We start from the raw sequence: 57671 nt of genomic DNA, 5'->3' as shown, positions 1-57671 counted from the left end.
GATCCTTTGTTCCCAGCCAGATAAGGTTGGGAACATATGGCTCGGTACCGAGGATGGTGTGCAGTGTTTTGACCCCTCTGTCGAAAGATATCTTGACTTTAAGCCTGAAGGTAAAGAAAACAGCCCGGTTCTTTCCAAACTGTTGAAAAAGGACGACCTGATTTACGGTCTGGACGCGAACAAACTCAAGGTTTATCTTATAAAGGGCACTTCCCTGATCAGGCAGCAGATCGTTGTACCTGCGGGCCTGTCGTTTTTTGACATCGCATCAGATCGGACCGGCAATATTTATTTTGCTACTGACCGCGGCCTTTGGTATCTTGCTGAAAAAAATACGCTTAAAAGGCTCGAAATTTCCGGTTTTGCCGAATCTCTTATTACCTGCTTATCTTTCAACAGGCATGATCAATTGATTTTTGCGGGTGATGGGCAGGTGGTACTCACCAAGGGGGTAAACTCAAACAAATTGAAAAGTTTGATGATTGAGAAACGATTTCAAACCAATACGTATCGAATTATGCAGATCGTAGACGGGGCTGGTTACTGGTTGAATACCGGCTCGTCGGTCATTCAGTTGGACGAAGAGCTCCGTTTCATTCAAACGATAGCCAATAACAACTCAGTTTACGGGCTGAATTCGAGCTCAGTGCTTAAATTATTCGTTGACCGCTCGCAATGTCTGTGGGCATGTACTGTCGGAGGTGGCCTCAACTTCTGCGACCTCAACCAAAAGCTATTTTATACCCTGCAACACGACGCCGGCAATAACAATTCTTTATCTGGTAACTACATTCGCTCGGTACTGGAAGACGGTGAAAGTCTGTGGATTGGTACGAACGCCAACGGCTTAAATCGATACCATTTTAAATCCAACACCTATACCTTTTATAACACCCGAAACACCCCTGTCAGACTGAAAAACGATGCAGTTTTGGCGCTTGCATTGGATAGTGGACGTAACTTGTGGATAGGCACAAAAAAGGGAATCAGCATACTCAAATCAGACAGGTCCGGGATGTGGATACCACCCGGCTCAGCGCAATTTCCCCGCTATGAGATAGAGACCATAGCCAGGGATCTTTATGGGAATATGTGGTTCGGCAACCATGATAAAATGGGTGTGATTTGGAAAGACAGGCAAAACCATTACCATGTAAAGGAATATAGCGAAGGCCATTTTATACTTGCCGACCTTAACAAGCCGCAGTTGTTGGTTTCCAGTCGCCATGGGCTTAAACAGCTCGTCATCGGCAAGGACGGAACTATCCTAAGCACAGTTCGTTATAAGGCATCTGAGCGCCCGAATTCATTAAGTTCAAATTATCTTTCGCCACTATGCAGGCAAAATGACGGCATTTACTGGATAGGGACTATCGGCGGCGGTTTAAACAAACTATTGTTCACTGCTGACAGGAGTCAATATGCCATCACGCGATATAACAACGACCAACGGATATTTAAAGATGTAGAAGCATTGGAAATGGATAATAGCGCAAACCTGTGGATTGGGGGCAATGCGCTGATCCGCTTTAACCCCGCGCGCGGAACCCTCGTCAGGTACGAGAAAAGTGATGGTTTACAGGGTAACAGCTTTAAAGTCCGCGCCTCTTTTAAAGGAGCAAGCGGCAGACTTTACTTCGGTGGGCTGAACGGACTAAATTACTTCTATCCCGGGCAAATCAAAAATAATGGGATCGCAGCCAGGCCCGTGATCACCGGAATTCTAATTAATAATCAATCGCCCGGTTATGGGCGATCAGATTCAGTTAAAAATTATGTCGATAAAGCCGTCGGCTATATTCACGGGCTAAAATTGGATCATCGTCAGAATAATATTGTACTTTCATTCTCAGCGATGCATTTCGCCAACCCGCTTAAATGTAAATATCGGTACCGATTGGTCGGTTTCGATGTTGGCTGGCGTTACACCGATGGGAAAAACCCAACAGCTGTTTATAATAATCTTGATTTTGAGGATTACAAATTTGTTGTAGAAGCTTCCAACAACGACGGGTTATGGAGTAAAATGGCCGCTGAGATCGCAATTACCATTACCCCGCCATGGTGGAAGTCAACTGCTGCTAAAATAAGCTACGGATTCTTGTTTCTTTGTTCCCTGCTCGCGGTATATATTTACCAGGCCAGGTGGTACCGTTTAAAGAACGAAGTCGAGTTACGTGAGCTTAATGAAAAAAAGCGGGAAGAGATACATCAACAACGTGAAGAACTGTATCAACAACAGCTGCAGTTCTTTACCAATATTTCGCATGAGTTCCGTACTCCGTTAACTTTAATACTGGGGCCGCTTGAAAAACTCATCTCGCAAAATAATAACACAGCGTTGGTGGACGCTTATCAGCTGATGTTTAGAAATGCGCAAAGACTGCTCAACCTGATTAGCGAATTAATGAATTTCAAGAAGGTGTCCGACAGCCTGATCAAATTACATGTCAGACCCTTGATGGTCGATCAATTTTGCGAAAATCTGGCACAGGAGTTCCGAGACCTTGCTGATAAAAAGGGCATAAGCTTTAACCTCGTAATTGATGCCGGGAAGCTTGCATCCTTCCCGCTAAAGGGCTTATTTGATGGGCAGGTACTTGAGAAGGTCCTTTTTAATTTACTAAGCAACGCCTTTAAATACACGCCAAGGGGCGGACAAATATCTTTTGAGGTACTAACCAACTCTAACAGCCAGAGGCCTGTGTATGATACAGTATTTGAACAGTTGTATAAGCAGGAACGGGCAAATAAATACATTTATTTCAGAATCGTAGATACGGGTATTGGCATTTCGGCTGATTCGATCAGTCAAATATTTGACAGTTATTACAGGGTAAGCAACGATCACTTGGGCTCAGGCGTAGGTTTAGCGCTGGTCAAAAGTCTAACCTCACTTCATAAAGGTGACATTTATGTTTCCAGTGAGAGGAATAAAGGGACAGAAGTCGTTATAGGCATACCATGGGGCGATGACAATTATTCCTTACCCGAAACAGCAGCTGTTGAGGCTGATCAGAAAATCAGGCTCGAGACGACTGACAAATCGGTATTGTTTCCTGTTAAAGAAACAGGTAGCGTTGTCGTAACTCCAAAAAGTGGAAAGCACTTGCTGATCGTTGATGACAATGATGAACTTCGCACATTCTTGAAACAGGCGTTCCAGGAACACTATCATATCCTTGAGGCAAACGATGGCCTGAGCGCCCTGGAGATCGCAACTAATCGTGGGCCAGATCTTATTATCAGTGATGTAATGATGCCAAGAATGGACGGTATAGCGTTATGCCGGGAGATCAAACGCCGGGAAGACCTGAAATTCATTCCCTTTATTATTTTATCTGCCAAGGACGCCGTGGCTGCGAAGATCGAAGGACTGGAATCAGGTGCTGATTTCTATTTTACAAAACCAGTCAGTATGGAGGTCTTATTATTGACTGTAAAAAATCTCTTTGAGCAAAGCGAAAGTATCAAACTGCACTATTCAAATGACCTGTTGGTTGAAGCAACCAAGAATCTAAGTACAGAAAAAGACAAGGAATTTACGGCAAAACTTCTGCGTGTTATTGAACAGAACCTGGAAAATCCCAACCTTGACGTTGATTTTTTATGCAGCGAGTTATATGTTAGTCGTACCAAATTGTATCAACAGATCAAAAAAATATCAGAGCAACCGGTAGGTGATTATATAAGAACCATTAGATTAAAGAAAGCCATCCATATCATGACTCATGAAGATGTGACTATGAGCGAGGTCGCTACCCGCATCGGTTTGCAGAGCAATACGAGTTTTTCCAGGGCGTTTAAAAAAGAGTACGGGAAACCGCCGTTGCAGTTCATTCAGGAGCTGAAAAATAGAACATCGACAGTCCAGGTTCAATAAGGCCCCGAAATCAAGATCATTTGATCCTTCCCATCTCAACTGCCCCAACAGCCTATTGGGTTATCAGATGAAACGTAATTATGTTCAAATCTGGCTAAACGAACCCTCTCTCTCTGTTACTGCCATCATCCGAATTCAGCAAGTTATCATCTGCAAAAAAGACCTGCTACAGGCTAAGAAAGACGTCTTCTGATGTCGGTAAGTTCTTAGGGTAAAATGAAGTTCCGCAGGAGTGGGGAGATGATTGACAGGTTTTTAAGCTCCAACCAGCATAATGTCCAGTGGGTAAAATATTGGACAATGTAAAGCATGTTCAGTGAGGGGGAAAGTGATGTGTTAGGTTTACAGATGTGGGTGACAGGCCGTAAAGTTTGCCCATTTTCGCCGGTGAGCTGCTGTAAAAATTCTATTAGCTCAGCTAAAAGATATCGCTTGTTGCCGGGCGCTATGTCACAAACAGCTCGATTCGTTGCCCCAATTGATTGCCTGAATATGCATATTTTTTTGCCATTTGTTCTTTTTAAAGGCAAATGATCCGTTTCTGAAGAGGGTCGCAATAGTGCGATGATAAAGGGCGTATCGATTGGCTATATTTGAATTTGGGAGTGAAATAGTTATCACTTCAACTCATTGTCCTCCCATTGTTATCCAAACCAAATATAGACGTAGTCCCAATTCATTATGTTAGAACAGATTACAGCGCAGCAGCTGATTGATCGGGTAAAAACTCAGTTCGGCACAAACTGGAAAGATTCATCCACGGATGTTTTTTTAGCGGGCGACCCCGATACATTAGTTACCGGGATCGCGACCTCATTTACCCCATCGATTGAAGTTTTGAAGAAATCGGTTTCCTTGGGTAATAATTTGGTCATTACCCAGCAACCTGCATATTATTCACAACAGGAAACCTATATGGTCGGCGACCCAGCCTACCAGTTTAAAAGAGACTATATTGAAAAAAACAAACTGGTGCTTTGGCGGTACTATGATAACTGGAACAACCGCCCATCTGATGGACAGTTGATCGGTTTAGCCAAAGCATTGGGCTGGGATAAATACCGTAGCCCACATGTCAATGCCCCGGCTTATGCCAGGCCGAACAAGTACTTTAATCTCCCTGTGAGTACTTTGCGGGATACAGTAGCCGAGTTTAAAAAGAGATTAAATATCTCCGCGCTGCGGGTTATTGGCAATCCGGCTACACGGATCACTAAAGCAGCCATATCGCACGGTATGTTTAAGCTCTCACAATTACAGGAAATTTTAAAGGACCCCGAGGTTAACCTGATCGTAATTGCCGAAGCGATAGAGTGGGAGGCCTGCGAATATTTCCGGGATATGTTAACCTGGAAAGGACAAGATAAAGCCATGGTTTTGCTCGGCCGGGCGACGGCAGAAGATCCTGGTTATAAAGAAGTGGCTTTATGGCTGTCGACATTTATTAAAGATTTACCAATAACATGGATCCCGGCCGATGAGCCATTTTGGGTAGTTTGATTTTTACCTAACAACATGAAAAATAAAGACATATCCAGGCGAGAGTTTATCAATATAGCTGGTATTGGTATTGCAGGCATTTCCGCAGGGTCGGTGTTACTTGCATCCGGACAAATAGCCCCCGGTTACAAGCCGGCTAATATGAAGATCATGGCTGGCGAGGTCATTGACCGGATCAAAAAGAACCTGGGCGTATCCTGGAAAACACCGACTGTTGATACAGTAAAAGGTGCGGGCACAAATGATATCGTGGTGAACGGTATCACCACTTCATTCATGGCAACGCTGGAAGTTTTGGAGAAATCGGTTAAAGCCGGACATAATTTTATCCTGGCGCATGAGCCAACATTCTGGACAAACCTTGATCAGGGAGAAGGTTTGGATGGTGACCCGATGTACCAGCATAAACAGGAATACATCAGAAGGAATGGCCTGTTCGTTCATCGGTTTCATGACAATTGGCATGCCCGCAAACCTGACGGCATTACTGAAGGCTGGAATAAAGCAATGGGCTTTGACCAGTACCATTATGATGAAACGAGCCATACATGGCAACTGCCGCATGTGATGACACTTGAGACCTATGCAATTGAGATTAGACGCCGGTTGAGAACAGATAGCTTAAGAGTAGTGGGCGATAGGAATCTAATGGTAAGGACGGTAGCTACGGGATCCAACAAAGTACCTAAAAGTGTTGCGCCGTTAGCTGATGTTACGGTACATTACGAGCCCGACCGGGAAAACACCAATACGGAGTGGGAACGTGACCTGGTCTCTTCAGGGCAGAAAAAAGGGTTTATTATCATCTCGCATAACAGGAAAGAAGAGGCCGGTATGGACAATTGTGCTCGCTGGCTGCGTACGTTCATCAATGAAGTGCCTGTACAGTTTATTGAGGCGAATGATCCATTCTGGCGCACAATCTAAACGAACTCGAATTACATATAAATACAAAAATTAACCAAACTAATCAACCCTAAAATTAAAATTATGAAAAAAAAATTAACAACATTGCGATTTTGCAGTGTCATTGCCCTACTTGTTACTGCAGCTTTTATCCCCGGTTGTAAACGTGACTTGCCCGTACCAAAAAGTGAGGCAATGAATTCAACCATGGCTAGAGCAGTAGATCAGAGCGTTTTAAATGCGGACGCTGTTATCGATGGCTATATCAGGGGCTTTATCGTCAGAAATAATGGCCAGGCCTATTTTGCAAAAAGATTAGCCGTGGAGCGTGACAGGACTTTCTTCTGGGGCGAAGCGTATGCAACATTTGCCATTGAAGACGCGTACGATCGCACACCAAACCAGTACAATGCCTCTCTTGTTAGTGATTTGGTTACCAACCTGATCGCAGTAGACGGTACAGACTGGAAATGGGATACCTGGAATGATGATGTTCAGTGGGCCGTTTGGGCATCAATTAGAGCCTATAAGATTACCGGGAACCGTGCTTTTTTGGATGTTGCAGCCAAAAATTGGAATATGGTTTGGACCCGCGGCTGGGACAGCCGTTTTGATGGTGGTATTTGGGAATTAATGGATGACATTAATAGTGGTGGTGGAAAATGTGGGTTGAGTAACTGGCCACAAATCATTACCGGTGCTTTGCTTTATGAAGCTACAAATGATCCTGCGTACTTAGAGAAGTGCAAACAAAATTATGCTTGGGCCCGCACTCATATCTGGGATGCCAACACAGGAAGGGTTTTCGAAGGCTACGGCCCGGATCCAAGTAAAAATTTTACAGGTGATGACAATCAATATAACTACGGTTTAATGATTAATGCTGCGCAATCTTTATATAAAATAACTAAAGATCCTATGTATTACAACGATGCTAAAAGATCAATTAACCGTATCCTTACTAAAATTAATTGGGGGATTTTGAACGAAGACAAACCGGCAAACGGTGGCTTTGGTTGCGATCAGTTAGTACGTGGTATTGCGAAGTTTGCACGCGAAAACAATGAGTGGGGAACATATTATCCATGGCTGAAACAAAATTGCGATGCCGCATGGAACAGACGTCGTACTGATTTCAACATTACAGGAAATAAATTCCAGGAACAAACCTCAACAACATATAATTGGTGGGCGATGGAAGTTGAAGGTTCGGTAGTCATTCAAATGGTTACCATTCCATCATCCAACCCTATCGTTGGCGACCACTCTATTGTTAACGTACTAAGTGGGAAAGCGGTTGACAATTCATCATCCAATGCTAATGGTTTTGGTGTAGTTCAATGGACTAAAAACGGAGGTAGTCAGCAAAAGTGGAGATTAACTCAGAATGCAGACTATTCGTGGTATATTGTAAGTCAGTGGAGTGGAAAAGCTTTAGATAATCCTGATGGTACTAAAACTAACGGGAGACAGATGGTTCAATGGACCTTTAACTATGGTGAAAACCAAAAATGGTGGATAGATCAACAACCTGATGGTACCTATAAAATTTGGAACAAGGTAAGTGGCAGCAGCCTGGATAACTCAAATTCTACGACCGATGGTGGAAAAATAATTCAATGGACATGGAGCGGGCAAAATCAGCAACGCTGGCGCCTTGAATAACGACCGTACTTAAAAATAAAGGGCTGTCGTTCTGAAAATGAAGACAGCCCTTTTACATTTCAAGGTAGTTATTCCTTTCTGGCGAACCAGCTCCAGAAAAACCTGTACTTTATACCGACGCCGCAGGTAAGAATCGTCACTTTAGGTTATTCCTGTTTATGTTCTAGAAGCCTTCCTAGGTTAACTGAAAGTCCAATAGAAATCCCTTTGCTTTTCCTCTCAACTTTGTTAAGTGGAGTGCTCAAAACCTGACCATTTTGAAGGAACAATTTATCTTCTCCCTCTCCAGTATTCCAATAACTGAATTGTCCCCTCAAGGTTGCTTTAAGGAATGGAGTCAAACTGTAGCCAATGATAACTTCAGGTACGATACCGAATCCTTTGGATTTGTGAGTGAAACTGACCGGATGTTGGAAGACATCAATTAAATTCCAATTTGCGTCCGCGGAATAATCGATTTGATTGTAAGTGAATCGATTCAACAGATTAAGTTTTTTACCAATCGCAAATTCCATCTCAAAACCTACTTTGTAACCCAACCACCTTGCATCATAAGTGCTTTGCAGGTTTAGATTTGCCGGACCCTTGTCTTCCGATATATATAGTTCCTGACTTGCGGCGCCGTATCCGATAAAAGGTGTAATTGAGATGTTATCGGTTAATGAAATACAGTACCCTCCAGTTAGGCCGTAGCTTAACAATTGTCCGTCATTACTCTCAAATACTCCAGAATATACCGCATCCTTTCTATTGCTCTTTTGGAAATCGGTATCGCTGACGGTTCCATCATAGATTGATGCTTTCGAAAATATGGCTCGAACAAGCAGCTTATCTTTAAAACGATAGCTGCCGGCGATTAATATTTCATTACTTTTTAAATTTTTCCAGGCTAGCTCTGAAAGAATATTGATATAGGTGTTGTCAGTTGTATAGCCGGCAATCGACCAATTGAAGGCATCCTGCATTCGTCCACCAGAAATATCAATTTCGAAGTCCGAATTTCGCGAAGTCTTTTGTGAGAGACAACGCTCGCTTGCTAACAATAGAAATATAACAATTCCGCAAAACAGACTGCTCTTTTTCATGGTCTCTGGTAATAATATGTCATTTGATCTAATGCATTCATAGTTTCGGGTATACACAGGGGTATTTCAATTTACCAATTCTGACTAGCATAAAGAAACACCTACTGTGATTGTGGAGAGAATTTGTACAAAATGTTTGATATCTAAGTGCTGCTTCTGCCGAAATAATTACTCCTTAGGGATTTCAGGTGTTACAACAGGAAAACACACCTGGAGTCATAAGCAGACAAACTTATTGTTATTGCTTACTGCCGATGATCATGTTCTTACTTAAGTCAGCAAAGCGGTAATTACACTAAACTAATTATGTTGGAATGATGAAAAACCATGGTTTCTCATCATTCCAGCATAATCCCATCCAAAAGGTTTCTACGAATCATGGCTGAATACCTGAGGGACGACCCTATTTGGGATCCAGGAGCTTAACTTTAAAAAAGGCGGATGCTTTGTTGGATAAGTTGTTGCTGATCAGAAAGCCTTTGTATGCAGTCAGGTTTTCAACTTGCGTAGCTGTTAGCTTACCGTCTTTATAAGTTTCAATTAGATATCTACCTTTCCTTTTTACCAGGATTTCTACCGGGATATCAGCCTTCTTCTCCTTAATCTTGTCATCCAAATCATCCGGAAAATGAAGGATGCCAAGTGCGGCATTATTGCCGTTGTGCAGGCAACTTACTTTTCCCCCGCCGTATGTTGAAGTGATCGAAATGTTATCTCCGGTGCCGGGCAACCCCTGCCAAATGATGTCCTCATTTGCGGTTACCATTGCCATGAACTTTTGATAAAATTCCCCATTCTCATTGATCACTCCGTCGCGCGTACCCATGTGACCATACGAATAGACCGCAAAGCCCTGCGAACCGCGCTCAAGAAAGTTGATCATAAATTCCTGCGTGTAGGGCAGCGTATTAAGCTTGCCAATACCGATCTCCGTGCTCATTAAGATCGGAAGWNGCGTMGKRTAGSNGWANASAKTRTWKAYCTYRKWRRYCKSNGTMWMNATTAWWMMARAWMTTRKTYNCNGATRGNNCCAKWASAMCATGGTAGCGATCACATCGATCTTACTGTCACGAAACGTGGTTGCATCTGTGCCGCTTCGGTCGATAATGCCAGTCTCTCCTTTTTCAGGTCCCCCGGCTATTGGGTTCATCATGGTGAGCTTATAGGGATCCTCTAAATGATAAGCGGTAGTGAATCTTGAAAACCATAACTTTACGATCGCTAGCTTGAAGCGGTTCCATGAAGTTTCTCCTGTTWSTGKKYWCYWTTTATSMAWGRAYRSKWKSRTATGCSKNTTKWWATCTGCGTCTTCCCCCTGATAACTAATGTGTTCCTCATTGCCAAGTTGGACCCCGATCACCGACGGTGAGTTTTTATAGTGAGCTGCAAGCCGGCCGAGCATCCTGATGATCCGGTTATGGACCACAGGATTCCCGTAGCATGGCATTATTTCGGTGTATTTCTTTTCTTTTTGTGTCGGGATATCTTTGATAATATCTCCATTTTTGTCCTTAACCCATTGTATAGCATAATTGGCCCCATCGCGGGTATCCAGATTATACATCCACAGGTTTTCAGCCGCAGGTAAAAAAGGCATATCAAACTGTTCATGCATAAAAAGTGCCCAGACTATTTTTATGCCACGACTTTCCGCTTTTGCGACGATCTTGTCAGTGTACGAGAAATCAAATTTTCCATCCTGAGGCTCAATGTCGCTCCAATGTATGATAAACATAGCCGCGTTGGCACCCATTTTTTTGTAGGCATCAAATACAAGGTCAAAATCAGCATTCCTTGTGTCCCAAAAGCCGGTTTCGATTCCTTTCATGTAGAAGGGCTTCAGGTTTCCAGATTTGTCATTAGCCATAACTGCGAGTTTGTTGTTGCTAAGGCGTATCAGACCCAGAGGCACCTTGGCCGTGCGGGCTGCTTTTTCAGAGAGTATGGTGACTGTCTTTACTTGAAACGCGGGATCAAACAGATCATCAACGCTTTTGATCGCTAGTCCATGACCCGGAATTCCACTAGTTCGTTTTTCGGTTGCTTTATTGTTCTGAGCGCTGACATCGGCACAAAAAGCCAGAAGCAGAATTCCCGTTAAATATAAATATTTCATGATTTTAGATTTCTTAATGGTTAATTTCTTTGTTGTGAATCCTGTTGTTTTAAATAGCTTTGCCCGTTCAATGGAAATTTGTCTCGGCAAATAATTTTCCATAATGATGTATTGCGTCGCATTTTATTCTTTTTGTCAGGATTTAGGCTTAAAGTTTTATTTTTTCAGGTCTTCGATCGTTAGAGTAGGCTCAATCACTCGTTGCGTCACGATCCGCGCCGAGGCAGTCTTAAGATTCGGCGCACTTACCTCAATCTGAATTTCCCCAATTTTGTTGGTAGATTGCAAAACGGCGAGGGCTAACCCATTAAAGGTTTTTCGTTGACTGTCTTTCATTGCAGTATGGTCAACCTGATTGCCGTTGTCTAAACCAATTAAACGCCCGGTGCCATTCACTTTCACCTGAATTAAATTATCCGCATCAGGCACCACATGGCCATTTTCATCTATAATTTCAATTTTCAAATGAGCTACGTCGGTTTCATTAGCTTGCAGCGAATTTTTATCTGAAGATAAACGAATAGCAGCAGGAGTTCCGGTTGTATGTATTTCTTCCTTGTAAGCGATTTTACCATTTTTCCTTCCAACCGCAGTTAGTACCCCAGGCGTGTATGGGACATCCCAAATCAAATGGAGGTCAGCTGTGCTGGTGTAGACTGGCGGCGTGGCGTAGGCATCCCATGCACCAGCGTTTCCTTGACGGGGAAAGTTCAGCGATTTTATCCCATAAGATTTGCCATTTAGAAACAGTTCAACACTGTCACAATTTGTATAGGCCATCACTTGCATGACTGTGCCTTCTTTCCCTTTCCAATTCCAGTGCGGCGACAGGTGAATCATCGGTTTGGGTGTCCATTGGCTTTGATAGAAGTAATAACTGTCTTTCGGAAATCCGCAAAGATCAATTACGCCCGCGGTCGAACTTTTGGCCGGCCATTTAGCTTCCCCTAAGTAATCTATGCCGGTCCACATAAAATCCCCGATGACATAATCGTTCATCGATACAAATTTCCAAAGCTGCTCGGCCCGTACAACGGTAGACATATTAGCAGGCCTGATGACCGACGAGTCAATGTCTACTCCGCGGTCGCCCCCCCGGTAATAATTGCCTCGCATTCCCCTTATTGAAACGCTTTCAGTCCCAACCATCTTCCAGTTTGGATGATCCTGATGGTCTTTACTATAGAATAATTCGCGTCTGTCATGCCACCGGTCCACATAATTGTATCCCACAATATCCAGCATGTCAAGAAAGGGCAACTTGGCCGGCGCATCATCGGCCGCTATTCTGTCGTTGCCGGTTGTTACCGGACGTGTAGGATCTTCTTTGTGAAAAGCCTCAATTAATGGACGAAGAATTTCAGCGCCATTTGATTGTGATTGCTCGCCTATTTCATTGCCTGCACTCCACATAACAACCGAGGGATGATTACGGTCTCGATGTACAAAATCGACAATATCCCTTTGTGACCATTCATCAAAGTATTGATTAATTCCGTATTTTACTTTACCTGATTTCCATTCATCGAAAATCTCATTCATTACCAGGAAACCCATTTTATCACATAAATCCAAAAACTCCGGAGCGGCAGGATTGTGAGAAGTTCTGATCGCGTTGCAACCCATGTCCTTCAGTATCTGTAGGCGGCGTACCCACATATCTTCCGGCACGGCAGTGCCAACACTGCCTGCATCGTGATGGAGGCAAACACCATTCATTTTAACTTTTTTACCGTTAAGCAAAAACCCCTTGGTAGAACTATAGTCTATTTTTCGAACACCGAAGGTGCTTTCAAAATCATCAATTATTTTTCCATCCTGCTTGATAATGGAATGCATGGTGTATAGATGCGGTGTATTCACATCCCATAGGGCAGGGGAAGAAATTTTCAGCTGTTGCGTAAAAACTTCGCTGGAGTTAGGCTCAGTCATAACGGGGATAGTGGCAGATGCAACCTCTTTTCCATCAGGACTGTAAATTTTTGATGTAAGCACCGTTTTACTCACTTTAGACCCATGGTTTTCAACAGTTGTTTTCACCGAAACAGTTGCAGAATCGGCGCTCACATGAGGTGTGGTTATGTAAGTGCCCCATTGCCCGACATGTACCGGCGCGGTGATGTTAAGCCATACATGCCGGTAAATACCTGAACCTGCATACCAGCGGGAGTTGGGCTGCTGGGAGTTATCAACCCTTACAGCAATGGTGTTTTTACCTGGTAAGAGGTATGGGGTAAGATCATAAACAAAGCTTACATATCCGTTGGGCCTTTTCCCCAGGTTATGGTTATTGATCCATACTTCGCTGTTCATGTAGACACCATCAAATTGTATGCTTACCTGTTTACCCTTGGTTGCTGAGGATGGTAAGTTAAATTGCTTTCGGTACCAGCCTATCCCAGTAGGCAAATAGCCACCGGCACCGCCTGCGGGAGCATCCTTTTGAAATTTTCCTTCGATGCTCCAGTCATGGGGCAGGTTCAGTAGCCTCCAGGAGCTGTCGTCAAATTCATTCGCCGAAGCACTTTTATTGTCACCAAGAAAAAACTTCCAGTTACGGTCCATTAATAACTTATAACGCTCTTTTGTGGGTTTCGCTTGTGAAATATTGGTAGCAAGTATAGTCAAGCAGATGGCAAAAAATATATGTTTCATCTTTCTAAATTCTAATTCACGGTTTAATAACCAAGGTTCTGTTCGATCACACCTTTGCCCTGTACGATCACCGCGTTAGGGATAGGATAAAGTACCATATAAGGTTTGGCATTGGTTTTCCCGCGTTCGATGGCATTGGAAATAAAACTGCCGTTTCGAATTAAATCCTGCCTGCGAGACCCTTCTGCATAGAGTTCCCGGCCTCGTTCATCTAACAAAGCGGCTTGGAACTGACTTTGCGTCATTCCGGAAAAAGGTGCGACCCCAGCCCTTGTTCTTACTTCATTCACATACACGTAAGCCTCTTCAGGACCACGTTGTTCGTTAATTGCCTCGGCCAAGGATAAAAGCACCTCTGCATAACGAAAAACTACTACATCTATTCCATAGCCTGGGCCGTTTCCGCTGATCCCCGTGAATTTCAATGGGACTGCGCCCCTTAAGCCTGAGCTTCTGTTTGCTATCGCCCCGTCTGTCTTGGTATAGTTCTCTATGATAGTTGATTTTCTCAAATCGCCCGCTTCATATTTGTCATAGAAAGCCCATGGCATAAAAATCGATGCCCAGCCCGGTTCTCTTGTAATCCCGCCGCCTGTTTTGAAGTCTCCCGGTAATGAACTTTGTATCCAATAATTTGGCGAAGCATCATTAGCCGGTACAGCATAAATAATTTCATTGTTTGCTTTTTGTTTAAAGACATTGGCATAGCCTGAGGCTCCGGTAAGCAAGGAATAATTCATAGCCGCAAGATTTTTAGCCACTTCTTCTGCTTTTGCCCATTGTTTATTGTGCATATACAGTTTAAGTAATACCATATTTGCCACTCCTTTTGATACGCGGCCCCAGTTTGCGGCATCTGCGTTGTATTTATCCTTCAGATCCGGTATGGCCTCTTTTAGATCCTTTTCTATAAACTCACAGTATTCTGCGGCTGAGGGTCGTGGGGTTGCCGAAGTATCTGTCAATGTAGCGGGATCTGTTTTTACATTTACCGGGCCATAAAGATCATATAGAATATACATCAACCAGGCTCTTAAGGTCTTGGCTTGGGCTGTGTAACTCTTCTTAATCGCCTCATTCACATTGTCGCTCTTATTGATCGCATCGATTATTTCGGTAGCCCTGGCTACATAACTGATCTTATAGTAAGTCGGCTCTTTGTCTCCTGTCCAGGTTGATGCCCCCCAGGTAAAGTTTAAAAGGTCTCTGTCTCCTTCGCCGTTAACTTCGTCGGTTGAAAGCAGCGATCGCAGTAAATAGGTCCTGGAATTGGAATTGTATAATGATGGATACCATACTCCACTGCCAGGATCGGGGTTGCCCCAGTTCGTGGTAAAAGGAACATATAAGGTGATTAAGGCGGAATTGGCATCGCTCTCTGACTGGTAGAAGTTTTGCGGGGTTAATTGCGAGTAAATTTTGGTCTCCAGCGCCTTCTCACAGCTACTTAGAAAAACCATGCCTGTGCATATCAGGCATAAAACGATTACTACGTTAGTTTTAAAATTATACTTTTTCATAATAATGAGTTTAAAAGTTTACGTTGATGCCAAATGTAGTTGACAAGGTTTGTGGATAGGGATTGTCTTCAGAGAGCTCCGGATCGTATCCATTATAATTGGTTATGGTAGCCAGGTTTTGTAGATCTAAAAACATGCGAACTGAACGGACGATTTTCATTCTTTGAAATGTATATCCCAAAGTGACATTTCGGATCCTCAGGTAGTTAACGTTCTGCTGGTAAAAATCGCTTGTGCTGGTGGGATTAGCGCCGGCATAGGGATTGGCGGCTACACCTGGCAGGAATCCGGTAGGATTGCCAGTAGTCCACACATTTTTTATTCCAATCAGCGTGTTTTGCGCATCCTGCCTTGCGATCCTGTCGGGGCCGTAGAATCCGGCGTAATTATTAGACATATACTGCTTAATTCTTCCATAGACGAACACATTTAAATCAAAATTTTTGAAAGAAAGGGTGTTACCTAAACCCAGTATCCATTTAGGATCCCGATAGCCTAGCTTCACAACATCTTTTACGTCTAATTTGCCATCACTGTTTTGGTCAATATACCGGACATTGCCCAGTCTCGCGTCAGGCATGTAGGATGGCCGGCCTTCCGCATTCTGGATGATACCGTCGGTTTGCCAGCCATAAACAACATCCAGCCGGTCATCTTTTTTCTGATAGATATTTAACACATCATAGGGGCTTCTCTTCAGCCATCTGTTGCGATATTGGGAGATGTTAAATAGAGTTTCCCAGCGAAGTTTCCCTGTAGTGTTTTTGGAGTTCACGCTAAATTCAATTCCTTCGCTCCGGGTGTCTCCGCCCAAGTTTGTCTGGTATCTTGAAACAGAATTGTTGAACGGCAAAGGCACGTATCGTATGAAATCAGTAGCGTCTCTTCTGAATACTTCGATTGCGCCTGTCACGCGGTCATTCAGCAATCCATAATCCAACCCGATATTTATTGATTTATCAGTCTCCCAGGTCAGGTTATCATTACCCAGTTGTGTTAAGGCTACGCTTGGATACAGCGTGTTGCCTATTAAGAAGCTTCCGCCGCCCAAGCCATAAAGGGTCAGCGCATTTAAGTTGGCGTCATTTCCGACTGCTCCATATCCAACACGGAACTTAAGGTTGGAAACAACTTTGGATGAGGATAAGAAGGATTCCTGTGAAATTTGCCAGCCCAAAGATACCCCGGGAAAGATTCCCCATTTATTGTTGGCGGCAAAGTTGCTCGATCCGTCACGTCTGGCGTTGAAAGACAGCATGTATTTTGAGTTGAATGCGTAGTTGATCCTTAAAAATTGCGATATCTTAACCACTTCACTCTTCGAAGAATTTTGAAAACTCTTTTCCTTATTGCTGGCGATACCGACGTTATCCGGGCCAAGGGCATCTGTAAAGAAGCCCACTGCTTGCAAGCCAAAATTTTCACTGTGCGTTTTATAATATCCGCCACCACCAACGATACTCAAGCTGTGTTTACCAAAGATTTTATCAAAAGTCGCATAGCCTTCCCCGCTGTAGTTACCTAAAACATTGGTTGACAATTGTGCCATACCCTCGGGTAATTGAGCGTTTCGTGCCTTTCTAGGAAGATAATAGCTCAAACGTGAGCTCTGCCTGTCGATCCCGCTTACCAGATTAAATTTAAGGTTGTCCAGAACTTTTACCTCCAGATTGGGCGCTATAAAAATCCTGTTTGTTTTTGTCGTGTTGGTAATGATGAAAAATGCAGCCGGGTTGGTGATTAACCTGTTCAGGCTGGTTGAATAATTACCGGCTTCATCATAAATGCCCACCGTTGGCACGTAGGCATATGCTGCCTGTAGGCCATTATATTTTTCTACTCCTCCGCCGTCGTTCGATCCGGTCGTCGCATTATTGCTGTTGATCTGGCTAAAGGTTGTATTTACCAAAAACTTCACGCGCGCGCCCAACTGTTGTTCCAGGTTCATCCGGCCGGTGTACCTTTTAAAGTCAGAATTTTCGATGATTGCTTTGTTGTTATAATAATTTAAGGAAGTATACATTTTCGTTTTTTCAGAACCGCTCGATATGGATACGTTATGTTCATTAATGTTACCATTTCTGATTAGCAGGCCCAGCCAATCAGTACCGGCGCCTGCTGATGCGATCTGATCCTGAGAGAACAGCGGGGAAAAAACCGGCGAAGCTGTAGAGTTGCCATAAGGCGCCAGGTTGTTGTCGTATAAGAATTTGTCTTTTGCGATACGCACCTGCTGTTCCATAAAATCCCTGGCGTTTAAAAACTGGAAATAGTCTTTCGGAGACTGCACCGTGTAGCTACCCCTGTAGTCGGTTTGAATTTTTCCGTTCTTGCCCTTTTTGGTTGTAATTAATACTACGCCGTTTGCCGCTGCAGATCCGTAAATGGCTGCTGCGCTGGCATCCTTAAGCACGTCAATAGATTCGATGTCAGAGGGATTGATAGAGCTTAAAGGATCTCGGTCCACACCCCCTGCAAAACCTATATCTTTTTGATCGATGCTAGGTTCCGGTGCCCTGTTGTTAAACAGAGGTACGCCGTCGATCACATACAGTGGAGCAGCGCTGCCTCCTCTTATGTTAACAGAGAGCCCTCCTCCGGGCTGCGCACTGCGCTGGTTCAGGTTCAGTCCGGCAGCTCTGCCCTGTAAAAGATTATTGATGGACACATTGGCTACCTGCGGTAAATCCTTAGTGCTGATGGAAACGACCGAGCCGGTAACGTCCCGCTTTCTTTGCGTTCCATATCCTACCACAGCTACCTCTGAGAGCGCGTTTTCAGCGGTCTTCATGGAAATTTTGATCGGGGCAGTATTTCTAATGACATAGTCCTGGCTTTCAAAGCCCAGGTAGCTAAACCGTAATGTTTGCCCGATAATTGCCTCAATTGTAAACTTACCCTGGTTGTCAGTTGCTGCGGCCTTTGTACTGTTGAGTAACTTCACAGACACAGAGGGCATTGGCAGTCCGTCATCTGCGGATAAAACTGTGCCGGTAATGACATTTTGGATCGCTTTGGTCGTGGTGAGTGGTGCGTCCATTTTGGTGACAACAATCGTGTTGTCTTTGATCAGAAAACTAACAGGCTGGTTGGTAAAACATCTCTTTAAAACGTCTAGAAATGGTTCATTTTTCACCAAAACACTAACCGGTTTAGTGTTCTGTAAACTTTCAGAGTTATAGATAAACTCATAGTCGGATTGATTGGTCAACAGTTGAAATACCGCTTCCAGCGAAGCGTTCTTCACGTTAAGGCTGATGTTCTGTGCATAGGTATTTGCATTAACCTGAAAAATGCACACCAACATTAAGATTGTTACTAATTTCATCGTCCGAAACAATTTGGATAAGCGGCGTGAAGTGACAGCACGCTTACATGCAAAATAATTTTTATACATTTGGTTAGTTGAGATTAATTGGTAAAAGATTTAAGCTTGACGACTGCCGCAAGGCTAGATCGGGGGCGTTCGCTGCGTCTCCGATTTAATCGTTCGATAATGACTTGAATAGATTTATTTCATAACAATAATTTTCCTCCCTTCTATTTTAAACTTAACGCTCTTAGTTAACCCTAATAGCTCAAGTATTTGATGGATACTTTTGTCCCTGGAGATGTAACCGCTAAAACGCATTGCATCAAAGTTATCTTTGTAGCTAATTTCAACATTGTACCACCTGGCTATTTGATTCATGATGACCTTAAGCTCTTCATTTTGAAACCGGAAAAAGCCGTTTTTCCAGGCGACCGCTGCTCTGATATCTACGGATTTCACTTTCAGGTCAAACTCATCCAAAATCGCCTGTTGGCCTGGTTTCAATAGGCTGGTCCGTTCGCTGCTTTTGTCTGCAACCATTACACTTCCTTCCAACAGCGTTGTTTTCGCAAAAGGTTCGTCATTGTAAGAGTTGATGTTGAAATGGGTTCCTAAGACAGTGATGGTTTGTTTCTTGCTGATTACCCTGAATGGTTTTTCTGGATTGTGGGCGACCTCAAAATATCCTTCCCCCGACAGTTCAACCTCTCGTTTGCCACCTGAAAACCTGGTTGGATACTTTAAAGTCGACGCTGCGTTAAGCCACACATGTGTACCATCACTCAGTGCGACCTGGTATTGCCCGCCTTGTGGTGTAGAAATGGTATTAAATTCAGCTTTTTCCGCTTCCAGTGAACCGGCTTTGTAAACCAACTCGCCGTCGCTTGTTTTGGTAATCGCCAAATCTTCCCCGCTTATTAACGCACCAGTTTTATGATCATTTAAATTGATTTGTGTTCCATTTGCTAGGGTAAGGATCGCTTGGTTTTTCCCCGGCATTATCGGCAGCACGCTTGTTCTGCTTTTACTGAGAATAGTCGCCTCCGGCTGTTGCTTACCGATGAAATATAAGCTTACAGAAAAGACCATTATGATTGTTGCTGCAATTGAAATGTATCTCAAAACCAAAGTCCTTCTGGTTGGCCTGGCCTCATTGTAATTGGCACTGAAATCCCGATAAAGTTCCGCTGACAGCTCTTCCTTGCCTCCGGCTTCTGATATCCACGAATCTAAGTTTTTACCGTTATCTAAAGATTGAAACCATTTATCGAGTTCTTCGGATTGCTTTTCAGACAGTTCGTTTCTTTGGTGCAATTCTAGAAGGCGTGCCAGATATTCTTTATTCATTCGGTTTTATATAAGGTGTTCTTCCCCGGACTCCAAGTCTTATTTTAAAGTGCCCTGTTTTATTAAGACACCCATCTAGGCACTAGCCGTTACTCAGGTGATAAATATTTTTTAAATGTTGTGATTTACATTTTTTACATCGGATTATACCTTGACGCCAATCCGTTCTTTTGTGTTTGCTTGGAAGGCTATGGCACAGGAGTCAGTTGGGCACCGTGATGACCGTTGCACCTGAATGGAAAAGAAAATTTATTATATCTTGATTATAAGTGAAATAACCTATACTTTTATCTACCATAACCAAATAAACCATTAAACCAATTGAACAACATAGCGACGAGGAGCTGATATTGCTTTGGAAAAGCGGTAGTGATGATGCTTTTTCAGCGCTTTACACCAAATATGCATTGAAGTTGCTGAGTGTTGCCGTAAAGAAAACCAATAACAGAGACGATGCGCAGGAGCTGGTTCAAAACTCGTTTTTAAAATTATATCAGCGAAAAGAGAATATTGAAGCGAATACACCGGTTTTTCCGTACCTGTATGTTGTTTTGAAAAATCAGGTTCTAAACTATCATCGCAGTCTATTGGTCCGACAAAAGTATGAAACTTATGTCTTTGCTAATTTTGTCGAGGATGATAACTCATTGGTTGAAAACCTGGAAAGTAAGAATCTGGAAAAAGATCTCGAAAATGCGGTAGAACAGCTGCCCGAGAAATGCCAGCAGGTCTTTATAATGAGCCGAAAAAACAACCTATCGAATAAGGAGATTGCCTCGGCGTTGAACATCTCTGAAAATACTGTTGAGCAGCATATGCGAAGAGCTTTGGGAAAACTGCGTGTCTCACTCAAAGAATATCTGGTAAATTACATTTTACTGTTTTTGTTCATTCATTTGTTATAGACCCGGCTGCCTTTTCTCCGGGCGCATTTGGTTTTTATGCAAGATCGTCCATGGTAGATGCGGCTATTAAGAGCCAGGTCGGTATATCCAAAGCGCCTCTCTATAATTGAATATTCAAAGTGCCTTTGGCCTCAGTTTTTTTTCTGACTTTCATTAAGTATAAATGACTTAGAACAACTTGATGAAAAGCACTCATAGTCGTTTTTCATAGCAGCGATTTCAGTCTTTATTCTGCTTTCGTATTGTGTCATTTGCTGGAGTACCGCCGCATTTGCGGCCTGCGAAACCAGAGGTTCTCCCATAGGAGTATACGGGAAAGGTTCCCGGCATTGAACTGTGTGTATTGCGTGATTCCGCAGTGCGGGTAAGTAATAGTATGTCGCATCAAAAACTGCTGATATTTAGTTGGTCTGACGGATTAATTAATTTCACCGATATACTGGGAAGCCTTTGTATTCGCAGCATTGTAGAAGGATAAAATGTATGCCACGGGTTCAATGCTCGTTTTATCCTGAAAATTATTATTCTCAATAAGATAGCGAAGCGAGTTTCTCAGTTTAGTGTGATAAAAGCTGTAAAGCTTGAAACGGAAGAAATCCTTGTCATCTGCTGTAAAATTGCTCTTTTCAATGCGTTTCTCAATCATTTCAAAAGACTTGGCCATCAAGATGATTTTGGATCCATGAATGGTTTTAAAGAACTGTGCTTCCGTGTTGTTAAGGTCAAAGCGTAAGCCTCTGGCCATGTTTAATAAGGCATAGTATCCTGTTGAAATCTGTGGTTCGCCACCCTGCCTTGCTGCCTGATAAGAAAAGTTTTCAACGTCCAGATCAAGCTGGTTTAACAACATAAACACCATGTCGCCATCGGATTTTGATCTTTGGTCTTTGTTTGATTCAATCTGTTTAATTAGGGCAAAGAAGATTAGAACCGATGATATAGCTGTAAAAAAGGGTGTGGTAATTCCGCTCAGTGCTGTGCCAATATTTGCAGCATGGGCTGTTGTAAGGTCAAACTCTTTAATAAAAGAAGGGAGCTGAACTACGCTGATCGCCGCGGTTGAGAGAGCCAATAATACGATCAGGCTATAGGCGACAATTAGGAATGTTTGCTTCATGGTTCTTGTTTTCCGGCCAATCTACTTTAAATTTTAGAATACGGTAGTGTACCCGGGGGTTTTGCAATGTAAATCTATCTCTGAACATCTCGGTATGTGGGAAAATGCCGCCTCATCAGCATTCACTTCTATTGGCTTGTTCATCATAAAATAACCCGATTCTGTCGGATCTGCAGCACGGTAGGGTTGTGCTCCACCGGCAGGCTTTAGGAGAATTCTTCCTTGTCCACTTTAAAACATACTGTCCATAATGAGACAATTGAATCCTAGCTCTTAATTATAATTAGCTTATAATCAGTTGTTTATTTCTGGCATTTGCATTGAAATACAGGATGCAAATCAATGATAAATATGGACCGTGAAATTTCAGTTCAACAGCAAGCCAGGCGAAGAGCCAAAATATACCTCATTCTACTACTGGGAGTAGCTACTGCTACTTTTGGATTTATTTACTTCAAAGGAATGGTAGAACCTGCTGTAAATCGCAGCGATTTTAAAACTTCAATTGCAGAATCTGGCGTAATAGAAGCAACGGTCCCAGCCTCAGGGATCGTTATGCCAGAGTACGAGCTAACCATCAGTTCGCCAGTAAATGCAAAGATTGAACAAGTGATGTTTAATGCCGGTGAAAAAGTTCTTGCCGGTCAGTCAATTTTACGCCTGAACAAGGAATCTTCTTTGCTGGCTTTTGAAAAGCTGAACGAGGAGCAGCATGTGAACCGCAACAAAATATATCAGCTGTCATTGGAACTGGAGAAAAGCCTTGACGAACTCAAAACACAATATGCCATCAAAGAGATGAAGATCAATAGCCTGGAGACGGCTTTGGAACATGAACAATCACTCCTGGACATTGGCGGGAGTACCCAGGAGAACGTAAAGCAGGCCCGTTTGACCCTGAATGTTGCCAAACTGGAACTGACCCAGATCAAAAAACAGATTGAAAACCAGAAGGCGATGATGAAAGCCAACCTGAAAAGTCTGGGTTATGAAATCAACATTCGTGAAAAAGACATTAAAGGGATTAGCGATAAACTGAAGGGCGCCGCAATTTCTTCGCCAAGAAAGGGGGTGATCACCTGGGTAAACAGCAAAATCGGTGCAGAAATCAGCGAAGGCGAAGAGCTTGTGCGCATTGCTGATTTGAGCAGTTTTAAAGTGGAGGCCAGTATTTCCGATACCTATGCGGACGAGGTAAAAGCTGGCAGAACCGCCATGATCAGGATCAACAAAACAGATCTCCGCGGCAATATCAGTAATGTACAGCCGGCAGTTGAAAATGGTACGGTAAAGTTTTCTGTCAGTTTGAGTGACAAGAACTCAAAACTGCTGCGGACCAATCTGAAGGTTGATGTTTTCGTCATCACTTCCTATAAGGAACGGACAATAAGAATAAAGAACGGCCCGGCCTTTAACGGTTCCGAGGAACAGCAGATTTTTGTCCTCAAGGGCAATGAAGCGATACGGCGAAAAATAAAAACCGGAGAAAGCAATTCCGATTTCATCGAAATATCGTCCGGTATCCAGCCGGGAGAAAGTGTGATCACCTCAGATATGCAGGATTTTATCCATCTGGAAAAGGTCAGGGTTAAATAGACATAGATAAAAGAAAACCATGATCAAATCAATGATAATTATCGCCGGTTTATTTTTGCCTGCAACAGTGATGGGCCAGAGTCTTCAGGATACTGTTAAACTAAAGCTGACTGAAGTAATTGATATAGCCAGGGCACACTCTACTGCTGCGGTCCAGGCGGCTACCATACGTGAAAACCAATACTGGCAGTATAAGACCTTTAAGTCCAATTATAGCCCTCAACTGAGCCTGGATGGCACCTTGCCCCAGTTCAGTAAAACCAATATCCCGGTGATCCAGCCAGACGGAACAGTAGAATTTAAACCGGTGACCAATGACAATTCACAGTTGAATTTAGGATTGACACAAAATATCGGTTTGACAGGCGGTCAGGTGTTTCTTGGGTCGAATGTACTCAGGTTTTCAGATTTCGACCGCAGGCAGACCCGGTACAATGGAAACCCATTGGTGATTGGCCTGAACCAGCCTTTGTTTGCATTCAACGCCCTGGCCTGGGATAAAAAGATCGAGCCTTTGCGATATGAAGAATCACAGAAGAAATATAAAGAGGACATGGAACTGGTGGGACGCGATGCTTCGGAACTTTTTTTCAGCCTGCTGATCGCACAAATCAACCGGGATATCGCGGCCAAAAACCTGTCCAACAACGAGACCATATACAGGATCGGCGAGGGTAAAGCCGCACTGGGACGACTATCAAAAGATGAACTGCTGCGCTTAAAACTCGGTGTCCTGAATGCTCATAAAGCCATGGCACAGGCCAATGTAGATGCTGAAACTGCCGATCTCCAGTTAAAATCCTTTATCGGTTTTTCAGAAACTAACCAGATTCAGCTTATCCTTCCGGAAGAGCTGCTGACTTTCAAAATTGATAAGGAAGTAGCAGTTGAGCAGGCAAGGAATAACCGTCAGCAGGCCATAGAATTTAAAAGGGCCTTGCTGGAAGCAGATAAAGAAGTAGCAAAAGCAAAAGGAGAGAATGGGCTTAAAGTCAACCTGTTCGGGACTTTTGGACTCACCAACGTGGCTGACCGGCTGCCGGGGATCTATGCCGATGCCAGAGACCAGCAGGAAATACGGCTGGGGTTTCAGGTCCCCATCCTTGACTGGGGCCGCTCGGCCTCAAAGATCAAAACGGCACAGTCAAACCGCAAGCTCGTAGAAGCCAGGGTAAAACAGGCCCGGATCAATTTTGAGCAGGAGATTTATACCACACTCAGACAATTGTCGATGATCCAGGATCAGATGAAGACCAATGCAGAGGCCGACGTTACGGCGAGTCAGCGTTTTGAAATTGCAAAAAAGCGGTACTTTTTGAATGACCTGAGCATCACCGATCTCAACATCGCATTACAGGAAAAGGACCAGGCGCGCCGTGATTATATCTTTTCTTTAAAGAGCTTTTGGAATGCCTTCTTTAATCTCCGGGTGCTGACGCTTTATGATTTTACGACCAATACAAAAATCTGATTTAAACCAATCCATATAAATACCCAAAAACTACAAATATGAAAACCTTAATTTAGAAACATAAGCCAGACAGAAATGATAAAATTAACAGACATAGAAAAAATTTACCGTACCAATACGATTGAAACAACTGCCCTCAACAAGATCAACATCAATATTGACAAAGGAGAGTTTGTGGCCATTATGGGCCCTTCAGGTTGCGGTAAAAGTACCCTGCTCAATATCATCGGTTTATTGGATGCTCCTACCGGGGGCATGATCAATATCGACAATCAGGCTGTAACCTCCCTTAGCCGTAAAAAGCTGGCCGTATTCAGAAACCTCAAGCTTGGATTTATCTTTCAAAGCTATCACCTGATCAACGACCTTTCGGTAATAGACAATGTGGAACTGCCTTTGCTCTACCGCAGTGGTATTTCCGGAGCTGAAAGACGTAAAAGGGCGATGGAAGCCCTGGGAAAAGTAGGTCTTGGTGCAAGAACAAAACATTATCCCAATCAGCTTTCCGGCGGTCAGCGTCAGCGGGTGGCCATTGCACGCGCCATCATTGGCAACCCGGAAATCCTGCTTGCCGATGAGCCTACCGGGAACCTGGACAGTGCTATGGGAGATGAGGTCATGAATTTAATGCTGCACCTGAATAAAACAGACGGGACGACCATCGTCATGGTGACCCATGATGCACACATGGCTAAAAAGACACAGCGGATCATTCACTTCTTTGACGGCCAGCAGGTCAGTTAACCCCGGTTTAAACTCATTATCATGCTCAAGAATTATATCAAACTCACATTTAAAATAATGCTCCGCAAGAAGTATTATACTGCACTCACGCTGATAGGCATAAGCCTTACCATCATGATCATTGTGATATTCGCCTCGTTTATCGATCAGATCGTCAGTGCAAACAAGCCGGAGGTTAACCGGGACCGGACCCTGATACTGGACAAGCTCTCCATTTATAAGGATGGTAAAAAGAACAATGCAGGACCCAGCATCAATTTCCTGCAAAAGAACATAGGCAATCTGGAGAGTACAGAAGCTATTTCCTATTTTTCTGGCACCGGGTTCATTTCGACTCTTAACGGAAAAACTGCCGGACACATGCTGACTTTTACCGACGGCAATTTTTGGAAGATCACCGACTTTGAATTTACCGAAGGGAAGCCTTTTCGTTCTGAGGAAGTTAAAAAAGGCACAAGAGTGGCTGTAATCAATGAAAAAACAAAGTCTTATTTCTTTAATGAAAAGGAAGCCCTGGGTAAGGACATCGCTATAATGGGTTTATCTTATAAAGTAATCGGTGTGGTCAAATCTGCTACACCGTTCAGCAGGGTTTATGCAGATGTTTATGTACCCTACACTACGGATGCCAATATTCAACGTAAGAATAAAGCAATTGAAGGTTCTTACAGTGCGCTGCTTTTGGCCAAAACAACCGATCTGCGAAAAGTACGTGCTGAGCTGCGAAACAACCTGAGGAAATATACTTTTTCAGAAGCAGATTCTGTAAAAGCGCATGCCTTTACAGCTTTGGAGCAATTTTCAAAAAGCACCTCGGCCGATGATGCTGAACCGCAATATGGAAAAACGGCAATGATAGTTTTTATCATCCTGACGCTTTTCATGCTTATTCCCGCAATCAGTCTGATTAACCTTAACGTGACCCGTATCGGGGAGCGGGCAGAGGAGATCGGGGTACGGAAGTCTTTCGGGGCAACCTCGGGCGACCTGGTAGGGCAGCTGGTCATTGAAAATATCATCATCACCCTGATTGGCGGGATGATCGGTCTTGGCTTGTCTGTTTATGCTTCGCAATTGCTGGTACATTTTATCAATACTTTTGATCCGCTTTTCAAAATGGAAACAGACAGTTTCATCATCAGCTGGCGGGTGTTTGGCTTCTGCCTTTTCAGTTGTCTGCTGCTGGGGTTGATCTCCGGCGTTTATCCAGCCTGGAAAATGTCCCGCATGAACGTTATTTATGCACTGAAAGGAGGAAATAACTTATGATCCTGCATTTGTTTAAAATGATCCTGAAGCGGAAGAAAACCTACTTTTTCTTATTCCTTCAGTTATTCGTGGCCTTTATGGCCCTGTTTCTGGTCATGGGCCTCAACATGAAAAAGTTTAGCAACTATTTCCAGCCACTTGGATATAATTATGAGGATGTCTGGCTTGTCGAACCTGATTTTCAAAATGTACCAGAAGACAAGAAAGCTGAATACAATAATCTGATCCTGGAAAAGCTCCGGACCATCAAGGAAGTAGAATTGGTCAGCGCGGCGCAGGTCATTCCTTTCCAGCAATGGGGCAGTGAGGAAAAGATCACCTACAAAAAACAAATCATTAAGGCCCTGAAGTTTGAAGTGGATGAGCACTATAAAGATGTTATGGACATCAGCTTAGTTGAAGGGCGTTGGTTTACTGCAAATGACTATGTATTAAATACCATACCAGTGGTGGTTACCAGGGACCTTGCGGAACGGGATTTTAAGAATGACAGTCCGCTTGGCAAAACGATCCTGATAGGGGGCAAAAAAGCGCTGATCGTCGGCATTTCGGAAGCGATCAGAGAAAATACCTCTGCTAATCTTACTCCTGGATTTTTCATGCCGCTCCAAACTGCGGCTGGCAAATATCTGCTGAAATCAGAAAATACGGAAAATTTTCAGTTGCTCGAAGATAAAGTCAGGAAATCGGTAACTTCGGTTGGTGCTGCGGAAATCCAGATCAAACAAAACATATCACTAACGCTGGTCAAGAAGTACGCGCACAAAATTGACTATATTCAATTGAGCATAACATTCGTGGTATTTATATTTTTGCTGGTCAACATATTTCTTGGAATTTCAGGGATGTTCAGCTATAACCTTTCCAAACGTAAGGCCGAGGTTGGCTTGCGGGTAATCATGGGCGCCAGTCCATCGCAGATATTGATGCAGTTTCTTGGAGAATCCATGGTGCTGACTACACTGGGTATTTTGCCTGGCGTATTGATTGCTGCTCAAATGTTGATCATGCAATATTTCGAACCCTATACCAATGAATACTATGGAATTTTGAGTATTCTTTTTTCCGCTCTGTTTTTATACCTGCTGATGCTGAGCTGTGCATTTTATCCAAGTTTAAAAGCGGCCCGGCTCAACCCATCCGATGCATTACATGAAGAATAAACCCTTTAATGAACTGATATGATCCTGATTATTGATGACGATATTGCTGTATGTGCTTCACTGGGCCTTCTTTTGAAACAGGAGGGGTTTAAATCTATAAAAGCTAACAATCCCGAAGAAGCATTGCAACACCTCAGGGAGAAAGTCATAGATGCCGTCCTGCTGGACATGAATTTTTCTATGGAAACCACAGGTGAGGATGGTCTGGTGATGCTTGAACAAATCAAAAAGCTAAGCCCCTCATTGCCGGTCATTTTAATGACAGGCTGGGGCTCTATTAAGCTGGCGGTTGAAGGCATGAAAGCCGGGGCCTCCGATTTTATCAACAAGCCCTGGGACAATGACCATTTGATGCTTGCGCTTAGGACCGCACTGGATCTGTCTGCTGATCAGGAAAGCCCTGCTGCGCTGACACGAAAAAAGCTTAATGAAAAATATGGCTTTGAGAATATCGTAGGCGAAGATCCTCAGCTTTTAGAAGTATTGCAAACTATCGCCAGGGTTAGCCGTACCGATGTTTCCGTGCTGATCATTGGTGAAAGTGGTACAGGTAAGGAGCTGATTGCAGAGGCCATTCACGAAAACAGCCTTCGGAAACACAGGTCTTTTGTGAAGGTAAACCTTGGCGGGATTTCTTCCAGTTTATTTGAAAGTGAGATGTTTGGACATAAACGAGGGGCATTTACTGATGCGCGCAGCGACAGGATGGGGCGTTTTGAACTGGCAGATAAAGGCACGATCTTCCTGGATGAGATAGGCGACCTGGATTTAAACAGCCAGGTAAAACTGCTGCGTGTTTTGCAGGACCGAAAATATGAGGTGCTCGGCGATAGCCGGACACGGACAGTAGACCTTCGGGTAGTTTGTGCGACCAACCGGGACCTGCGCGAAATGATTGCCGACAATAAATTCCGGGAGGATCTGTACTATCGGATCAATCTGATCATCATCCGGCTTCCCCCGCTTCGTGAACGGGCAACCGATATCCCGGTCCTTGCGGGTTACTTTCTTAAGAACCTAAAAGAGATTTATAACAGGCCGGGGCTGCGGATTGATAAAAAAACTTTAAACTGGCTGGAATCATTACCACTTCCCGGAAATATCCGGGAGCTGAAAAACCTGATCGAACGTACTGTGTTGCTCAGCGAAAGGGATATACTGGGAATAAAAGATTTTGAACAGCACCTGGAACATCAGCGACTGTCTAATGTTGCCATGACACTTCCGGCCGTAGGAACGGTCTCAGTTGACGAAATGGAACTTTCCATGATCAGGAACGCCATGATTTTCCATCAGAATAACATCAGCAGAGTGGCCAAAGCATTGGGCATGAGCCGGGGTACCTTGTACCGCAAACTTGAAAAATACAATATCCCGTATGAAACTCAAAACTAAAGTTCTGCTGTCGGCAATTTTGATTCATGGAGTATTTATCTATCTGCTTGCGGTACTTTATAGCTCAGATAGAGATATGTTTTTGATCGCAGAGGCCTTGGTCTTTATCTCAATGATTTTGTCTTACTGGCTATACAGATCGATAAGCAAAACTTTTGATATCATTTCCTCGGGCATAGAAACTTTGAAAGACAAGGACTTCAGCGCTAAACTGAACAATATAGGCCATCCGGAAACAGATGAGCTGGTTTACGTATACAATATGATGATAGATCAGTTGAGACATGAGCGGTTGCTGCAAGCCGAAAAAAGCTCTTTTCTGGGGAAGTTGATTGATGCATCTCCCTCGGGGATCATCATTTTTGATTTTAATGGAAATATCACTTCGATAAACCCTGCGGCTCTTGAAATGATCGGGTTGACAGCAGATGCGATCTCTGGAAAATCCTTGGACCAGATTACCGGAAGACTTGCAGATGAGCTTTCGCTCCTTGAAGTTAACCAGCCAAAGATTGTCGATCTGGACGGTCTAAAATCCTATAAGTGCCACATGTCGACTTTCACTGACCTTGGCTATGCACGGACATTTATTACCATTGAGGAACTCAGCCGGGAAATCTACGTCAGGGAAAAAAATGCCTATGAAAAGGTGATAAAGATGATGTCACATGAAGTGAACAATTCGATTGGCGCAGTTAACTCGATACTGAACAGCTGCCTGAATTATAAAGATCAGCTCAACGCAGAAGACAGGGAAGATTACCAGGCAGCCATGAATGTTTCTATTACCCGAAACAGTAGTTTAAGCGAGCTCATGTCGAATTTTGCCAGGGTCATCCGGGTTCCTGAGCCCATCCGGCATGATGTTGAATTGGTCGAACTCCTGCGCTCGGTGGTTTTATTGATGGAACCTGAAGCGGGTAAAAAAGAAGTGAACTGGCAATGGGAGCTGGATGCTCCGGCATTTGAAATCTTTGCAGATTACCAGCAATTGGAACAGGTATTTATTAATATTCTCAAAAATGCCATACAGGCGATTGACCATTCCGGAACCATACGCGTTCAAACCTTCTCTTCTGCCCGGACGATCTCCATCAGTAATACAGGACCCGGAATTTCTAAGGAAGTAAGCAGCAAACTTTTTTCTCCGTTTTTCAGCACTACAAAAAACGGTCAGGGAATAGGGCTGATGTTAACCAGGGAAATTCTCTATAACCATAATTTTGAATTTTCCCTGCAAAGCAGCGGAGAATGGACGGAGTTTAAGATAATATTTTAAAAAATAGGAGAATTTATCCTTTCCAGATTCCTGATTTTTTGAGGTGCCGCATATTGAAATAATACTTGGATCGAAGAACCTCCACCCTGAGCAGTATCAGAGTTTCCCTACATTCAAAGGATTTCGGAAGTAGGAAAATATTCCATCCGTTACTAGCCTGTTCCCCATTCACTTTCATGTTTTTCCGCCTCCTTACAAACAGGCCACGACAATCGTTATTCCAGGGATAAGTTGACACCCGAAATAGTGATCACCATACTGGAATGAGTGGCAATAATAATATTTGCCTTAAAAGCCTACCCGAAATATACGGGAAAGGAACAATGTCGCCTAATGCTATCCCGCCTTGAATCATTAAAAAGCCCTGTCAAATTTGACAGGGCTTAATTCTCAAAACACCCAATTATGAGTTGTTATTTGCTGTTTTTTTTCTCGGTAACTTCTTTGCGGATATCAGTGGCAAGCACTTTTAGATCCTGCATCGCCTTACGAATCCTGGTGCCGGCAGCACCATTACCAGCATCATAAAATTTAGGCATATCTTTTTCAATGTCGGCGATTAGTTCTTTTACTTTTTCAAATTTTTCCATATTCTTTCTGTTTGTTCTTAATTGAAACGTCTTTTTTGAATGCCTCCTAAGATATACAACTCACCCTAGACAGACAAGCCCTGTTTTTTACCTGCTTTCTGGCTTTGATCCTGCCCCTTATTTTCTGCAATCTTAGCAGACTGGCTTTTGTCCTTTATCTCCAGCTGATCCCGGCGAACTGAGACGCCCTTTTCATCTTTAATGTTGATCGTGCGCAGGCGCGGGTTAGCCTCCACAAACAGCAACGCTTCCTTTCCCTCTTTGGTAAAGCTGACCGCGATAGAATTACCGGCCTTTAGAGACTCCAGTAAATCTTTTCTTTCCTCAGGACGGCCTAGCTCCGCAATTGGAAACTTATCCAGGGCTTTTTCCAGGTTATAACCATAACGCTCCGAAAACTGATCCATCTTATGATTGCCATAGTTGTCCTTTTGGGAGAAATCAACCTTCAGCCAGGCCTGGTAGGCATCCCCGTCACCGTTTACCATCGACTTCTGTACTGCACGCCCGGCTACCAGATTGAATGCCTCATCCGCACCGACATTGTTGCCGCTGCGCATCCTGAATTCCTGGGTTTTATCCTGCGCGTCATGGCCGGTTTTCAAAGTTGCCTGGTATCCATTAAAAAAATACATATCCGAAGTGTTGGACTTCCGGAAATTTAGGTCAAACTGTACCGTCTCGTTGTTCCGGTTGACTTCATGGGTCAACTGAATCTCCGGCTTCTGTGTTTCCACTTCTTTGGCCAATCTGTTGCCCACCTCTGCCGGGAAATCCAAACGGTCCAGGCTGTTTTTTAAAAACTCTAAATTGTTCTCGTTCATAATCTTAAAATTTAAATGAATAATTAAACTACTTTTTTAATTTTCTGCTATTATCCCGTAGCAGGACCGGGTATCCTGTATCCAACTTCTGCTTTAACCTTTTGATCTTTTTAGACAGCAAGCCCTTCGCTGCACTCAGACCGGCACCAGCGATTTGTGTGCCCAGGTTTTGGTCAAAACCCGTTAATCCGATACTACTCATCGCATCTACTGATCCGGCACCTACCGCCTCAGATAACAAAGCTTCAGGTGCATTGATCCCCCGCATCCCGTCACGCCGGTCGTAGGTAGAAAGCGATACCGGGATAATAGATGTCCCTAAACGAATGTTGTCAACCTCCAGGGTAATCCGCTGGTTACTGAAATCGGCCACTCCAAAAACAGCATGGCCGGCCGGAAGAAACTGCCCGCTGACGGTTGCCGAATCGAGCAACCTGAGCTCTATTACTGATCCTTGTCTCACTTTTACCGGTCCTGAAACTGCCGCCGGGATTGCCCTGAATATACTGTCAGGCACCTCATCACTCGCAACTGGCGATTTCACCAATTCAGGATTCTGAATGGCCAGAATCTTATCCATCAATGATCCTAGTTGCTGGATTTCCTGATCTTCCCCGGAGGGTTCCTTCATACTCTGCATCAGCCTTTCCAGCCTGGCTACATCAGAATTGAGCGCAAGATCCGGGGCTGGTTCAGATTTTGAAATTTCTAATGAACGGGCAGGCGCCACGACAGGTGCTTTTACCTGGGCATTGATCTGGGCCAATTTGGAATTAATCTCTGCCTCGGTCGCGTCCGCTTGTCCGGTAGCCAGATTGCCTGCGCGATTAGCGGCTGCTAGTGTGGCCGCTTTGTTTTCAGCAGAGTCCTTTAGCAATTTCTGCGCCTGGTCATAGAGGCTCATTTTATCAGGTTCTTTTTTGTCGTCTTTTAATTGGGCATCAGGTAAAGCCGTATTTATGCCTTTGCTAACCTGGACTTCAGCTGCAGCGGGCTTTGAGCCACCACCCAGGGCAGCGAAAGCCATCGTTAAAAACGGCATTATCAGAAGGGGCAGAATTATTAAAAATTTTCGTCGCTTCAAAAAGGCGGGATCATGTGTTGTATTCATAAGCTTTATATTTTTTATTGTTAATAAATGGATGAGACAATTAAATAAATGCAGGTACTGCCTGCCAAAAGGCAAAAGCAACCCAGCAGTAATAGCCACCTGATCGGCGAGTAATCTTGGGTTTTGGCATTCAACCAGGTGGCAACGTGGGCATGGAAAACATTCCAGGCGTAGGTTACTTTACCAGCGAATCCAGTTGTCAAGGCCTGTCCTTGTTTTCTATTGAACAGCCACATTCCCATAAGTGTTAGGTATATCTTTGTTTTCCAGTATTTCCCAGTGCTGGATTAAAAATCCATGAGGGTTATAATCGGTCTGGGTCTTCAAATCCCTGATCTGTCCGCGGGTCACCAGTTTACGGACAGCCGTGCTGCTTGCCCGGACCAGCCGCTGGGTAGCGTACGTGGTAAACGTATAAGGATAAGTATCAATATTCAGCATGGTGCTGTCTACCTCGATTTCCTGGGAAATACTGGCAGAGATCAGGTTGTTGTAGTAGCCGCTTTCTACCAGGTTATCGTATTGCTTTTTAGCCGACAGGTCAGCAAGCAGCAGCGATTTGGAAACTGAAGCCTTAATCGCTTTATCATCGGGACTGAGATTAAAAAAGTACTGGTGAAAAGTCTTTACATGATCACGGAGCTGTACTGGTAAATTGCTCTTGCGGTCAGCAGACAAGGCTTGCAAGACCTTGCCGTTATACAGGACGTAAATCCTTTCATCCTTTTGCTCAACCAGCCTGCACCAGTAATAAATTCCGAAGCAAATGCAGAATGCGTTTGCGATAATCAGCAGGTAACTGAATAGCTTAATGTGCCTGAAGGCTGTATCTATATTTCTGAGTTGTGTAAACATAGGCTTATAGGTTAGTCATCACTTTTGAGTTTATTCTTGAAATAGTCATTGCTGGCTGAGGCGTTTCCTCCTTTAGAAGACCTTGAGTTGTCACCCAGCGCATCTGCAACCATTCCGCCTGCGACAGGTAGCGCCCTTGTGACCGAACTGGCACCACCAACTACCAGCGAATTCACCTTGGAAACGATGGAATTTCCGCCACCGGCATGCACGAGGTAATTGGCTACCGTAGGCACCGAGAAGTAACCGATGATCCCGATGATGAGAAAACACAAATAAGCCGTATCGGTCGCGCTAAAAAAAGTGTCCCCCTGCTGGTTGACCTGGGAAATATCATAGCGCAGCATATTCTCCTGCACTTTTCCGATGATACTCCCGAATATATTGGCAATGGGTAGCCAAAGGAAAATGTTCACATACCTGGCAATCCAGACGGTGAGCGTATGCTCAAAGCCGTCAAACACCGCGAAGGCTAAAACCATTGGCCCAAGGATTGCCAGGATAATCAGATAAAACGTGCGGATCGTATTGATGCACAGAGAAGCTGCTGCATACACCACCTGCAGCACTTCGCTCATCCATTGCTTAATGGAATTGCGGAAATTATAGGAAGCCTTGGCCATCGCAAAATCTATCCCGTGCGCCAGCCTGTCCAGTATTCCTTCGTTTTCGCGGTTCGGATCTTCCGGGTGAGTATATTTATACCAGCGGTCAGAATCCCCACTACCATCTACTCCGACATACATCTGGTACTGGTCTGTCTTTTTAATAGCATTTTCCTTTTGCTTCAAGAGCACCGCAATCGCCCGATCTGAATCCCTTACCATCCCGGAAGTCGCGGTAACCGTAGGTTTTAGCACCCCGTTCATCAGGGAAATCAGCGAAGGAAATAGCAGGATCGCAAGACCCAATGCGAACGGCCGCATCAGGGGGTAAAAATCAACCGGCTCGGCTTGGGCGATGTTTTTCCAGACCCGAGATGCGATATAAAGCAACGCCGCAAGTCCAGCCAGCCCACGTCCAACACCGATCAATTTGCTGCACAATGGCAGCATCTCCTGGTAAACCTGATCCAGCACCTGGTGCATGCTTTTCATCTCTCCCGCTAAACCGCCCTGCGCAAAGGAAAACATCGGCGCACATACCAGCAGCATTAATACAAAAACAGGCGGTAAAATTTTAAAAAATCTGTTCATAATTAAGAAATCAAGGGTGAACATTAAACAAATCCTCCATCGAGGAAACATCACTCCGCTCCAGTTTGCGCTGTCTGGCAATCCCGATTCCCTGTGCATTGAAGTGCCGCAAAAACAGCAGCTTTTCCTGCATGTCCGAATAGATCGCATCAATTGCCTCAAGCCGCTCATTATCAGACATCCGCATCTGACCTGCAGTGATTACCATCAGTAGCGCTTCCAGGTTCGCCAGGCTTTGCTTACTTAGATTTCCATAAACCGAGCTTAAATAATCAATCTCCTTAATGGTAAACTTCTCAGAAGATTTTAAAGCTGAAAAAGCCGCTTTATACTCTGATAGAATCCGACCTTGTGCTGAAACAATACCTACCACTTTATGGTACTTTCTTACCTCTGGGCTTACGGCCAGCAGCCCGTCAAGGAAAGTCTCATGCAAGGAAAAGTTGCCTTTAGAGATATCTCGAACCGCATTATAACCCGCGCTGATGATCTGGTAACCAGCCTTCATGTCCCGCAAAATATTCTTGAACTGCGAGAGCTTTTCTACATTTAACAATAGCTGTTGTACCTCGGTTGATTGAGCGGATACATGAAAACGAAAGCCGAATAACAGGCACAATGCCATAACCATCATTCTTAATCTACTCGATCCCATGCGACCTCCTTATTTGATCAATGGAATGCTGGTCCTTTTCCCGCTGCCAAACCAGCCGGTCAAAATCGTCTGTAAAGGACAATGCAAAGCCGTATTTGTCTTCCATGGATATTCGAAGAACTTCCAGCCGCTGGATGCGCTCATCGTCGGTCATTTTCAGCTTGCCTGAAGTGATTACCATCAGCAGTTCTTCCAGCTCCGCTGTACATTCAGTTAAAACATTTGCCTTGACCAGCCCAACAAAAGCCCGGTCATTGGCATTAAGCGGAGGAGCCTTCCAGTTCTTCAGAATGGCAACAACCGAAAGACCCCTATCCAGTATCTCGCCCACCAACGCACTTCCTTTTATGGAAGGGTTGACAGCGGCCAGAGAGGTAAAAAAGTTCCGGTGCAGACTGAACTCACCAGCAGTAATATTCTTTGCCAGATGAATTCCGTTGTCGACAATATCATAGCCCTTTTTAGCGTAACCGATATATACCTGCAGGGCAGCGATCTGTTTCAACAGGTATTCTTTCTGGGTCTTTTTCTGTCTGAATAGCTCTGCCCAGGTCTGGCCATAAGAGAGGCCAGACGCCAGAGACAGCACCAATACCAGCGCCAATGCTGCAAAATTTTTACTCGATCCCATACAACCTCCTCACTATATTTACGTCTCCGGCTTCTTTCGCCCTGGAAAAGCTTAGTGAAACCTGGGAGGCATTGTACTGCCTGAGATCCTGATAGTTTTCTTCCATGCGCATCGCTACCGAATTGATGATCTCCAGGCGTTTCGCATCGCTCATCTGCACCTTAAAGGAATTCACCACCAATAATAGCTGATCGATGTTCTTCAGGCTGGCATCCAGGATTCCGATGTACACCTCTTCCATCAGGAGCAGTTCATCCGGCCGGAAATGCTTGTCCCGAGCGAACAGGTTTTTGGCATGCTGGTATTCTTTGATGATGTCTCCCTGGCGCTGGGTGATATTCCTGATCCGCTGGTAATAGGTAATAACAGCTTTCACTCTAACCAGCTCATCAAAATATTCTCCATACAATTCTTTCTGGCGGCTGCTCCAGTCGGCGATCTCGGTTAGCTTCAGTTTGGATAAAGTATTTTCCAACACCTTTTGTGCATTTTGAAGCCAGATCGTTTCGTTCTGCAAGCGCTGCACCCGCAAATCAACGGCCTTGATCACTTTTTTCACTCCGGCCTTAATCACCTCTGCGATGGCGATTTGCGCGGTTGCATTTTTGGTGGGAAAAGAGACCAGCAGGACCACCAGACTGAGGGGCATCACCACCATGTAGACTTTGGCCGTTTTTACGCCATGCCAGAGGATCCCGGATTTTCTGCGGGGGATGTTTTCCCGTAAGCATGAACTATCTGTTATTATTCGTTTTCTCATACGCTGGGTCCCCCTATAAATTATTGACTTTCTGGTATTCCCGCTTTGCCAGCAGCAGACTTTTACCACCCGAAAAAAACCTCACCTGCTTATCCTCTCCATCCAGTACAAGAATTGCTTTCTGCGGATCAAACCTGCCGGTAAAATTCCGGACTTTCATTTCCTCTGGTTGCAGCTTCCCTTCACGAATTCGCTGGAAAGCTGACCTGCGGATCAGCTGATAATTTCCATCACCAGTGGCTGCCAGAATCAACAATGTATCTTTTGATATGCTGTATTCCCCGGACTCGTGGTTTACATAGGTTCCGGTAATCGCAAACTCCGGACTGCGCCCGCACGAGCCAAGCATCAGTATCAGGGCCAGGCAACCTAAAGCAAAGCCATTTAAAGCGTGAACTGTGTCAAACGCCCAATTTTTTATTTCTTTCATCATCATAAATTTAAATCATGGCGCTTTCTTGCGGCGAAGCTCCTCAGCCAGTACAGTAATTCCTTTTTCCATGCTGCCGTACTTTTCAGCATATGCAATGACCTTAAGCTTTTCTGTTTCCTCGGTTGTATAAGCGAGGTATTCTTCCAAACAGAGCTGGTTGCGGTAAACGCCCAGCTTCTGGCCACCCTGGTCAATGAATACCTCCCGGTAATTCTGGCCACCCTGGTTTGATTTGTTGACCGACAGCAGCATTGTTTTGGCTTTATCTGATAACCCCAGCGTAGCCTGCAGTCCGTCAAATTTGTTCATGAACTTTCGCATGTCCAGCAGAATTTTAGTATCAGACAAATTGATCACCGTTTCCTTAATGATAGGTGAGGAGATCAAATCGTCTACCTCCTGGGTGATCAGTGCCGCGATCCCGTTGAACTTTCTAACCGTTTTATAGAGATATTTAATGAAGGAGCTCATACCGGCTTTGGCAATGGCAATCCAGGCCTCATCAATGGCCAGCAGCTTCCGCTGACCTTTCAACTTGCGCATCTTGGAAATGAACATTTCCATAATGATAATCGTAACCGCTGGAAATAGCACCTCGTGCCCCTTTAAATTGTCCAGCTCAAAGACGATAAAGCGCTCGTTTAAGAGGTCAAGGTTTTCAGTTGCATTCAGCAGGAAGTCGAACTCCCCGCCCTTATAATAAGGGTTCAGCACATACAAAAGGTTCTGTATATCAAAATCCTTTTCTTTTACTTTTCCGTTTTCCATTACCTCCAGGTACTCCTGCATCAGGAAATCATAGAAGGTATTGAAGCAGGGAAACAAGTGAAGATTAGCCTCCAGGTGCTGGTAATACAAAGTAATGGCGCCGGAAATCGCTACGTACTCGGAGCGTGAAAAACTCTCTCCCTCCCTCTTCCAAAGCGCCAGAAGCAAAGTTTTCAGGCTTTCTTTTTTTTCAATATCCAGCGCATCATCCTTCCCGATATAAAAAGGATTGAATTTGATCGGGTCGTTTTCTGAGTAGGTAAAGTAATAGCCACCCAGAAGATCACATAATCCCTTATAACTCCCACCAATATCAATGGTCACGCAATGTGTCCCCTGGTCATATAGCGAGCGCAGGATATGATTCATGGCCAGCGATTTACCGGCGCCACTTCCTCCGCAGATGAACATATTGCGGTTGGTCACCAGCCCGCTTTTCATTGGCCCGTCAAACAGGTCAAGATAGACCGGCCGGCCGGAATGACGTTCGCCAAACCTGATGCCCGAGGGATCAGACACCGCCGAGCTTTCCATGTTCAAAAAGCAACTCGCCTGCTCCAGGAAGGTGTCAAAGGTCTCATTAACAGGGAAATCCCCGGCATTGCCTGGAATGCCCGCCCACCAGATTTGCGCCGCACCATCAGTTTCCTGCTTAGCTACGGCATCCATAGCGGCCATCGCTGACGAAACCTTATTGCGGATTTCCTGTAATTCAGCTTTATCCTCCGTCCAGGCCATCACATTAAAGTGCGCTTTGATTGGTAATCTTCCTTCACCCACCGCCTCATGCAGGAAATCATTCACTGCGTCCCGCGAAACTGCGTTTGCCCTGGAATAAGCCGAAAGGGAATGCAGTCGTCGCTTTTTCGCTTCCAGCTCTTTGATCGTTTTCAGCGGGTCACCAATGAAAAGAAACTGGTTATAGATGTGATTGCAATCTAATAGTAATCCTAACACAGCAGCGAAACCTACACTGAACTTGCTTTTATCGGTGCTGTAACGGTCATAGTTCACCCGGCTACCAGCAAGCGAGGGCAAGTGCTCGGCATCAGCCAGGGTGAACAGCTGCATATAGTCAGATCCCACCTTAATCCCATCTGATAAAGAAATGTCCTTTAGTACAGGGCGGCAGTCGTCACCCTGCAAATAGCAATAGCTTTCTATAATCCCAGCTCTTTCATCGGTCCCAGCCAGCTTGTCATCTCCCAGCATATGCAATGAGAACAGTCCGCTGTCTGAAAGTATCCGCTCAAAAGCGCTCACTTTTTCCATAAAATCCGCAAACATCGCCCGGCTCAGGGTTTGGGCGGGAACAACGCTTTTGCGCATTAGCCCGGAGTAGCCGCTTGTTGTTGTCCTTCGGTCTTCCGCTTTTTTGGTCAGCATCAGCAGGCAGCTGTGGGAAAGGTAGGGTAGGCCATTAAATTCCGATTCGCCGGAGCGGGTCAGAAAGGTCTGGTCAGGATGAATATGAGCCACGTGGTGGTTTTTGAAAAACCGGTCCTGTTTGTGTATCACTGTGTTGAATGGCAGGCTCTTGATTGCCTTAATCCAGACCTGGTGTGCCGCTTCATATTCGGCAGATCCCAAAGTGAATAGTCCTGCATGGTCTACCCGGAAAGCAATCGTCAGATCTCCCTGCATGGAGACAATGGCGCCATGCTCCACTTTATAGATCGGGAAAATGTGACTAAATTCTATTGGTTTAGACATACTTCAGGCTTTAAGAAAGTGAATAATTGACGGCGTCGGCTGATCAGGCAGGAAGGAATATTCGGCCTGGCCAATTTTTTGAGAAGCCCATGCTGCCCGTATTTAGCACTCATACGAAAGACAGCCGTGAAGAGTAGAAAACCTAGTCCGACGGTCAGGATGATGAGCAAATACAGGTTAATCCCAGCGATATACGACGCTGCAAACACGAGCAGCAGGCCAACCAGTCCCCCGGCCAGGAAGCCGATGTACTGTGCCTTTAACCCGCGGAACTCAATCGCCCTTCCCACGCCTTTGTTGATCTGATACACGCTGCTCATATCCCGAAGAAAGATTTAAGAACAGTAGCAACTACTACCAGAAAAATACAGCTGCCAAACCAGGCCGTAGCCACTTTAGCGGTATCCGGTTCGCCCGCATTCCACTTGGAATACACTTTTACCGCCCCGACCAGTCCCATGATCGCACCGATGGCATACATCAGGTCAGTACCGGTGTCAAAGTAGCCGGCTACTTTATTGGTTGCTTCGGCTATCCCCTGGTTTCCGTCCTGGGCGGAGGCCATTTGGGTAAAAAAGGAAATTACCGCGATACCTGCACCAAGCGCTTTACCCCAGCCGGGAACCCCGGACGAGAGAGCGACTTCCAGTTCATTGCTGGAAAAGCCTATTCCAAGCTTGGTACCAACTTGCTCGGAAATGTAGGCAAGAACCTGTGCCCGCAAGGGAGAAGCAAATACTGAGGAATAACATTCTGCAATCTCTGAAAGCGAGGTAAACAGCTTCTTTTTATCCCAGCTCTTTTCCAGTGCCAAATAAAAAGTATCACTCAGTTCCTGCATGCAGTCTGCAAGTTCGCCCTGGAGCAGCTGATCATTCCCGCCGAAATTCAGTTCGTCCATACTCAGACTGCTCATGCCAGCCTCGGGAGCAGCTTTTCCGAGCAGATCAGCGTTCACAAAACCCTGATCCGAAACACGAATTATGTCGGGCTGATGACCCTTCGCGAGTGAAGAAAGGAAGCCTTTCATCTCATTCCGGTAATACACCAGCAGAATGACCGCGTAATACAGAAGCACGGAGACCCCGATGAAAGCTGCATATTCCAGCCAACTAAAATTTGATAACATAAGCATTTGATTTAAACCGGCAGCTCCATTGCTGAAGGCAGACAAAGGTTGCCTAAGTAGGTTTCCCCCGATCCCATGCTGGGAGCATAAGGGGAGAGAAACCCACGGGTTGGTGTGTAAATCAGCTTGGCTTATATCTCAGATCTTCATCCACCCGGTCACGGATCGCAACAGCCATTGAGTCCAGAAACTTAGAAGGACTGGTCACCTTGCGCTCGCGGATTTCTCCGAATGTATGGTGCACATCACGGATCTTTACCAGGAACATCTGCTCGAACAGTGCTACAATTTCGGAAAGTTGAACGTTGCCGTTGTTAAGTTGTCCAGTGTAAAAGAGTCCATAAATGAGTTCACTCAGGTTGACAATTTTGCCAGTCCATTTGATCCCGCGTTTTGTGTGCTGAGCCGGGCTAACTGGTGCAAGCCGCCCGCCTTCTAATTGGCCTATTCGCTCCAGGATTTCTTTCTGCAATAGTTCATAAGCAATGAACCGGGCGAACAGGTGGTCCATCGGGGTGGAAAACAATGGGTCTGTGTCTGTCGTTTCCGGGATTTGCACGATAGGCGGCCTAGCCCCGCGAACAAAATACAAGTGATCCATTTCACTGCCACCTGTTCGGTAATATTGGTATGCTGATGCATGGAGACTATGAAACCGGGCAATGTAGGTCAGTTCGTTGTTATAGTAGCTAAGTAGTGTGTCTTTTGGCCCGACCGGCTGGTTCATTTCCAAACCATATAATTCAAATTGGAATATTTTTTGGGCATAGAATTTAGGTTTAATGTGCTTGAAGAAGTCGATTTCTTTGTCGGCGTCAGAGAAGGGATTCTCCGACACAAGTTTTCGCATTTTTTTCAGGAATTCTTGGCTTATGGCCAGCTGCTCGGAAAGTAATTTGACTGGGGTAAGGCTTTCCTGCGGTAAATCTGCAAGTGCATCAGTAAACTGGACATGCAGTTTTTCATAAATTTCAAAGTTCATAGAGGATGATTAAATAAATTCCGCAAACACCGGTTAACTGGCTGTTATTTATTTCACATCTGCGGGAAAGAGTAGCTTTTATCCATATGTGTCTTTTTTGTTAAGGCTCAAAAATGATAAGCACAAAACAAAAATTTGTAAGGATAAACCCCTAAATGTGATATGTAAGGATTTATCCTTACATCCTATAAATGATGATGAGTATATAAAAAGGAATAGCTTATTTTACCGGTTCGATCTTAATGACTTCGGTAAAATTTTTCTTTGAGGGACTTCCGTCTTTTTTTGTTTGCGATGAAACCTTTAACGTAAGTCTAATCTTGTCGTTTTCCGGAATTTTCGGTAGCAGCTCAGAAAAACTTCTAAACTTAAATATGTCTGCGAGCAGTTTCAAGTGACGAATGCTGTATTTATCCGGGGCAGTAAGTAGCTCAACCTTGCCAATAAATCCTGACGAAAGACCCATCTTATGACTCAAGGCTACTTGAGAAATATTTTTAGCTTCTCGCAGCGATTTGATGTGCAAAATCAATCTGTAATCAAGCTCTGACATTTCAATCGTTATAATTTCCTCCATTTGCAGCTACTTCTGAGCAGCCAAGAGAGCTAAAAATAAAATTTTTATCACCTCGATATATGGAAGTGTTAAAATATTGATTATATTAGTATTATGATATAAACAAAGAATTAAACCTTAGTAAAAAATAGGTATATCGAAGAGTCTTGCGGCTCCCAATCTCAAGCCGTTGACGCAAGGCAGCAGACTAATACCCATATCTTATTACGATGTGCTATATTAGTACATTCAAAATGAGAGTGGGTTCTGCTGTAAATCCGCGTCAACATAAGGCTTGAGAACTGAATGGGGGTCGCGGTATGCAAAACCCACTCTTATATTTTGCACTCTTCATATTAGGTTGAACTAACTATTAATAATATGAAAGCTGTTACAATTAAAATAACCTACCGTTATTTGCTGATTATCTGTCCGCCAGACTAGAGAAAACAAAGCGAGCGGACACTGAAGTTTTAGGGAACCGAGGTGTCCCGTTCCGCTTTGTTTTTCATCCCTTTCCAAGCAATCAACTAACTAAAATCCATAAAAAACAACGATGAAAAAAATAACATCCATCATCGTCATGGCCATGCTTTGCCAGAATTTAACGGTATACGCACAAGAAAACAAGGCTATTGACGTTACGACAAAAGGGATACAAATCGGGCAAGATGTATCAGATACAGAGATCAGTAATATCCATAATTACCGCAAAACAAGTATAAAATTATCCGACCTGAAAGGCAAGCTGGTCATTCTTGATTTTTGGGCCACCTGGTGTAGTCCATGCGTGGCCATGATCCCGAAAATGGACAGTCTTCAGAAACAGTTTGGCGACAGGATACAATTCCTTTCTGTAAGCTATCAAACGGAAAAGGAAGTGCTTCCTTTTTTAGAGAAACTGCAAAAAGGAAAACCATCCCTAATCCCGCATGTTACCGGAGACAGGAAACTTAGTAAATTATTTCCGCATATCTATCTGCCCCATTATGTCTGGATCAATGGGGAAGGGAAAGTAAGTGCTGTTACCGGATATCAGGAAGTCAACAAGGCACAAATAGAAAAAGTGCTGTCAGGCACTGCGCAGTTGAGCAGTAAGCACGACCTGAAAGTGAGGTACGACATTGACAAACCCTTTCTTATTGGAAATAACGGCGGTACGGGTGAACAGCTGATGTTCCATTCCATCCTCACGCGCTTTCAGGAAGGCATCGGATCAGGTTATAGTAACCGGCCTATAAATGCAGGGTACAGGCTAACCGCTTATAACCAATCTTTAGTTAATCTGTATGCACTGGCTTTTAAGGACAGAGGTTACTTAAGTCCCAAACGTATTGAATGCTCGGAACCTGAACTCATTCAGCCTTCAGGTAAGGCTTCTGATTCAGTGAGCAACGAATGGCTAAAGCAACATGCTTATTGTTATGAACTTATCGTCCCTCCGGCCTTAAAAGGTGACATGTACGAATATATGCGCAGGGATCTGCAAAATCAGTTTCCGCAATACAAGGCAGAGCTGGTAAAAAGACCTATTAAATGTTTAGCTCTTGAACGCACCTCCGATCAGGAAAAATTCAAAAGCAAAGGCGGTAAACCCGCAGCCAGCTACAATCCGATGGGCGCTAAACTTCAGAATACCTATTTTATCTCATTGATCCTCAACCTTGATATGCTTTATCTGCAAAATCATCCTTTGCCGGTTGTCGATGACACAGGCTATAAAGGAAGTATCGATCTGGCACTGAGTTGTAAACTGAATGATCTATCCGACCTGAATAGGGCCTTGGAACCTTATGATCTGCGGTTTATAGAAAAAACAGTGGAGACTGATGTGTTAGTGGTAGCTGCTGTTACAAGCAATCTTGCTGAAGAGAAAGGATTAGCAGAATGAGACAGTTTATTACTTTATTCCTGTTCTTCACGAGCCTGGACCTGACGGCACAAACTAATTTTATCGGAAAAGTTATTGCTAAAAGTACCGGGTCCGCTTTGACAGGCGCGACCCTAACCGTTGAACAGACCAAACAACAGGTTCGGACAGATAGAGACGGCCGGTTTTCGCTGATTTTGCCCAATGGCATTTACCAGATCAAAGTAACCTATATTTCTTATCGGACTAAGACGCTGACCATTGACCTGCCAAAGGATCAGCGAACGACTATTGAACTTGTAACAGAGGAAAATAACCTGGAAGAGGTGGCCATCAACACAGGATACCAGCAGATTGATAAGACAAAGCTAACCGGCTCTGTTTTTCAGGCAGACAAATCACTTATCGACCGGAGTGTAAGTACAAATATTTTGTCTCGCCTGGAAGATGTAGTACCGGGACTGATCTTTAATAAAGTTGCCCAGGGATCTGCTCGAAACAACAGCATTAGCATCAGGGGACAGAATACCATTAAAGCCAATGCCCAGCCCCTGATTGTGGTAGACAACTTTCCTTTTGCAGGAAATATTGATGAGATCAACCCCAATGACGTGAACAGCATCACTGTTCTTAAAGATGCATCAGCCTCCGCAATTTGGGGTGCTAAAGCGGGCAACGGAGTAATCGTGATCACGACTAACAAAGGCAATTTCAACAGTCCCTTAAGCATAAATTTGAATGCTAATGTGAATGTAACTGAAAAGCCCGATCTGTTTTACTTTCCGAAAATGAGCATAGCTGATTACATCGCGACCGAAAGACGCTTATTTGGGGAAGGGTTTTACAGAAGTGATGAACTCTCGCTTCAAAAAGTACCCCTTAGTCCGGTTATCGAGCAGTTGATTGCCGCACGTGATCACCTGATCTCGCAGGATCAGGCCAACAGCGAAATTGCTAAGCTCGCCGGATACGATGTGAGGAACGATTATGACAGGTACTTGTACCAAAAGGCGGTAAACCAGCAATATGCCTTAAGCCTGAACGGGGGCACACAAAACCAGAAGTATTATATTTCGGCAGGTTTCGACCGGAACCGTGCCTCACAGATCGGAAACCGCGACGACCGCATTACATTGAATGGCAGACATACCTATGCTTTACTGAAAAACAAATTGGAATTTAGTACAGGCCTAATGTTCAGTTCAAGCAGAGCATCTTTGAATGGTTTACCTATCCCCGCTTTCAATAAAAACGGTAATGTGTTATATCCTTATGCCCGATTGGTCGACGATCGGGGGAATCCAATAACCATTATAAAAGATTACCGGCCTGGCTTTCTGCAAGATCCTGCCCAATCCCGGTTACTGGATTGGACATATAACCCTTTAGATGACAGGGAAAGCACAGACCGGACTTCAACAGGTCAAAATTATAACCTGAATCTTGGAATTAAGTACCGTATCATTCCGGCACTTAATGCAGAAGTGCTTTACCAGAATACGCATGAGGAGACTGTTTCAAAAACTGAGTATGATAAAAACAGCTATATGGTCAGGGATGCAGTCAACAGATTTAGTGCTGTCAATCCCGACGGCACCATTAACAGGCCACTTCCTTACGGCGGAATTTTGGATCAGAACAATGGAAGTTTAAATAGTCAATCGTTTCGGGGTAACCTAAACTTCAGTAAAGATTTCAGTGCTGACAATTCTCTATCGGTACTGGCAGGTGCGGAGATCAGTGATGCCCAATATAAAGGAAGGGAATTCAGGTTATATGGCTATGATGCCGACCATGCCAGCAGTCAGGCTGTGGACTATCTCAATACGTATCCCAATTATATCAATCCTGCCAGCCGCAGCCTGATCCCCTACGCCGATGATCTTAACGGAACGACGGATCGGTTTGTTTCCTATTACAGTAATGCCAGCTACAGTTTTAAGCGAAGGTATTCCGCATCTGCCAGTTTTCGTTTTGACCAAAGTAATCTGTTCGGTGTTGCTACCAATCAAAAGGGTGTGCCGCTTTGGTCAGCAGGCCTCGGATGGGAATTGAGCAGCGAACCATGGTATGCTGCTGATTTTCTGCCTTACCTTAAAATACGTTCCAGTTATGGCTATCAGGGGAATGTTGATAAAAGCCTTTCGGCTTACACTACAGCTATGTATAACAACGGCAGTACTGAGACGACTAAACTGCCGTATGGGGAGATCATCAACCCGCCCAACCCTGATTTGAGGTGGGAACAGGTAAAGATGTGGAACATCGGGATTGATGCCAGCAGTAAAAACAGGAAATGGAATATGTTCATCGATTTTTTTCAAAAAAGAGGAATTGATTTAATCGGGGAAACCGCCTATCCACCGTCATCTGGCGTTTCAGTATTTAAAGGAAATAATGCCAGTACAAAAGGCTTCGGTGCAGATATTCTGATACAGGGTCAACAGCGCATAGGCGCAGTACAGTGGTTACCGTCGATTAACTTTTCTTTTGTAAAAGATAAAGTAACCGACTACAAACAGCAGGCAACCATAGCTTACTTTCAGCAGATCAATACACCATTGATAGGCAAACCGCTATATGGGATTTACAGCTATGCCTGGGCCAGGCTTGATCAGCAAAACGGTGATCCAATGGGCTACTTGAACGGCGAGACCAGTAAAGACTACTATGCCATGTCCATCGCGGCGACTCCGGAAAACATCATATTCAACGGAAGCGCCAGACCTACCTGTTATGGTTCCTTCCGCAATGATTTTAATTGGAGACAGTTCACATTATCGATAAATCTCAGCTACAGTCTTGGCTATTATTTCAGGGTGAGCTCTATTTCCTATGGCAACACCTACGGTCTTGGCGGACATGCTGATTATAACCTGCGGTGGCAAAAAGCTGGGGATGAAAGAAATACCCATGTTCCCTCAATTCCAACTGTGCCTTCGGACATCCGGGATGCTTTCTATCAGTATTCAGAGGTACTGGTGGAAAAAGGTGATCATATTCGTTTGAGGGATATCCGTTTTTCCTGCCAAATGCCGAAGAATCTGTTTAAGGGACTCAAATCGGCAGAATTATTTTTATACGGCAATAACCTTGGCCTGTTATGGACAGCTAATAAATATCATTTAGACCCCGATTCCCAAACCACAAGGAGACAAAGCAGTTTTGCCTTTGGGATCAGGGCCGGACTTTAATTTAATCGAATCATGAAAAATCAATACTTTATCTGTTTAATCCTGACTACGATGCTTCTATTCCAGGGTTGTAAAAAAGGTTTCCTGGATGAAAAGCCAAATGTTAAACTGGTTATTCCAACTACCCTTGAAGACTTCAGGGTATTATTAGACAACTCCGGCATCATGAACCGAATACCTGCACTGCCTATTATATGTTCAGACGATTTCTTTACTTCTGACGACGGCTATCAGGCACTGGTTTTAGACATGGAACGTAATGCCTATACCTGGAAGCGGGAAATTTATGGGGGTGACCCAATTTTGGACTGGAGTACCCTTTTCACGGCGATCCTGTATGCCAATATTGTCCTTGAAGGGCTTGAAAAAATTGATCCGAATCCCGCACAGCAATCGCAATGGGATGAGTTGAAAGGTACTGCCTTATTTTTCAGGGCTCTGGCCTATAGCAATCTTATTGATACTTTTTCGCCTCCGTACAATAGCGCAACCAGTAGCACTGATCTGGGAATGCCCTTGCATCTGGCTGCCAATGTAAATGACCGGCCTAAGCGTGCCAGTGTAGAGGAAACCTATCAGCAGATCATTACCGATCTGACGGCCGCTGAGCCATTGTTGCCGGTCGTGGTATCCTATAAAACCAGACCATCAAAAGCAGCAGCAGCCGGGCTATTGGCAAGAATTTATCAAACGATGGGGAATTATGAAAAGGCTGCCTTGTATGCAGATCAGGCTGTTGTCCTGCACAACAAGCCCCTGATCAATTTCAGTACGCTGGATAAAAACAGCAATTCGCCCTTTCCCTCAGTGTTGCCAAATGGAAATGACGAGATCATATTTTATACCAATCCTGTAAGCTACCAGTTCCCTGCAAATTCACTTACAGAAGTCGTTAAGCCATTGTATAACAGCTATGCTCCAAATGATTTACGCAAGGCATTGTTTTTTAGACTTAGACCAAATGGCCTGATTACTTATAAGGGCTATAAGTCAGGGATATTAATTGATGAAATGTACCTGATTTCAGCGGAAAGTAATGCAAGACTAGGTAAAGTCACCGAATCGATGGGCAAACTCAATGCTCTGTTGAAGACAAGATTTGATGCCACCTATGTGCCATTCACCGCACAAACCCCGGATGAAGCGCTAAGTATTGTTATTGTCGAGCGGAGGAAAGAACTGCTCGGCAAGCACTTGCGCTGGAGAGATTTAAGAAGGCTGAACCAGGAGCCGCAATTTGCAGTAACGATCAGCAGAACAGTGCTAGGAAAGGTCTATGAACTGCCGCCGAATGATCCAAGATATACACTTAAAATACCCGATGATGAGATCCTGAGTTCGGGAATGGCTCAAAACCCATAAACAAATGAGCTACCTCAAACCAGAGGTAGCTCATTCTTTTTAGTTTAAGGCAAAGGAGCCATTTCTAACGGTACCAGTTGGGGTATCTGAAGGACTGGTGGGTACATGGTCAAAAATAGCAGAACAAGTTCCGATTGAGCCTGAACATTGATAAGTATTGTCCGCCGGTTCGTCTGAATCATCGAAGCTCAGGTTATCGATATTCAGCCAGCCGTTTGGACTGGTAGAAGTTGGGACAGGCCTGTAAGTGCTGTCAACTAAACTTTTTGCAGGTTTGAAAGCGCTTTGCGTAAAAACCATTGTTAATCCTAAAAGCACTGCTACGGCGCCGAAGTGGATGTTTTTAATGAACTTTTTCATTTTAAGAGTTTAAGATTTTTGCACCTGTTTAAGGTCGGTGTTTTACCTTTACTGGCAGACTTCCCGGCAGCCCTTGCCTGACAATAGGGATTTTATAAATTTTCAGTGGAATGGGCTATAGCTTCCTTAATCGCACTCACTCGTTGTCACCGCCCTCCTTCTTTTATAATGAGTTATAAGGCCTGTTACGGCGACTGCCGTAAAGAAGACGTTAAATAAAAARTNGKAWKTGCCATCCCATTTCCTTTAACACTCCTCCGCAGGAACATGGTAATCTGTCGTATAGACCCATTAAGGCCAAGCCAATATACATGGTAAAGGCGACCATCAATCCCGACGACAAGATAAATCCAGCTCTTCTTGTCTCGGAGAAGCAAAGCAAGGCAGCCGCAAGCAGCTCAGTCATTGGAATCAGGTAGATCAGCAACCTTGAAATTTCTTTAGAAAATACCTGGTTGTACATCTCCCAGCGAAATTCCCGAAACGCTGACAGCTTCGACCCGGAAGTATAGACCCAAAGCAAAGCCAATAGAAAAACAGCAATGGTTTCGATTAGATAAAGGTGCCTTAATTTATTCATGACAGGGATCTTTGATTAACTCTAAGCTCGAAAAGAAAAAAATAAAACGACCCGTTAAAATCCATTACTTCCTCAGACATTCCTCTGATTTGCATTCGGAGAAAACAGGATCTAAATCAGAAATGGTTATCCATGAATGACTATTCCAATAAAAAGGTCAACTCTCTCCGCAACTAAATCAGGTTATTCTGGCTTTCTCTAAAACATCCGGGCTTTGGATTAACCGCGTCCAATTGATTGACGGGCATTAAGAGCGCAGGCGTTTCTTGCGTTCTTGATCTTTGATCCAGAGAATTGACTATCTGTTCGCGTGTATATAAGTGCTGACCTGGTTAATCCGGGTCTTTTTTCGGATGACCGCTTTTTGAATATTTTTTTCTCAGTTTTCCAAGCGTGTCCGGCGACATGCCCATATATCCTGCAATATATCGTAATTGTGTCCGGCCAAAGAGGTTATCTAACACCTTTTGGTGTTTTAGGTACCGTTCATCGGTAGTTAAGTTCCGAATGTCATCGGCCGCCAGCTGCCGTATGCTGTCATAGGCTCCGCGTATTCTTTCAATGATCAGTTCTGTTTCGCAGTGTGTTTCTTTTAGCTTGGCCAGGTCATCATAACTCATCAGTATTACTTTACATTCTTCTGAAAGCTCAATTGTGTTTTCGGAAGGTTCCCTGCTGAAAAGTCCGGGCGTTGTGTATAGGAATGAATGGTCCAACCAGAACCATGCCGTGTTCTCAATAAAGGTGTCCGGATGTACCCGGATTTCCCGGGCCAGTCCGTGCAGAAGAAACCACAAGCTCTGCTGTGTTGAGCCGGCGTTTAGAATGCGCGCACCTTTTTTATAGGTGGTTTCAAAAAGCACCGCTCTCAAAGCGAGTCTGAATTTCACACTGAGGTTTAAAAACCGTTCCATGATTTCTGCCAGGGTAATGAAGGATGCATTAGATATGGGCTGCATGTTGGGCTTTAAGTTACATGGTTCAGGGTGTGGCAGGATTTTCATAACCCAGTGCTTTCCGGAGGTTAATTTTATTGTTGACTAGTGTTTTAAAGTAGATTCTTTGCACATAAGTGTCTACGGTCCGCTTTCCGATAAACAGGTTTTCCCCAATTTGTTCGTAAGTAAGTCCTTCGCAATGCAGCCGGGCGACCTGGATTTCTCTTTTGCTCAAATGGTAGTTTTCACATCGTTCCATGAATTCCGCATTCAGCAATGTCCCTGAGCGTTCGAGCTCCAGCTTCCGATGCTTATCCAACCGCTCGCGGCGCCCTGAACGGATCATAAATAACGCGGTGATCGTGATGAATCCTATATTGGTCGCCAGAACTTCAATCCATTGAGAGACCCTCAGGTAGGAAAATATACACATCAGCACCCAGGGAGAAACCGCCAGGTAGACCGCCCGCATCTCTGCTTTTCCATAAGGATACAATGCAAGGTCATTGGCTTTGAAACGCTCGCGTATTGAAATCAGTATCGCATACAGCAGCACCGGTGAATAGATCAGTGGCACTATCATGCCCAGGTTAATTGCCAGATCCAGGTTTCCGCTGAGGGGGTATAGTGTGCAAAAGAAAATCAGGTAAGGGACCAGCAGGCAGGCGGGAACTCCGTAAAGGGCATGCCGGCGCAGACGCTCCAGGTGAAAAGATTTGTAGAAATAATATGGAAAATAAGAGGCCATTAAAAAACCAGTGCCGTAGGCGATGATATTCTGGACTTGAAGAGGGATCAATTCAATGTCCGGATCCGGAAAGAGTCCGCCTGTTAGGTTGTAAAAAATTAACAGGGCTAACAGTACGAAATACCATAGCCGCGTTTTGTCTTTTGGCCAGGTATAATAATACCACAGCACAAAAGGCAACATCATCAGCTCAAGGGTGAGAATAAGCAATGTGAGCAGGTGCATCTGCGAATTAAGTACCAGCATAAGTAATGTCAAAAGACCTACTGGTCGTTAGTCATGAAAAACAGGTGATACCCCAGGTCAAGCTCCTCATATTGTCTGAAACCAAACCGCTCATACCAGGATAGGTTTCTGGCGACAGAGGTCTCCAGGAATACAGACAGATTCATTTGAGCGGTATGGTCAAGGATTTGGCGCAGCAGCTCACTGCCTGTTCCGCAGTTCTGGTTTTGTGGATCTACGCCGATAAACCACAGGTAGGCCATAGCATCCCCGGGGCGTTTCCGGTCAACCAGTCGCTCACGACGCAGCGTCTTTGCGAATCTGGCAAGGCCAACGGCCTGGAAGATCAACTTCAGGTCCAGCCAAATCGAGGTTAAGCTGGTACGTTTTTTCTGGGGAAATAGGAGCATGCCACATGCCGTGCGGTCATCAGACAGCCATACCTCACCAAAGCGTATGCATTGCTCAAATGAGTAGTCCATGAGGGCATATATTCTTTGTCTTCTTTTTTGTTCTCCCGCAATAATGTAATTCACGCTGGGATTATCGGAAAACGCGCTGCTCAGCAGCTCGCATATCCTGTGTTTATCACTTGTTTTTGCCTTTATCATATAGGGATTAGTTAAATGCAAATTAAATTAGTTTAGCAGTTAGTCCTGCATATCTTCTTAGTCCATCCGGGCTAATTTGTCTCGGCTCTGCGGGTCGAATACTTGTAAATCAAATCTGTGACTTCCGTTAGCAAAGTCGGTTAAGGAATTTCCTTGTCAGATTCTGCTGCTTTCCACACTGCATCAATCACCTGGCGGATGGCCTTTTGCAGGGCCAGCCTGTCACGTTCGTTGTTGATATCGATTCCGCAAATTTTACTTTTATTGGTGTTGGCATGCCAGACTACATAATAAATGCCACCAAGCATCAGGGCCAGTACTGCTCTGAAATTGATGCCCGATCCGTTAAAATGTACATCGGTTAGCCTGGCGATCGGATCAGCATGGGTTTCTCTTTCATCAGAAATTTCACGCAGCAGCGGATGGGATTCACAGATCTGCCATAAGATCATTTGTTGCAACTCAGGGTTGTTGTAAAAACAACTGAACTGTTCCTGGAAGATATGACTGATATATGCAGGCAGTTCCGGCGTTTTTGGAGGATTACCCGAACCGAACCGCTCTAGTACGGGCCTCCAGAAATCCTTTCCCCGGATATAATTCTTCAGTAAATTGTTATAACTGCTGAAATAATGGTAAATCATTTTTTTGTTTACGCCGGCAAGAAGGGCAACCCTGTTAACGCCCAGACTATGATGCCCCTGCTCAGTTAGTATCTCACTAACAGCATCGAGTAGGGCTTGCTTGGTGCCTTCTGGGTCACGGCGTTTATATGGGCGTTTTCTTGCTTTCATTGGGCTGCCTGCGGGTCTATGCTTCTTGGCCGCGGCCGATGTGGAGCTTGCGGGAAATGTCCTCAAATGCGTTCAGCACCAGGTCGAGCTGCACTTTGGTATGTGTTGCCATCAGGCTCATTCGAATGCGGGAGTCTTTTTTAGATACTGCAGGGTAAATGATCGGATTGGCATATACTCCTGCCTTGAGTAATAACCTGCTTACCTCCCCAGTTTTTTGTGCGTCCCGGATTTTGACAGGAATTATTGCTGAAGCAGTTAATCCGACATCCAGGCCAAGGCTTTGTAAACCGGATTTAAAGTAGTTGATGTTTTCCCAAAGCAGGTCCATCCATTCTGGCTGCTCGTCAATGAGCTCAATAGCCTTTATTATCGCCATCGCAGCCGGTGTGCTGGTTGCAGAAAACAAATGTTGCCTGCTTTGGAACTTTAAAAAGCGGACCAAATCAGCACTCGCGATTACATATCCACCCACATGAGCAAAAGTCTTGCTGAAGGTGCCTGTGATGATGTCCACTTTGTCAAATAAATCGTAAAGTTCTATTACCCCTCGCCCGGTCTTTCCGATCACTCCCGTTCCGTGGGCGTCATCCAACATCAAGTACCCTCCATAATGATGGACCAGTGAAACCAGCTGGTCCAGTGGAGCGATGTCGCCATCCTGTGAATAAACGCCGTCTATGACTACAATTCGGGTTCGGTATTTGTCGCGTGTGGATTTTAAAACTGTTTCCAAATGCTCCAGGTTGTTGTGCAGGAAGGTTTTAAAGTTTTTTCCCCTAACTCCTTCATAGACGCTGGCGTGCACTGCCATGTCCAGTATTGCGATGTCTTCATCCTGGAGCATTGCCAGCAGCGAGGCGCTGTTGGCAGTATATCCGGTGGTATACAGCAGCGCGGCTTTCCGCCTGAAAAAGGCAGCTATTTTGTCTTCCAGCTCCTGATGAAAGCTGAAATGTCCGCCGATGGCAGGAGAGGCTCCGGCGCCGGTTCCATAGTTTTGGATTCCGTAAGCGGCAGCTTTTTTAACCAATGGGTGCTGGGTAAAGCCCAGGTAATCATTTGAGACCAGACCGACATATGATCTGGGGCCACCAAAGCCTGGGATGTCCAGGTCTACCATTGGTCCGCAGCCGGTTAAACCGACCAACCGGTAATTCAGGTGTCCCCTGTCCTGCAGGAAATCAAGGTACTCATTAAAAAGGGCCGCACGCTGGTAGGCATCAAGGCCAGCGGGGTTTTCAAAATCTTTAAATGATGCCTTCGGGAAGTTTATTTTCATGGTCAATAGGTTAGACCACTAAATTTAAGGCAGCCTTTGTAACTTGGTGGTGAATTAGCGTAGGTTTCTTAAAATTACACGGATTGTTAGAGCAGATAATATTTCTAATGTTAGATAAACCTTTTTTATTGATCTAAACCCAGGTATTGAAATTCACGGAACTCGACTTCTCCTTCGCCTGTAGCAAATAACCCCGGGCGTAAATAGCCCCAACCGCCAAGAATGTTGTGATGATACCCTGAAATCTCGGTGACAAAATCCATTCGCTTCCAGTCTTTTCCATCCAGGCTGTAGTAACAAAGCAAATCGTGATGGTCATTTACTAGTCTCAGGTACACGCTGTCCTGAGGGATATCAGAGACCATTCTGCCCCTGTCTCCATTATACAGACGGTAAATGGAGTTATCGGCCAATTCAAGCCCGACATAATATTTCGAGTTGTAGTACAATACCAGACCTCCTTTAGCACCGCCGGTTCCTTTGGAAATTTTAACGGTGACCTGATAAGAATTATTGGCTGGCATGATGGTCAGAGGCTGGGTATTTTGAATGGAGTTGCCAATGCCGGTTATTGAAAGGGTGTTGCTGCTTACTTTAAATTTTGAACTATTCTCATTTTTGAGCACATTCCATTGTCTCGCCAGCTTGTCGCCGGAAAAGTCATCCGAAAGTTTATTGCCGTTTGAAATTGCTTTTCCGGATGGTTTCTTTAAAGGTTTTGCTGGGTCGGCTCCCGGGGGAACTCTAAACCATCCGTCTTTTGTCCACTCTATTGGCAGCAATAAGATCTGTCTGCCTATAGTACGGTTCGCAGCCTCGAAGCCATGAAATATTATCCACCATTTTCCGTCGGGAGAGTCAACCAAAGTTCCGTGTCCTGTAGATGCCCATTTGTTGTTCCTGTCGGCATTTCTTACGATCGGATTATTCGGGCTGTTTTCCCAGGGACCAAACGGCGTTTTGGACCTTGCAGACACGACCATGTGACTCGTTGAGGGGCCAGCCGTGCCGCCCTCGGCAGCGGTCATGTAATAATAACCGTTCTTGTAGGTAAGCTTTGGAGATTCCAGACAAAAGCACTCTGTAATCCATTCTTTTGGGTAAGGCCAGCCCTCGTAAACTTTCCTGGACGGACCCGTCACGGTTAATCCATCATCTGAAAGGGGAGCCATACGGCCGTCGTTAAGATGAAGGTAGCGTTTGCCTTCAGGCGTGGCTACATGTCCGGGATCTATACCGCCGATCTTTAGATCCACGGGCTTGCTCCAGGGCCCTGCCGGATTTGCAGCGGTTACCACCCAGTTCTTTCCCCCTGCCGGAAAATAAATATAAAACAGGCCTTTATATTTAATGATGTCCGGAGCCCAGACACCGCCTACATATTCGTGCAGAGCATTGGCAATCGGTGTCCAGTTCACCAAATCTTTCGAATGCCAAATGATTAATCCGGGAATGTTATCAAAGGATGAATGGGTCAAATAATAGTCTTCCCCATCTCTAACCACTGATGGGTCAGCATAATTTCCCTTCAGCACAGGATTCAAAAAAGTGCCGTTACCTAAATCTGCGGTATACTGGTTTTCAGTTGATTTGATGTGCTGCGCTTTCACCTGGCCGTAAAGCTGAGCCGGCAGTAAAACTAAGAGGATGTAGTGTGAAAATTTCTTTATCATTTTTTAGAACTATAATTAGGGTTGAACATCTCCTGGTGTAACACCATTCTCGCCGAAAGCGTCAATGGCAAACCAGTATTTTTGATCTTTATTTAAACTTCTGATCGTAAGTTCGGTGTCACTGTAAACCTGGTAAACCCTGGTCAGGTTATTTTTTTGAACGCCGAAACGAATGTTATAGCCAGTAGCGTTTGGTTGCTTTTTCCAGCTTAAAGTGACATTCCGCGGATCATTTGCATCTCTTTTTATAACAATTGATCCGACCTTGCTGGGTTTATGTCCGGTTCCCTGGCCGAAGACGCGGAACCCTGATATTGCAAATGTTCCCCCTGGTACCCGGTAATTTGTAACTTTCAGGTAGCGGGCTTTGACAGGTAATTTAAAACTGTGATATTGATGGGTAAGGTCTTCTTCATTTTTAGTTTGGTCGGAAAGGGGTTTCCAATTGATTTTATCAGCAGAGTATTCTAGCAAATATTGTTGCGCCAGGATTCCTTGCCGACCGAAAAGCTCGGTATTGTTTTCTGCAAAATTTAGCTGCACTGCTTTAACTGATTTGACCTCGCCCAAATCCACACTTAGCCATTCGCCTTTCCCGCCTGTTTTAGCACTCCAATAATCGCGGATTTCTTCGTTTAGGGCTAGTGAGGGAGGGTTGGGCTCCAGACTGGAGGAGGCTTCCGCTGATTTTTTATAGGACAACATCATCCATCCGGGGAAAAGCTCAGTAACTTGTTTTATTTTACGATTGGGCATGATCATCGGATAATCAGCGAATTGGGTATGGGCTACCAATGTGCCGTCCTTATCAAAGGTAACCGGAATCAAGCCTAGTCTGCGTTCAAATTTGTGCTTTACCGAAATGACCATTGTTACCACCCGCCAATAGTTGCCATATTTAT

At 44.5% G+C, this 57671-nt stretch carries 43 protein-coding genes and 2 pseudogenes (1 of these 45 only partly in view); 15 read left to right on the top strand and 30 right to left on the bottom strand.

The genetic code is table 11. From position 1 onward, the window contains the following. The 4 genes from N824_RS26115 to N824_RS26100 all read left to right on the top strand — a co-directional run. Window positions 1–3883, top strand: partial view of a hybrid sensor histidine kinase/response regulator transcription factor gene (locus tag N824_RS26115; RefSeq protein ID WP_048908053.1) — the 3' portion only. The gene continues 296 nt to the left of window position 1, outside the view; 3883 of the gene's 4179 nt are visible here — the last part of the coding sequence; the start codon falls outside the window, past its left edge; its stop codon occupies window positions 3881–3883. Between the two features lie 681 nt (window positions 3884–4564). Beyond that, window positions 4565–5383 carry a Nif3-like dinuclear metal center hexameric protein gene (locus N824_RS26110; RefSeq protein WP_048908052.1) on the top strand — a complete coding sequence of 273 codons (819 nt, stop codon included), beginning with the start codon at window positions 4565–4567 and terminating at the stop codon, window positions 5381–5383. Between the two features lie 15 nt (window positions 5384–5398). After that, window positions 5399–6310, top strand: a complete 912-nt coding sequence (locus N824_RS26105; RefSeq protein WP_048908051.1) for a Nif3-like dinuclear metal center hexameric protein — start codon at window positions 5399–5401, stop codon at window positions 6308–6310. Between the two features lie 63 nt (window positions 6311–6373). Further along, window positions 6374–7954, top strand: a complete 1581-nt coding sequence (locus tag N824_RS26100) for an RICIN domain-containing protein (RefSeq protein ID WP_048908050.1) — start codon at window positions 6374–6376, stop codon at window positions 7952–7954. Between the two features lie 146 nt (window positions 7955–8100). Here the strand turns inward: N824_RS26100 and N824_RS26095 are convergent, their stop codons facing one another. The 6 genes and pseudogenes from N824_RS26095 to N824_RS26070 form a co-directional block, all read right to left on the bottom strand. Continuing rightward, window positions 8101–9039 (bottom strand): hypothetical protein, encoded by a 939-nt coding sequence (locus N824_RS26095; RefSeq protein ID WP_152542467.1) that lies wholly within the window; start codon window positions 9037–9039, stop codon window positions 8101–8103. A gap of 403 nt (window positions 9040–9442) precedes the next feature. Further along, window positions 9443–11257 (bottom strand): annotated as a pseudogene (locus N824_RS26090) (beta-galactosidase). 54 nt (window positions 11258–11311) lie between these two features. Beyond that, complete coding sequence (locus N824_RS26085) at window positions 11312–13810, bottom strand: sugar-binding domain-containing protein (RefSeq protein ID WP_048908047.1); 2499 nt, start codon at window positions 13808–13810, stop codon at window positions 11312–11314. A 23-nt stretch (window positions 13811–13833) separates the two neighbouring features. Next, on the bottom strand, window positions 13834–15330 hold the full coding sequence (locus tag N824_RS26080) for a RagB/SusD family nutrient uptake outer membrane protein (protein ID WP_048908046.1): 1497 nt from the start codon (window positions 15328–15330) through the stop codon (window positions 13834–13836). Between the two features lie 10 nt (window positions 15331–15340). Continuing rightward, window positions 15341–18658: a SusC/RagA family TonB-linked outer membrane protein gene (locus N824_RS26075; RefSeq protein WP_161662370.1), complete on the bottom strand. Its 3318-nt coding sequence runs from the start codon at window positions 18656–18658 to the stop codon at window positions 15341–15343. A gap of 183 nt (window positions 18659–18841) precedes the next feature. Further along, window positions 18842–19990, bottom strand: a complete 1149-nt coding sequence (locus N824_RS26070) for a FecR family protein (RefSeq protein ID WP_048908044.1) — start codon at window positions 19988–19990, stop codon at window positions 18842–18844. A 350-nt stretch (window positions 19991–20340) separates the two neighbouring features. On the opposite strand from N824_RS26070, the gene N824_RS26065 reads away from it, so the two are divergent. Continuing rightward, on the top strand, window positions 20341–20895 hold the full coding sequence (locus N824_RS26065) for an RNA polymerase sigma factor (protein WP_048908043.1): 555 nt from the start codon (window positions 20341–20343) through the stop codon (window positions 20893–20895). A gap of 418 nt (window positions 20896–21313) precedes the next feature. On the opposite strand, the gene N824_RS26060 is transcribed toward N824_RS26065, so the two are convergent. Further along, a complete protein-coding gene (locus N824_RS26060; RefSeq protein WP_048908042.1) occupies window positions 21314–22012 on the bottom strand; it encodes a hypothetical protein in 699 nt (232 codons plus the stop codon). A 351-nt stretch (window positions 22013–22363) separates the two neighbouring features. Here N824_RS26060 and N824_RS26055 point away from each other — a divergent pair, with 351 nt between their 5' ends. The 7 genes from N824_RS26055 to N824_RS26025 all read left to right on the top strand — a co-directional run bounded on the left by N824_RS26055 (window position 22364) and on the right by N824_RS26025 (window position 30929). Continuing rightward, window positions 22364–23608, top strand: coding sequence for an efflux RND transporter periplasmic adaptor subunit (locus N824_RS26055; protein WP_161662369.1), 1245 nt, complete (start codon window positions 22364–22366; stop codon window positions 23606–23608). 19 nt (window positions 23609–23627) lie between these two features. Next, window positions 23628–25079 carry a TolC family protein gene (locus N824_RS26050; RefSeq protein WP_200869940.1) on the top strand — a complete coding sequence of 484 codons (1452 nt, stop codon included), beginning with the start codon at window positions 23628–23630 and terminating at the stop codon, window positions 25077–25079. 75 nt (window positions 25080–25154) lie between these two features. Continuing rightward, complete coding sequence (locus tag N824_RS26045) at window positions 25155–25823, top strand: ABC transporter ATP-binding protein (RefSeq protein WP_048908040.1); 669 nt, start codon at window positions 25155–25157, stop codon at window positions 25821–25823. Window positions 25824–25844: 21 nt separating this feature from the next. Continuing rightward, window positions 25845–27092, top strand: a complete 1248-nt coding sequence (locus N824_RS26040) for an ABC transporter permease (RefSeq protein WP_048908039.1) — start codon at window positions 25845–25847, stop codon at window positions 27090–27092. After that, window positions 27089–28255 (top strand): ABC transporter permease, encoded by a 1167-nt coding sequence (locus tag N824_RS26035; protein ID WP_048908038.1) that lies wholly within the window; start codon window positions 27089–27091, stop codon window positions 28253–28255. Before N824_RS26040 ends, N824_RS26035 begins: the two co-directional genes overlap by 4 nt. An 18-nt stretch (window positions 28256–28273) precedes the next feature. Next, complete coding sequence (locus N824_RS26030) at window positions 28274–29650, top strand: sigma-54 dependent transcriptional regulator (protein WP_048908037.1); 1377 nt, start codon at window positions 28274–28276, stop codon at window positions 29648–29650. Continuing rightward, a complete protein-coding gene (locus tag N824_RS26025) occupies window positions 29634–30929 on the top strand; it encodes a PAS domain-containing sensor histidine kinase (RefSeq protein ID WP_048908036.1) in 1296 nt (431 codons plus the stop codon). Before N824_RS26030 ends, N824_RS26025 begins: the two co-directional genes overlap by 17 nt. 413 nt (window positions 30930–31342) lie before the next feature. On the opposite strand, the gene N824_RS26020 is transcribed toward N824_RS26025, so the two are convergent. The 14 genes from N824_RS26020 to N824_RS25950 form a co-directional block, all read right to left on the bottom strand. Further along, window positions 31343–31519, bottom strand: a complete 177-nt coding sequence (locus tag N824_RS26020) for a hypothetical protein (RefSeq protein WP_048908035.1) — start codon at window positions 31517–31519, stop codon at window positions 31343–31345. A gap of 65 nt (window positions 31520–31584) precedes the next feature. Continuing rightward, window positions 31585–32343 carry a hypothetical protein gene (locus N824_RS26015; RefSeq protein WP_048908034.1) on the bottom strand — a complete coding sequence of 253 codons (759 nt, stop codon included), beginning with the start codon at window positions 32341–32343 and terminating at the stop codon, window positions 31585–31587. A gap of 28 nt (window positions 32344–32371) precedes the next feature. Further along, window positions 32372–33370 (bottom strand): conjugative transposon protein TraM, encoded by a 999-nt coding sequence (traM, locus tag N824_RS26010; protein ID WP_235207309.1) that lies wholly within the window; start codon window positions 33368–33370, stop codon window positions 32372–32374. Window positions 33371–33673: 303 nt separating this feature from the next. Beyond that, complete coding sequence (gene traK / locus N824_RS26000) at window positions 33674–34309, bottom strand: conjugative transposon protein TraK (RefSeq protein WP_048908031.1); 636 nt, start codon at window positions 34307–34309, stop codon at window positions 33674–33676. Between the two features lie 11 nt (window positions 34310–34320). Continuing rightward, entirely contained in the window at window positions 34321–35505 is a 1185-nt protein-coding gene (traJ, locus tag N824_RS25995) for a conjugative transposon protein TraJ (protein WP_084498479.1), read from the bottom strand. 10 nt (window positions 35506–35515) lie between these two features. Continuing rightward, entirely contained in the window at window positions 35516–36160 is a 645-nt protein-coding gene (locus tag N824_RS25990) for a hypothetical protein (RefSeq protein ID WP_052334272.1), read from the bottom strand. Beyond that, window positions 36147–36749, bottom strand: a complete 603-nt coding sequence (locus N824_RS25985) for a hypothetical protein (RefSeq protein WP_152542466.1) — start codon at window positions 36747–36749, stop codon at window positions 36147–36149. The genes N824_RS25990 and N824_RS25985 overlap by 14 nt, the downstream gene beginning before the upstream one ends. A gap of 28 nt (window positions 36750–36777) precedes the next feature. Continuing rightward, window positions 36778–37551 carry a conjugal transfer protein TraI gene (locus N824_RS25980; protein ID WP_306413936.1) on the bottom strand — a complete coding sequence of 258 codons (774 nt, stop codon included), beginning with the start codon at window positions 37549–37551 and terminating at the stop codon, window positions 36778–36780. 13 nt (window positions 37552–37564) lie between these two features. Beyond that, window positions 37565–37981 (bottom strand): hypothetical protein, encoded by a 417-nt coding sequence (locus N824_RS25975; RefSeq protein ID WP_152542465.1) that lies wholly within the window; start codon window positions 37979–37981, stop codon window positions 37565–37567. Window positions 37982–37996: 15 nt separating this feature from the next. Continuing rightward, the gene (locus N824_RS25970) at window positions 37997–40465 is read right to left on the bottom strand and encodes a TraG family conjugative transposon ATPase (RefSeq protein WP_048908028.1); all 2469 of its coding nucleotides are present in this window, start codon (window positions 40463–40465) and stop codon (window positions 37997–37999) included. After that, window positions 40450–40785, bottom strand: coding sequence for a DUF4133 domain-containing protein (locus N824_RS25965; RefSeq protein WP_048908027.1), 336 nt, complete (start codon window positions 40783–40785; stop codon window positions 40450–40452). The genes N824_RS25970 and N824_RS25965 overlap by 16 nt, the downstream gene beginning before the upstream one ends. Continuing rightward, window positions 40782–41057, bottom strand: coding sequence for a DUF4134 domain-containing protein (locus tag N824_RS31085; RefSeq protein ID WP_235207337.1), 276 nt, complete (start codon window positions 41055–41057; stop codon window positions 40782–40784). The genes N824_RS25965 and N824_RS31085 overlap by 4 nt, the downstream gene beginning before the upstream one ends. A gap of 658 nt (window positions 41058–41715) precedes the next feature. After that, on the bottom strand, window positions 41716–42576 hold the full coding sequence (locus N824_RS25955; protein ID WP_048908026.1) for an RteC domain-containing protein: 861 nt from the start codon (window positions 42574–42576) through the stop codon (window positions 41716–41718). Between the two features lie 220 nt (window positions 42577–42796). Next, entirely contained in the window at window positions 42797–43153 is a 357-nt protein-coding gene (locus N824_RS25950; protein WP_048908025.1) for a helix-turn-helix domain-containing protein, read from the bottom strand. 535 nt (window positions 43154–43688) lie between these two features. Here N824_RS25950 and N824_RS25945 point away from each other — a divergent pair. From N824_RS25945 to N824_RS25935, 3 genes are read left to right on the top strand one after another with little or no spacing between them, the layout of a single operon-like run. Further along, complete coding sequence (locus N824_RS25945; protein WP_084498464.1) at window positions 43689–45023, top strand: TlpA disulfide reductase family protein; 1335 nt, start codon at window positions 43689–43691, stop codon at window positions 45021–45023. After that, window positions 45020–48196, top strand: coding sequence for a SusC/RagA family TonB-linked outer membrane protein (locus N824_RS25940; protein WP_048908023.1), 3177 nt, complete (start codon window positions 45020–45022; stop codon window positions 48194–48196). The genes N824_RS25945 and N824_RS25940 overlap by 4 nt, the downstream gene beginning before the upstream one ends. 12 nt (window positions 48197–48208) lie before the next feature. Further along, the gene (locus N824_RS25935; protein WP_084498463.1) at window positions 48209–49558 is read left to right on the top strand and encodes a RagB/SusD family nutrient uptake outer membrane protein; all 1350 of its coding nucleotides are present in this window, start codon (window positions 48209–48211) and stop codon (window positions 49556–49558) included. Window positions 49559–49597: 39 nt separating this feature from the next. Here the strand turns inward: N824_RS25935 and N824_RS25930 are convergent, their stop codons facing one another. The 9 genes and pseudogenes from N824_RS25930 to N824_RS32110 all read right to left on the bottom strand — a co-directional run. Then, window positions 49598–49918, bottom strand: a complete 321-nt coding sequence (locus N824_RS25930) for a hypothetical protein (RefSeq protein ID WP_048908021.1) — start codon at window positions 49916–49918, stop codon at window positions 49598–49600. Window positions 49919–50129: 211 nt separating this feature from the next. Beyond that, a pseudogene (locus N824_RS39350) lies at window positions 50130–50498 on the bottom strand (MauE/DoxX family redox-associated membrane protein). 332 nt (window positions 50499–50830) lie between these two features. Next, window positions 50831–51457, bottom strand: coding sequence for a Crp/Fnr family transcriptional regulator (locus tag N824_RS25920; RefSeq protein ID WP_152542464.1), 627 nt, complete (start codon window positions 51455–51457; stop codon window positions 50831–50833). 22 nt (window positions 51458–51479) lie between these two features. Further along, complete coding sequence (locus N824_RS25915) at window positions 51480–52430, bottom strand: helix-turn-helix transcriptional regulator (protein ID WP_048908018.1); 951 nt, start codon at window positions 52428–52430, stop codon at window positions 51480–51482. Window positions 52431–52447: 17 nt separating this feature from the next. After that, complete coding sequence (locus tag N824_RS35300; protein WP_235207308.1) at window positions 52448–52819, bottom strand: N-acetyltransferase; 372 nt, start codon at window positions 52817–52819, stop codon at window positions 52448–52450. Between the two features lie 341 nt (window positions 52820–53160). After that, on the bottom strand, window positions 53161–53814 hold the full coding sequence (locus tag N824_RS25905; RefSeq protein ID WP_048908016.1) for a TetR/AcrR family transcriptional regulator: 654 nt from the start codon (window positions 53812–53814) through the stop codon (window positions 53161–53163). A gap of 16 nt (window positions 53815–53830) precedes the next feature. Next, window positions 53831–55096 carry an aminotransferase class I/II-fold pyridoxal phosphate-dependent enzyme gene (locus N824_RS25900; RefSeq protein WP_048908015.1) on the bottom strand — a complete coding sequence of 422 codons (1266 nt, stop codon included), beginning with the start codon at window positions 55094–55096 and terminating at the stop codon, window positions 53831–53833. Between the two features lie 125 nt (window positions 55097–55221). After that, on the bottom strand, window positions 55222–56769 hold the full coding sequence (locus N824_RS25895; RefSeq protein ID WP_084498462.1) for a family 43 glycosylhydrolase: 1548 nt from the start codon (window positions 56767–56769) through the stop codon (window positions 55222–55224). 15 nt (window positions 56770–56784) lie between these two features. Then, the coding region (locus N824_RS32110) for a discoidin domain-containing protein (protein WP_048908397.1) at window positions 56785–57671 on the bottom strand (887 nt) is incomplete at its 5' end.

The organism is Pedobacter sp. V48 (assembly GCF_000523515.1).
In the GTDB taxonomy this organism is placed as follows: domain Bacteria; phylum Bacteroidota; class Bacteroidia; order Sphingobacteriales; family Sphingobacteriaceae; genus Pedobacter.
This window is presented reverse-complemented; position numbering and strand designations above follow the sequence as displayed.

Bases quoted from the DNA above. Each gene is read 5' to 3' on its own strand.
- N824_RS26110 (WP_048908052.1), top strand. From the start codon at position 4,565: ATGTTAGAACAGATTACAGCGCAGCAGCTGATTGATCGGGTAAAAACT.
- N824_RS26105 (WP_048908051.1), top strand. From the start codon at position 5,399: ATGAAAAATAAAGACATATCCAGGCGAGAGTTTATCAATATAGCTGGT.
- N824_RS26100 (WP_048908050.1), top strand. From the start codon at position 6,374: ATGAAAAAAAAATTAACAACATTGCGATTTTGCAGTGTCATTGCCCTA.
- N824_RS26095 (WP_152542467.1), bottom strand. From the start codon at position 9,039: ATGAAAAAGAGCAGTCTGTTTTGCGGAATTGTTATATTTCTATTGTTA.
- N824_RS26085 (WP_048908047.1), bottom strand. From the start codon at position 13,810: ATGAAACATATATTTTTTGCCATCTGCTTGACTATACTTGCTACCAAT.
- N824_RS26080 (WP_048908046.1), bottom strand. From the start codon at position 15,330: ATGAAAAAGTATAATTTTAAAACTAACGTAGTAATCGTTTTATGCCTG.
- N824_RS26075 (WP_161662370.1), bottom strand. From the start codon at position 18,658: ATGAAATTAGTAACAATCTTAATGTTGGTGTGCATTTTTCAGGTTAAT.
- N824_RS26070 (WP_048908044.1), bottom strand. From the start codon at position 19,990: ATGAATAAAGAATATCTGGCACGCCTTCTAGAATTGCACCAAAGAAAC.
- N824_RS26060 (WP_048908042.1), bottom strand. From the start codon at position 22,012: ATGAAGCAAACATTCCTAATTGTCGCCTATAGCCTGATCGTATTATTG.
- N824_RS26055 (WP_161662369.1), top strand. From the start codon at position 22,364: ATGGACCGTGAAATTTCAGTTCAACAGCAAGCCAGGCGAAGAGCCAAA.
- N824_RS26050 (WP_200869940.1), top strand. From the start codon at position 23,628: ATGATCAAATCAATGATAATTATCGCCGGTTTATTTTTGCCTGCAACA.
- N824_RS26045 (WP_048908040.1), top strand. From the start codon at position 25,155: ATGATAAAATTAACAGACATAGAAAAAATTTACCGTACCAATACGATT.
- N824_RS26040 (WP_048908039.1), top strand. From the start codon at position 25,845: ATGCTCAAGAATTATATCAAACTCACATTTAAAATAATGCTCCGCAAG.
- N824_RS26035 (WP_048908038.1), top strand. From the start codon at position 27,089: ATGATCCTGCATTTGTTTAAAATGATCCTGAAGCGGAAGAAAACCTAC.
- N824_RS26030 (WP_048908037.1), top strand. From the start codon at position 28,274: ATGATCCTGATTATTGATGACGATATTGCTGTATGTGCTTCACTGGGC.
- N824_RS26025 (WP_048908036.1), top strand. From the start codon at position 29,634: ATGAAACTCAAAACTAAAGTTCTGCTGTCGGCAATTTTGATTCATGGA.
- N824_RS26020 (WP_048908035.1), bottom strand. From the start codon at position 31,519: ATGGAAAAATTTGAAAAAGTAAAAGAACTAATCGCCGACATTGAAAAA.
- N824_RS26015 (WP_048908034.1), bottom strand. From the start codon at position 32,343: ATGAACGAGAACAATTTAGAGTTTTTAAAAAACAGCCTGGACCGTTTG.
- traM (WP_235207309.1), bottom strand. From the start codon at position 33,370: ATGGCTTTCGCTGCCCTGGGTGGTGGCTCAAAGCCCGCTGCAGCTGAA.
- traK (WP_048908031.1), bottom strand. From the start codon at position 34,309: ATGTTTACACAACTCAGAAATATAGATACAGCCTTCAGGCACATTAAG.
- traJ (WP_084498479.1), bottom strand. From the start codon at position 35,505: ATGAACAGATTTTTTAAAATTTTACCGCCTGTTTTTGTATTAATGCTG.
- N824_RS25990 (WP_052334272.1), bottom strand. From the start codon at position 36,160: ATGGGATCGAGTAGATTAAGAATGATGGTTATGGCATTGTGCCTGTTA.
- N824_RS25980 (WP_306413936.1), bottom strand. From the start codon at position 37,551: ATGAGAAAACGAATAATAACAGATAGTTCATGCTTACGGGAAAACATC.
- N824_RS25975 (WP_152542465.1), bottom strand. From the start codon at position 37,981: ATGAAAGAAATAAAAAATTGGGCGTTTGACACAGTTCACGCTTTAAAT.
- N824_RS25970 (WP_048908028.1), bottom strand. From the start codon at position 40,465: ATGTCTAAACCAATAGAATTTAGTCACATTTTCCCGATCTATAAAGTG.
- N824_RS25965 (WP_048908027.1), bottom strand. From the start codon at position 40,785: ATGAGCAGCGTGTATCAGATCAACAAAGGCGTGGGAAGGGCGATTGAG.
- N824_RS25955 (WP_048908026.1), bottom strand. From the start codon at position 42,576: ATGAACTTTGAAATTTATGAAAAACTGCATGTCCAGTTTACTGATGCA.
- N824_RS25950 (WP_048908025.1), bottom strand. From the start codon at position 43,153: ATGGAGGAAATTATAACGATTGAAATGTCAGAGCTTGATTACAGATTG.
- N824_RS25945 (WP_084498464.1), top strand. From the start codon at position 43,689: ATGAAAAAAATAACATCCATCATCGTCATGGCCATGCTTTGCCAGAAT.
- N824_RS25940 (WP_048908023.1), top strand. From the start codon at position 45,020: ATGAGACAGTTTATTACTTTATTCCTGTTCTTCACGAGCCTGGACCTG.
- N824_RS25935 (WP_084498463.1), top strand. From the start codon at position 48,209: ATGAAAAATCAATACTTTATCTGTTTAATCCTGACTACGATGCTTCTA.
- N824_RS25930 (WP_048908021.1), bottom strand. From the start codon at position 49,918: ATGAAAAAGTTCATTAAAAACATCCACTTCGGCGCCGTAGCAGTGCTT.
- N824_RS25920 (WP_152542464.1), bottom strand. From the start codon at position 51,457: ATGCAGCCCATATCTAATGCATCCTTCATTACCCTGGCAGAAATCATG.
- N824_RS25915 (WP_048908018.1), bottom strand. From the start codon at position 52,430: ATGCTGGTACTTAATTCGCAGATGCACCTGCTCACATTGCTTATTCTC.
- N824_RS35300 (WP_235207308.1), bottom strand. From the start codon at position 52,819: ATGCTCCTATTTCCCCAGAAAAAACGTACCAGCTTAACCTCGATTTGG.
- N824_RS25905 (WP_048908016.1), bottom strand. From the start codon at position 53,814: ATGAAAGCAAGAAAACGCCCATATAAACGCCGTGACCCAGAAGGCACC.
- N824_RS25900 (WP_048908015.1), bottom strand. From the start codon at position 55,096: ATGAAAATAAACTTCCCGAAGGCATCATTTAAAGATTTTGAAAACCCC.
- N824_RS25895 (WP_084498462.1), bottom strand. From the start codon at position 56,769: ATGATAAAGAAATTTTCACACTACATCCTCTTAGTTTTACTGCCGGCT.